Source organism: Streptomyces sp. NPDC052101 (assembly GCF_040680235.1).
Taxonomy (GTDB): Bacteria; Actinomycetota; Actinomycetes; order Streptomycetales; family Streptomycetaceae; genus Streptomyces.
The window spans coordinates 541,779-597,817 of sequence record NZ_JBFAWH010000003.1; the positions used below are offsets into that span (position 1 = coordinate 541,779).

Sequence of the window (56,039 nt, forward strand, 5' to 3'; positions counted from 1 at the left end):
CTCCCCATCGAATCCTTCGTCTCCCGCCTCTACCTCCAGGTGCCCGCCGACACGGACGCCGGCGAGTGGACGGACGACGCCATCTGGGCGGAGCTGGAGCGGCGCTTCGAGACCGACGGCGACTGGCGGCTGGAACGCGGGCCCATCACCCAGAAGTCGGTCACGCCCATGCGGTCCTTCGTCCACGAACCGATGCGCCACGGCCGTCTCTTCCTCGCCGGCGACGCCGCCCACATCGTCCCGCCGACCGGCGCCAAAGGCATGAACCTCGCCGTCGGTGACGTCGTCACGCTCGCCCGCGCCCTCGTCCACGAGAGGGACACCGGCTCCCCGGACCTCCTCGACGCGTACTCCGCGACCTGCCTGCGCCGCGTCTGGCAGGCCGAGCGGTTCTCCTACGACATGACGACGATGCTCCATCCGGCCCCGCACGACACTCCCTTCGACGCCCGCCTGCAGCGGGCCCGGCTGGAACGGATCGCCTCCTCCCGAGCGGCCGAGACCGACCTGGCCGAGGCGTACACCGGGTTTCCGCTGGGGTAGCGCCACATCTCGGTCGCGTAGCAGGTTCGTCATGGAACGCGATCACCCTTGGCCGGGAATCGCCGGTACGCGTAGCGTGTTGGGGAGCACGGCAGGGGAAAGATCCTCCTCAGGTATCATGGTCGGTCCTTTGCCAATCCATTACTCTTGAGCCAAGGCTGCGCACGGCAGCCATGGAGGAGTGCAATGAGGAGCAGTAACCCGGTCTTCTCGCGACGGGGGTTCAGCCGCGACAGCGGCTACGCCGGCTTCAACACCGCACCGCAGGCCGGGTACGCACAGGGCAACCCGTACGCGCAGAACCCCTACGCCCAGAACCCGTACGCGCAGGGCGGCGTCCAGCACGGCGCCCCGCCGCAGGCTCCGGTCACCACCGACCGGATGACGATGGACGACGTGGTCGTCCGCTCGGCCATCACGCTCGGCACCGTCGCCGTCGGCGCGGTCCTCGCCTGGGCCCTGCTGCCGGTCTCGACGACCAGCTACGGCCTGGCCGTCGGCTCCGCGATCGTCGCGTTCGTCCTGGCGATGATCCAGAGCTTCAAGCGCACCCCGTCGCCCGCGCTGATCCTCGGGTACGCCGCCTTCGAGGGCGTCTTCCTCGGCGTCATCAGCGAGATGTACAACAGCCGCTGGAGCGGCGCCCCCTTCCAGGCGGTGCTCGGCACCATGGCGGTCTCGGGCGCGACCCTGCTGGTCTACAAGGCCGGCTGGATCCGCGTCACCGCCCGCTACGCCCGCGTCGGCATCGCCATCGCCATGGCGTTCATGGTGGTCATGGCGGTCAACCTGCTGCTGGTCGCGTTCGGCGTCGCCGAGAACGGCGGCCTGCGCAGCTTCGGCCCGCTCGGCGCGCTCGTCGGCATCGTCGCGATCCTGCTCGGCGCGTTCTTCCTCACCCTCGACTTCAAGCAGATCGAGGACGGCATCGCCTACGGCGCCCCGCGCAACGAGTCCTGGCTGGCCGCGTTCGGCCTCACCATGACCCTGGTGTGGATCTACGTGGAGATGCTGCGGCTGGTGGCGATCTTCACCAACAACGACTAGCGCACACACCGGTCGTAGGACGACGAGAAGGGCCCCGGGTTCCGACCCGGGGCCCTTCGCCGTCTAGAGCAGCTTGCGGGCTGCCCTGCGGAGGTCGTACTCATGGACGATCGCCTTCGCGTGGCCGTACGCGAGGTCGTACTCGTGCCGGAGCCAGCTGACCTTCTCCTCGAACCGGACCAGGGCGGGGCCTTCTTCTACGGTGCGCAGCCAGTCGGAGATCTCACGACCGGTGCAGTGGGGAATGCGGGCGAGCAGATTGCGGTGGGTCTCCTCGGAGAAGAGCTGGGACATCGGCGCCTCCGAACGCAAAGGGGATGTAAGCCGGTCCTTCACGTCACCGTGCCTGAGCGTTCGCGTATTGGCAACAGTGCGGCACGTTACGCTCGGCGCGTGGTTGATACGACGCCCTTGACCCAAGCAGTGGATCATTTCGCCGACCGGTTGCGGGCCGCTCCGCAGAGCCGGCTGCAACGAGGCGCCGCCGGTGAGGCCTTGGCTGTGGCGAGGGAGCTTTCCCGGCAGGCCCAGTTGCTGGAACAGCCAGGCGTCGAGCCTCGGGAGATGCCGGACGCGGGGATGTTCGCGGCGGCCGACCAGCTTCTGGTCGCCGCGCATGACTTGGGGCTGGTGTTGCGCAGTGACGCCGAAGTCGCCGAGGCGGTGCGGCTGGTCGAGGAGGCGCGTCAGCGGGCCGGGGTCTGAAGGCCCCTCTCAGAGAGACGCTATGACCCTGTCGGCCAGGATGTAGACCGTGTCCTCGCCGCAGGCGAAGGTGAGGGTGTAGGCGCCGGAGATGCCGGAGCCGCCCAGCAGATACGGGGCCTCGCCCGCTTCCACGGCCACCGCCAGGCGTTCCGCGGTCTCGCGGTGGCCCGGGGTCATGCACAGGGTGGTGCCGTCGGCGAAGGCGTAGACGTCGAGGGTGCCGAGCGGGCCCGGGCGGACGTCGGACAGCTCGACCTGCTCGGCGGCCAGCTGCTCCAGCGTGGTCACCGTGCGCTCGTGGTCGTTGACCATCGGCGACTGCACCGGGACGAAGTCGGGGTGCGAGGGGTGACGGCGGCGGGCCGCGGCCAGTTCCGGGGACTCCCCGGCGAACTCGTCGGTGTCGGCGGTCGGCTCGGACACCGGCTCCAGGCCGACGAAGTCGCTCTGCCGGGGCAGGAACAGCTCGGCGGCGTCCGGCAGGCCCAGCAGGGAGGGGGTGTCGGAGGCGTCACGGGCCTCCTGCGCGGCCCAGAAGGCGCGCGCCTCGGCCAGCTCGCGCTCCCGCTCCTCGGCGAGCGCCTCGGCCACGGCCGTGCGTATCTGGTCGGCGTCGGCGTGGCTGCGTGCGTTCGGCAGCAGCGCGCGCATGGCGGCCGACTGGTTCTCCGCGAGCCGGCTCTGCAGCTCCGTGAGCTGGCGACGCAGCTTCACAACGGTGCGCAGGACGGCGACGCCCACGGCGCCGGTGGCGACCGTGGTGAGCAGCAGGGCGATCGGCATGGCGCTCACTGACGTACTCCCGTTCAAAGTCGACCCCCGACTTCCTACATCAGCTTGAAGGGTGGACTAAGCAGCTGTCAGTGCGTAACGTCACGAAACGGACAGGAACTTGGGATAGTGAGGGTGCTGCACACTCTGCTTACCTGCTCTGACCTGCACCGATGTGCCCGGTGAGCGAGATAGGTCACATCCTGGGGGAGATTGGATCACAGAAAGGCCCAGAACCTCGGGGATTCCTCGGTTCCGGGCCGTTTCCTGACGTTACGTGCCTGTCCCGCTACGGACGGTGCGTCAGCTGAGGCGCTCGATGACCATCGCCATGCCCTGGCCGCCGCCCACGCACATCGTCTCCAGGCCGAACTGCTTGTCGTGCCACTGCAGGGAGTTGATGAGCGTGCCGGTGATGCGGGCGCCGGTCATGCCGAAGGGGTGGCCGACGGCGATGGCGCCGCCGTTGACGTTCAGCCTGTCGATGTCGATGCCGAGGTCCCGGTAGGAGGGGATCACCTGGGCGGCGAAGGCCTCGTTGATCTCGACCAGGTCGATGTCGTCGATGGTCAGGCCGGCGCGCCGCAGCGCCTGCTTGCTGGCCTCGACCGGGCCGAGGCCCATGATCTCGGGGGAGAGGCCGGAGACACCGGTGGACACGATCCGGGCGAGCGGGGTCAGGCCCAGCTCGCGGGCCTTGGTGTCGCTCATGATGACGACGGCGGCGGCGCCGTCGTTGAGCGGGCAGCAGTTGCCGGCCGTGACGAGCCCGTCCGGGCGGAAGACCGGCTTCAGGCCCGCGACGCCCTCCAGGGTGACGCCGGGGCGCGGGCCGTCGTCCTTGCTGACGACCGTGCCGTCCGGGAGGGTCACCGGGGTGATCTCGCGCTCCCAGAAGCCGTTCTTGATGGCCTGCTCGGCCAGGTTCTGCGAGCGGACGCCGAACTCGTCCATGTCCTGGCGGGTGATGCCCTTGGCGCGGGCCAGGTTCTCGGCGGTCTGGCCCATCGTGATGTAGGCGTCGGGGATCAGCCCGTCCTCACGCGGGTCGTGCCACGTGGTGCCCTCCTGCTGGGCGACGGCCGCGGTGCGGGCCTCGGCCTCGGCGAAGAGGGGGTTGTGCGTGCCCGGGAGGTCGGAGCTGCCCTTGGCGAAACGGGAGACCGTCTCGACACCGGCCGAGATGAAGACGTCGCCCTCGCCGGCCTTGATGGCGTGCAGCGCCATGCGGGAGGTCTGCAGGGACGAGGAGCAGTACCGGGTGATCGTGCAGCCCGGGAGATGGTCCATGCCCATCTGTACGGCGACGATCCGGCCGAGGTTGTGGCCCTGCTCGCCGCCGGGGAGGCCGCAGCCGAGCATCAGGTCGTCGATGTCCCGGGGGTCCAGCTCGGGGATCTTGGCGAGCGCGGCCTGGATGATCGTGGCGGTCAGGTCGTCGGGGCGAAGATCCTTGAGGGAACCCTTGCCGGCGCGGCCGATGGGAGAGCGGGCGGTCGAGACGATGACGGCTTCGGGCATCACGGCTCCGTTCAAAAGGGGCAGGGCTTGTTGGGAAGTTACCCGCACGTATGAATCAGGTCACGGGTGCCGTGGTGTGACACTGGCCGCAATTTACTAAGCGCTTGCTTGCTGGCCTCCCTGTCTCGACCGAGACGAGTGGGCGGCGGGGGTGGAACCGGTCAGACCGGCGGAGTCGCGGGCTCGGCCTCCGGCACCCTGCGCCGCCGCCTCCGCTTGAGCAGTGCCCACGGCCCCCGCGGCCCTGTCGGCATCGCGGCCGTGACCTCGGTGCCCGCCTCCGATGCCGCCTCGGCCGCCGCCCGGGCCACCGGCAGGAAGCCCTCGCGCCGCGACACGTCCGGCCGTTCCTCCTCCGCCGGCCACAGGCCCAGCGCCGCGCAGACCGTGGGCAGGACGGCCATGGCCGCCGTCGCGTAGCCCTCCGCCGAGGGGTGGTAGTTGTCGGGGCCGAACAACTCCCGCGGGTTCGCCGCGAACTCGGGCCCCAGCAGGTCGCCCAGCGACACCGTGCGCCCGCCCTGCTCCACGGCCCCGATCGTCTGGGCGGCCGCCAGCTGCCGGGAGGCCCGCCGGGCCAGCCAGCGCAACGGCTGCTGCACCGGCTCGATGGTGCCGAGGTCGGGACAGGTGCCGACCACCACCTCCGCGCCGGCCGTGCGCAGCCGCCGTACCGCAGCCGACAGATGCCGTACCGAACGCGTCGGCGGCATGCGGTGCGTCACGTCGTTGGCGCCGATCATGATCACGCAGATGTCCGGGACCGGAAACGAGGCGGACAGGACCAGGGCCACCTGGCGGTCCAGGTCGTCGGACTGGGCCCCGGGCTGGGCGACGTTCCGCAGCTCCACCGGGCGTTCGGCCACCGCCGACAGCCCCGAGGCCAGCAGCGCGCCCGGTGTCTGGCCCGAGCGGTGCACGCCCTGGCCGGCCGCCGTGGAGTCGCCGAGCACGGCCAGGCGCAGGGGTGGTTCACCCGGGACGTCGTAGGTATGGCCGTAGACGCCGTCGGCCACCGGGACGCGGTCGCCGGTGCCGTTGCCCACATGGCGCCGGGCCAGCCTTACCTCCGCCAGCAGCAGACCGACCGCGGCCGCGCCGATCAGCCCCGCCCCGCCACCGCCGTACGCCGCCCCGGCCGCGATACGCCGGGCCACCCTCGCCCTCGACATGCTCGTCATGCGTCGCCGCCACCTCCTCGTAGCCGTACATCCACTCCTTGCCCCGTACGGCCCGTACGCCAATCTCAACGGGGAGTGAACGGCCGCCCGAGCCACGCAGCTGGCCTTAGGCTGGCGATACCACTACGACCACATCTTTTGCAGCGACCGGAGACAACGGTGCAATTCCACGACTCGATGATCAGCCTCGTCGGCAACACCCCGCTGGTGAGGCTCAACACCGTGACCAAGGGCATCCAGGCGACCGTCCTGGCCAAGGTGGAGTACTTCAACCCGGGCGGCTCCGTGAAGGACCGCATCGCCCTGCGCATGATCGAGGCCGCCGAGCAGAGCGGGGAGCTGAAGCCGGGCGGCACGATCGTGGAGCCGACCAGTGGCAACACGGGTGTGGGGCTGGCGATCGTCGCCCAGCAGAAGGGCTACAAGTGCATCTTCGTCTGCCCTGACAAGGTCTCCACCGACAAGATCAACGTGCTGCGCGCGTACGGTGCGGAAGTGGTCGTGTGCCCGACCGCCGTCGACCCCGAGCACCCGGACTCGTACTACAACGTCTCCGACCGGCTCGTCCGGGAGACCCCGGGCGCGTGGAAGCCCGACCAGTACTCCAACCCCAACAACCCGCTCTCGCACTACCACTCCACCGGCCCCGAGCTGTGGGAGCAGACCGAGGGGAAGATCACCCACTTCGTGGCCGGCGTGGGCACGGGCGGCACCATCTCCGGCACGGGCCGCTATCTGAAGGACGCCAGCGACGGCGGGGTCAAGGTCATCGGCGCCGACCCCGAGGGCTCGGTGTACTCCGGCGGCTCCGGGCGGCCGTATCTGATCGAGGGCGTCGGCGAGGACTTCTGGCCGACCGCCTACGACCGCACCGTCGCCGACGAGATCGTCGCCGTGTCCGACAAGGACGCCTTCCAGATGACCCGCCGCCTCGCCAAGGAGGAGGGCCTGCTCGTCGGCGGCTCCTGCGGCATGGCCGTCGTCGCCGCGCTGCGCGTCGCCGAGCGGCTCGGCCCGGACGACGTCGTGGTCGTCCTGCTCCCGGACAGCGGACGCGGCTACCTCAGCAAGATCTTCAACGACGAGTGGATGGCCGACTACGGCTTCCTGGAGGACGAGGGCCCGAGCGCCCGCGTCGCCGACGTCCTGAACGACAAGGCGGGCGGCTCCATCCCGTCCCTGGTGCACATGCACCCCGAGGAGACCGTCGGCCAGGCGATCGAGGTGCTGCGCGAGTACGGCGTCTCGCAGATGCCGGTCGTCAAGCCGGGCGCCGGTCACCCCGACGTGATGGCCGCCGAGGTCGTCGGCTCCGTGGTGGAACGGGAGCTGCTGGACGCCCTGTTCAGCAAGCGCGCGTCCCTCGACGACCCGCTGGAGAAGCACATGTGCGCCCCGCTGCCCCAGGTCGGCTCCGGCGAGCCGGTCGGCGACCTGATGTCCGTGCTCGGCTCCGCCGACGCGGCGATCGTCCTGGTGGAGGGCAAGCCGACCGGCGTGGTCAGCCGGCAGGACCTGCTGGCCTTCCTGGCCAAGGGCGGGAACAAGTAGCGAACCCGCGGTGAACGGCCCATGTCCCCGGCGAACTTGCGGTGACCTGGGCCGTTCAAGCCGTACCGGAAGTGTCACGTGCGCGCAGCACCCGCTTAACACGCGTCCGGCAGATTGGTGGGTGTCGGCAGGGGCGACGGGAGCACCTCCCAGGCGTTGAGCACTGGGGAGGCTTCCCGCCCGGGCCGGCGGCGAACGGCGCCAAGGACCTCCGGAGCGGCTCCCGGACCTCCATGGGCGCCACGGACGCGCAAGCCCGGCCCTGACCCGGCCCGCGTCCCTCGCGGGGACCGCCGTCGTCCCGCCCCCCGGAAACGGGGGTGCGGCGGTCCCCGCGCAAGCATGTTCCGCGGGGCTCAGCGGGCGGTACTGGATTCCCAACTCCCCAGCAGCGCAAGGCGTTCGGCCGTTTCCGAGCCCGGCTCCGGGGTGTAGGCCACGATCGTCTGGTCCGGGGCCGCCGGGATCGTCAGGGTCTCGTAGGGGAGGGTCAGCAGGCCCGCCACCGGGTGCCGGACCTTCTTCACGCCGTACGCGCACTCGCGGACCTCGTGGTCCGCCCACAGCCGGCGGAAGTCCTCGCTCTTCAGGGAGAGTTCGCCGACCAGGGCGCACAGCCCGGCGTCGTCGGCGTAGCGGCCCGCGTTCACCCGCAGATGGGCCACCGTCTGCGCGGCGACCGCGGGCCACTCGGGGTAGAGGTCACGGCCGGCCGGGTCCAGGAAGACCTGCCGGGGCATGCTCCGCTCCGCCGGCGCCAGCCGGCTGAAGCCGTTCACCGCATCGCCCAGCGCGTTCCACGCCAGGACCTCCATGCGGCGGCCCAGCACGAACGCCGGGCTGCGCTCCATGCCGTCGAGCAGGATCTGCACGCCCGGGCGGACACGGGGCGCGGCCTGCTCCCGCCCGCGCCGGCGGCGGGGCCGCGCCACCGTCCGCAGATACGCCTGCTCGGTCTCGTCCAGCCGCAGCACCCGCGCGATCGCGTCCAGCACGGCGTCGCTGACGCTCGCCCCCCGCCCCTGTTCGAGACGGATGTAGTAGTCGACGCTGACCCCCGCGAGCTGGGCCACCTCCTCGCGGCGCAGGCCCGGTACGCGGCGCCGCCCATGGCTGGGCAGCCCCACCTCCTCGGGCTGGATCCGTGCACGTCGTGAGCGCAGGAAGTCGCCGACTTCCCCTTGCAGCCAGTCCCCGTCCATACGGCGATCGTAGGGGAGCGGCCGGCCGCCAACCTGGTACTGGCAGACCCAGGAAAAGCGCATCCCTGGGTACGCCCGCCGGACCCGGCGAGGGTGGTGCCAGCCGCCGGGAACCGCCCCGGTGCGAACACCCAGGGGGAACACCCATGTCGTACGAGAACCTGTCCGGCCGCACCGCCGTCGTCACCGGAGCCGCCAGCGGCATCGGCGAGGCCCTCGCGCTGCGGCTCGCCGCCGAGGGTGCCCGGGTGGCGTTGCTCGCCCGGCGCGCCGACCGGCTTCAGGCGCTGGTGGAGAGGATCCGGGCCGACGGGGGCGAGGCGCTCGCCGTGGCGGCGGACGTCACCGACGACGCCTCCGTGGACGCCGCCCGGGACCTGGTGCACAGCACGTTCGGGGCCGTCGACCTCGTCGTCAACAACGCCGGGGTCATGCTCCCGAACCCGATCGCCGACGGCCGGATCGACGAGTGGCAGCGGATGCTCGACACCAACGTCAGCGGAGTGCTGCGGGTCATCCGTGCCTTCGGCGCCGACCTGGTGGCCGCAGCCGGCGAGGGGCGCACCGCCGACCTGGTGAACATCTCCTCCATCGGCGCCCACATCACCTTCCCCGACTATGCGGTGTACGGCGCCACGAAGGCCGCCGTCACCTATCTCTCGCAGTCCCTGCGCACCGAGTTCGGGCCGCGGGACGTGCGGGTGACGAACATCGAGCCGGGGCTGACGGAGACGGAGCTGAAGGACCACGTCGACAGCGCGGAGCTGTCCGGGCAGCTGGACGGGATGCTGGAGGCGATCGGCGCCCTCTCGGCGGCCGAGGTCGCGGACGTCGTCGCCTACGCCGTCGGCCGGCCCCGGCACGTCAACCTCCGCCAGATCATGGTCCTGCCGACCCGGCAGGCGTGAACCCGCGGATCCGGCCGGTCCCGCCGGGCGGAGAGGCCCGCTCAGTCCCGCCGGTCGGGCCGCTCGCGGCGGCCGCCGAGCAGCTCCGGGTGGAGCCGCACCGCCTGGGCGAAGTTGACGCCGACGATGCCGACCCAGGTGACCACCGTCCCGACCGTCCCCGCCACGCCGCCGCCGACGGCGGACAGCGGTATGGCGAGGACCAGCGAGACGATGGCGAACCCGAACCGCTCCGGCCAGCTGTCGGCGTCCTTCGGGCGCCGGGTGCCGCGCGCGCTCTCCATCCGCTGCTCGGCCAGGTGCCGTCGCACCCGGCGGTCCACCGCGTCGTCGATCCGCTGCTCGACCCTCTCCAGGAAGGAGTCGACCAGCGCGGAGTCGTAGTCGGCGCCCAGATCCGTGCGGGCCCGTAGCGTGGCGTCGAGTTCCTTGCGCAGGTCCGGGTCCTTCTTCAGGCCCGCGTCCGGCGAGTCCAGTGTGCTCATGGGCCCCACCTTAAGGAGCGCTCACGCGCCTGCGCACTGGGGACAGCCCCCCTCTCTCTCCGGACGCTGGACGAGATGCCCCTTGCCCGGCTGCATAGCGTCATGCAGAGTTCTTGGTGTGTGAATAGCTTGTCGACGGGTCGGAGGGAGTCTGGGTGTGATGTCGTCGCGCATCGTGGACGCGCCACCGTCCGTGTCGTCCGCGACGGTGGTCCTCCAGGGCGCCGGGCTCGGCGTCGAGGACGTCGTACGCCTCGCCGACGGCGCCGCGCGTCCGGTCCCCGGGGCCGATGCGATGCGCCGGGCGGAGCGCTCCTGGGACGCCGCCCGGCAGATCGCCGCCACCGGGCGCGTCTACGGCCGGTCCACCGGCGTCGGCGCCAACCGGAACGAGGACGTGCCTACCGAGTCCGCCGCCGGCCACGGCCTGCGCCTGCTGCGCAGTCATGCCGGCGCCATCGGCGAACAGCTCCCGGCACGGCAGGTGCGCGCGATGCTCGCCGTCCGCGCCAACCAGCTGCTGGCCGGCGGCGCCGGGCTGCGGCCGAGCGTGGTCACCGCCCTGTGCGAGGCGCTGCGCAGCGGCGCGTACCCGCTCGTCAACGAGTTCGGCTCCGTCGGCACCGGCGACATCGCGGCCCTCGCCCAGGTCGGGCTCGCGCTCGCCGGCGAACACCCCTGGCGCGGCGCCGGCGCCCCCGAGCCGCAGCCCCTCGACAACAACGACGCCCTCGCCCTGATCAGCAGCAACGCCCTCACCCTCGGCCAGTCCGCGCTCGCCCTGCACGAACTGGGCGGGCTCATCGGCGCCACCCAGGTCGTCGCCGCCCTGTCCCTGCTCGCCGTCGACGGCTCCCACGAGGCGTACGCCGCCCCCGTGCACGCCGCCCGCCCGCACCGGGGGAGCGCCGAAGCGGCCCGGCGGATGCGGAAGCTGATCGGCGCCGCCGACCGGCCCACCCCGCCGCTCGGCCGGATCCAGGACCCGTACGGCTTCCGCTGCCTGCCCCAGATCCACGGCCCGGCGCACGACGCCGCCGACGCCCTGGAGCAGGTCCTGACCGTGGAGATCAACGCGGCCGCCGAGAACCCGCTCATCTCCCCCGAGGACCTCGCCGCCTACCACCACGGCGGCTTCTACCAGGCCCAACTGGCCCTCGCCCTCGACCATTTCAGGCTCGCGGTGACCCAGGTGGCCCGGCTGTCGACCTCCCGTCTGTCCACGCTCAACGAGCCCGCCTACACCCGGCTGCGCCCCTTCCTCGCCGACCAGGAGCCGGCCTCCTCCGGCGTGATGATCCTGGAGTACGCGGCCGGCGCGGCCCTCGGTGATCTGCGGGCCTTCTCCGCGCCCGCCTCGCTCGGCCACGCTGTACTCTCCCGGGGCGTCGAGGAACAGGCGAGCTTCGCCTCGCTCGCCGCGCGGCAGACCCTGCGCGCGTGCGGTGCGTATCGTCTGGTGGTCGGCTGCGAACTCGTCGCCGCCGTCCGGGCGCTGCGCCAGCGCGACCTGAGGCCCGACCCCGGGCTGCCGGCCGACCGGGCGTTCGCGCTCGCCGAGTCGGTCCTCGACGCCGACCCGGCCGACCGGCCGCTCACGGACGACGTGACGCAGGCGGCCGCACTGCTCGACCGGTTCGCGGACATCTGGAGGGGGAGCGCGTCATGAGCGTGGACAGCAGCACCGGGGGGACGCCCGGCGTCACGGACAGTGCCGCGAACCGGCTGCAGGCGCTGTTCGAGGGCCACCGGCTGACGCCGACCCAGCGCCGGATCGCGCACAGCATGGTCCGGCGCGCCGCCGACGTGCCCTTCCTGTCCAGCGTGGAGCTGGCCGAGCTGGCCGGGGTCAGCCAGCCGTCGGTGACCCGGTTCGCGGTCGCCCTCGGTTTCGACGGCTATCCGGCGCTGCGCAGGCATCTGCGCGAGGTCGTGCCCGCCGAACCTGCCGCCGAGGCGGGCGCCTTCAACGAGTACCAGCAGGCCGTCGAGGCCGAGATCGAGAACCTGCGGCACCTCGCCGACCTGCTCGCCGACCCGCGCCCGGTGCAGCGGGCCGGCCGGATCCTCGCCGCCTCCCGTCCGCTGCCGGTGCTCGGCCTGCGCGCGGCCGCGTCCCAGGCGTACGGCTTCGCCTACTTCGCCGCCAAGGTCCACCCGGACGTCCGGCTGCTCAACGAGGGCGGCACGATGATCCAGGACCGGATCGACGCGGCCGTCCGCGCCGGAGCCTCCGCGCTGCTGTGCTTCGCGCTGCCCCGGCATCCGCGCGAGGTCGTCGACACCCTCGCCTACGCCAAGGACGTGGGCCTGACCACCGTCACCGTCGCCGACTCCGCGTTCGCGCCGGTCGCCAAGTACTCCGATCTGCTGCTGCCCGCCGCCGTCGGCACCGGGCTCGCCTTCGACACCGCGTGCGCGCCGATGCTGCTCGGGCGGGTGCTGCTGGAGGCGGTCTGCGACGATCTGCCCCAGGCGCAGGCCCGGCTGGAGGAGTTCGACGCGAAGGCGGCGGCGCGGGGTCTGTTCGTGGAGTGACCTGCGTCGGAGCGAGGCGGCCCCGGGCGGGGCCGCGTCGCCGTACCGCGGGGCTGGTTCAGACCTCCAGGTCCTCCTCGATCCTCCTCAGCTGGTGCCGGGCCATCGCCAGGTTGGCCCGGGAGGAGTCCAGGACCAGGTAGAGGAACAGGCCGTTGCCGCCGCGTCCCTTGAGCAGGCGGACGAGGTGGTACTGGTCGGAGAGGGTGATCAGGACGTCCTCGATCTCGCCCTTGAGGCCGAGCATCTCCATCGTGCGCATCTTGGCGCGGATCACGTCGGTGTTGCCCGCGGCGGCCACGTTCAGGTCGAAGCTCTTGCTGCCGCCCATCGTGCCCAGCGCCATCCCGCTGGTGTAGTCGACGAGCGCGACGCCGGTGGCGCCCTCGATGGTGGTCAGCGCCTCTTTCAGGGCCGTCTCGGTGTTCGCCATGGTGGTCGTGGTCCTTTCAGCTGTCGGTTGCGGTGTGTGTGTCGGCGCTCGTGGCGCGGGGTGTGCGGGGCGTGCGGGTGCGGGGCGGGGGTGTGGCGCTGACGGCGCCCAGGGGCCGCCCGGCCCGGCGGGCCTTTCGGGCCGCGGCCTCGGCGGCGTCGAGCAGCTCCCCGATACGGGCGCCGGAGCGGCGGCCCTCCAGGTGGAGCCGGCCGACGTTGACCCGGTCCTGGGCGAGCAGGGTCAGCACGGCGGTGCGGCCGGCCGCGTAGGTGGCGACATAGCCGCGCTCGCCGCGCACCGTCAGCTCCCGGAAGCCGCCGTTCGCGGTGGCCTCGGCGACCCGTACCGCCACGCCGAGCGCGGCGGCGGTGAGCGCGGCGAGGCCCTCCGGGTCGACTCCGGGAGTGTCGTGGGCGACGACGAGACCGTCGACGCCGGCCGCCAGGGCGCCGGTGAGCTGCGGCACCCGGTTGCGCAGCCGGTGCAGCTCGTCCAGGACGGCCTGGAGGTCCTCCTCGGACACCATCAGCTCTCTCCTCTCGGCGGGGCGGTGCCGTTCAAAGCGCCTCCAGCGCATCCCTGAGCCTCTTCAGCAGCGCGATGTCGGGGTCGGTGACCGGGGGTGGGGGCGGCGGGGCGGGTCGCGTGACGGCGGGTGCCAGCGGGGTGACATGGCCGGCCGCCGCGAGCCGACGCACGTCGACCAGCGTGTGGAAGGCCTGCCGGCCCAGGTTCCGGGCGATTTCCGGGGCCGTGCGGACGCCGTCCACGCGGTCCAGGACCGCCCGCTGCCGGGGCGTGACCGGCGCGGCTCCCGCGGGGTCCGCGCGGATCAGCGGGGCGCTGTCCGCGCCCGGGTCGGGCCACAGCCGGTGCAGCAGCAGCCGGCGGCGCAGCGTCTCGCGTTCCAGGGCGACGACCGGGACCGAGGGCAGCGGGCCGACGCGGGGACCGCTGTCGTAGCGGAAGCGGCCCGGGGCGCTGCTCGGAGCCAGCGCGAAGTACCCGGCGTCGTACAGCGCGTCCAGCTGGCACAGCTCCAGCGCGCCCGCGGGCAACAGCCCGGAGTCCAGCAGGAGTTCGGCGGCGTGCAGCGGGCCGGCGGTCTCGGCGGCGGCCCGCTGCCAGGCGGTGGCCGCGAGCGTGTCGTGGGCCGTGAGGAGCACGTCGAGACCGGGGGCGAGCGGGCTCTCGGCGTGCACGACCCGGCCCTCGGCGAGGTACAGGGTGCCGTGCTCGCGGACCAGGACGCCGGTGGCCCGCTCCTCGGCGAGCCGGGTCAGCATCGGGGACAGCGCCCGGGTGGCCGACCTGTCCCGCACCGGCAGCGGAGGCGGAGGTATCTGTGTCACGGTCATCCCAGCACCAGCCGGGCCGCCATCTCGCCGAGCCGGATCCGGGCGAGCGCGAGGTTGCCCTCCTCGCGGCCGAGCCACAGATGCAGGAAGACGCTGCTGTCGAAGGTCGTGTCCACGAATCTCAGCAGGTGGTAGCTGTCGTGGTTGCTGACGATCACGTCCTCGACGGGCGGGTGCCCGTCACCGTGGACCGCGAAGGCGCCGTGCTCGGCGGCCATCCGGGCCAGTTCGGCGGCCTCGGTGGCGGTCGTCTCGTGATCGCCGCCGGGCGCCTCCCCGACCGTGCCGAGGGCCAGTCCGCTGGTCCAGTCCACCAGGGCGGCTCCCCGGGCACCGGGCAACCGCATCGCTTCCAGCAGGCACTCGTCGATTCCGGGCACCGTGTGGCTCCCCTCCCGCCTGGGACTCCGGCTGAGTGACAGCGACACTACGCAACGTGTGCGCGGGGAGTGAGGCCTTTGGCATTTTCCGGTGGAACATGCGTCCGGCGTACTAGTGTGGGTCAACTGACCTCTGTGGCAGGAGAGTTGATCCATTTGTTCGACGACTGGCGGGGGTGCGTCAACGGCTCCCGGGGGCCCGCAGGGTGGTGAGCGCGTCCGCATGCGCCCCGCCGGACTCCGCCACCACCTCGGCGATGGTCTGCGGCTCTCGTACGGTCGCGAAGGCGACGCCTCCCGCACCGTCCGGCGCGAAGCCGTAAACACCGGGACGGGCAAGGGAGTTGTAGGCGTAGTGGTGGGCGAAGTAGTACGCGCCCGTGTCCAGCGCCGCCGCGTAGTCGCCCTGCTCCAGCAGGGGCAGCATGCGTCCCTCGGCCAGCAGGTCGCCCGAGAAGCAGGCCGGCCCGGCCACGTCCTGGACCACCTCGGGACCCGGCTTCGGCCGCCCCTCGGCGTCGTACGCGGCGATCCTGAGCGGCCACGCCCCCGGCGCGTACACGGTGCGCGTCGCCACCTGCACGCCCGCGTGCGTCACCGCGATCCGCCGCCCGCCCGCGCTCTTGGCGTACTCCACCCGGGCCACCACCGTCCCCTGCTTGGCCAGCAGCGACCGCCCGAACTCGGTCACCAGCCCGTACCGCCCGTCGCACAGCCCCGGCACCTGCTCGGCCAGCAGCCGGGCGTACTCCGCGTACGACGGCGCCGTGGCCTCGGCCGTGAAGTCCACCGGCAGCCCGCCGCCGATGTCGAGTGTGTCGATCTGCCGCCGCCCCGCCCGCTCGTTGATCTCCTCGGCGAGCGCGTACGTCTCCGCCGCCCCCCGCACCAGCAGCGCCGGCGGGATGCCCTGCGAGCCGGTGTGCGCGTGCAGCCGGGTCAGCCACGGCCGCTCCAGGTACGCGCGTACCACCCACTCGCGCGCCCCCGCGTCGCGCAGCGCCACCCCGAACTTCGACGTCCGCGTCGCCGTCGAGGTGGCCCCGATCGTGCCGCCGCCGATCTGCGGATTGACCCGGATGCCGAGCGGGGAGCGGGTGGGGGCCGCGCCGACCAGGGTGTCCAGGCGGTCCAGCTCCTGCGGGTTGTCGGCGTTCACCGCGATGCCCAGCGCCAGCGCCTCGCGCAGCTCCGCCGGGGTCTTGGCGGGCGAGTCCAGCACGGTCCGGCCGGCCGGCACACCGGCCGCGCGGGCCAGCGCCAGCTCGCCCGGGCTCGCCACCTCGGCGCCGATGCCCGCCTCGTGCAGCAGCCGCAGCACGGGCACCAGCGGGGTCGCCTTCACCGCGAAGGCGTGCAGCACCGGCGTCCCGGGTACCAGGACCGCGTCGAACGCCGCCCGCAGGGCTGCCGCCGACTCCCGGATCCCGGTCACGTCCAGCAGCCCGACCACGGCCGCGTCCGGGCCCAGCAGCCCCTGCTCCACGGCGGCCCGCACCGCCTCGTCCCGCCGGGCGGCGCGCCCGCGCGCCTCACTCGCCTCACTCGCCTGGCTCGCCTGTGCCTCGATGTCCCGGGTGTTCCGCTCCACGGCCTCTCCCCTCGTCTCCGCCGCGCGTACATCCAGCCAAACACCGACGGCGCGCGGACGGGTCGCCCCGATGTATTGACTAGTTCTATTCAGGAGGACAGGATGTGAATAGACATAGCAACAGAAGGAGGCAGACGATGTCGGGACCCCGCCCCGTACGAGCACCGCGCGGCACGCAGCTCAGCGCCCTGGGATGGCAGCAGGAAGCCGCTCTGCGCATGCTGCAGAACAACCTCGACCCGGAGGTCGCGGAGCACCCCGACAAGCTCGTCGTCTACGGCGGCACCGGCAAGGCCGCCCGCGACTGGCGCTCCTTCGACGCGATGGTGCGCACGCTGAAGACCCTCAAGCAGGACGAGACCATGCTCGTCCAGTCCGGCCGCCCGGTCGGCGTGATGCAGACCCACGAGTGGGCCCCGCGCGTCCTCATCGCCAACTCCAACCTCGTCGGCGACTGGGCCAACTGGGAGGAGTTCCGCCGCCTGGAGGCCCTCGGCCTGACCATGTACGGCCAGATGACCGCCGGCTCCTGGATCTACATCGGCACCCAGGGCATCCTCCAGGGCACCTACGAGACCTTCGCCGCCGTCGCCGCGAAGAAGTTCAACGGCACCCTCGCGGGCACGATCACCCTCACCGCCGGCCTCGGCGGCATGGGCGGCGCCCAGCCGCTCGCCGTGACCATGAACGACGGCGTCGCCATCTGTATCGACTGCGACCCGCGCGCCATCGAGCGCCGCATCGAACACCGCTACCTGGACGTGAAGGCTGACAGCCTGGACCACGCGCTCCAGCTGGCCACCGAGGCCCGCGACGCCCGCCGCCCGCTGTCCATCGGCGTCCTCGGCAACGCTGCCGAACTGGTCCCCCAGCTGCTCGCGATGAACGCCCCCATCGACATCGTCACCGACCAGACCTCCGCCCACGACCCGCTGTCCTACCTGCCGGTGGGCGTGGCCTTCGAGGACATGGCCGACGCCGCCGCCAAGGACCCGGCCGGCTTCACCACGCGGGCGCGTGAGTCCATGGCCAGGCACGTCGAGGCCATGGTCGGTTTCATGGACGCCGGCGCCGAGGTCTTCGACTACGGCAACTCCATCCGGGGCGAGGCCCAACTCGCCGGCTACACCCGGGCGTTCGCCTTCCCCGGCTTCGTCCCCGCGTACATCCGCCCCCTCTTCTGCGAGGGCAAGGGCCCCTTCCGCTGGGCGGCCCTGTCCGGCGACCCCGCCGACATCGCCAAGACCGACAAGGCGATGCTGGAGCTGTTCCCGGAGAACGAGTCCCTGGCCCGCTGGATCAAGATGGCCGGCGAGCGCGTCCACTTCCAGGGTCTGCCCGCGCGCATCTGCTGGCTCGGCTACGGCGAGCGCGACAAGGCCGGCGAGCGCTTCAATGACATGGTGGCGAGCGGGGAACTGGCCGCTCCGCTGGCGATCGGCCGCGACCACCTGGACTGCGGCTCCGTGGCCTCGCCGTACCGTGAGACCGAGGCCATGCTCGACGGGTCCGACGCGATCGCCGACTGGCCGCTGCTCAACGCCATGGTGAACGTGGCCTCCGGCGCGTCCTGGGTGTCCATCCACCACGGTGGCGGCGTGGGCATGGGGCGGTCCATCCACGCCGGGCAGGTGACGGTGGCCGACGGCACGAAGCTGGCCGGCGAGAAGATCCGGCGCGTTCTCACCAACGACCCCGGCATGGGTGTCATCCGGCATGTGGATGCCGGGTACGACATCGCGGACTCGGTCGCGCAGGAGCGCGGGGTCCGGGTGCCTATGCGCGAGGGTGACCAGGCGTGACCTTCCACAGCATGTGGGCGGAGCTGCTGCCGATCGGCCGCAGCTCCGCCTCCGGCGGCTACCGGCGCTACGCATGGACCGGTGCCGACACCGAGTGCCGGGCCTGGTTCCAGGAGCAGGCCGAGGCGCGGGGGCTGGCCTACGAGGTCGACCGGAACGGGAACCAGTGGGCCTGGCTCGGGGATCCGACCGCCGGGGACGCCGTCGTCACCGGGTCGCATCTGGACTCGGTGCCGGACGGCGGCGCCTTCGACGGGCCTCTCGGGGTCGTCTCCTCCTTCGCCGCCCTGGACGAGCTGCGCAGCAGGAACGCGCGGTTCGCCAAGCCCCTCGCCATCGTCAACTTCGGTGACGAGGAGGGTGCCCGGTTCGGGCTGGCCTGTGTCGGCTCCCGGCTCACCGCCGGGCAGCTGACCGTCGAGCAGGCCCATCGGCTCACCGACGGCGACGGGACAAGCCTCCCGAAGGCCATGGAGGCCGCCGGGTACGACCCCGACGGCATCGGGGCCGACCCGGAGCGGCTGGCCCGGATCGGCGCCTTCGTCGAGCTGCACGTCGAACAGGGCCGCGCGCTGGACCTGTCCGGCGACCGGGTCGGCATCGCCAGCGCCATCTGGCCGCACGGACGCTGGCGGTTCGACTTCCGGGGCGAGGCCAACCACGCCGGCACCACCCGGCTGGTCGACCGGCGCGACCCGATGCTGTCCTACGCCGAGACCGTGCTCGCCGCCCGCCGCGAGGCCCAGCTCGCCGGTGCCGTGGCCACCTTCGGCAAGATCGCCGTGGAGCCCAACGGGGTCAACGCGATCCCCTCCCTCGTGCGCGGCTGGCTCGACTCCCGCGCCGCCGACCAGGACACCCTGGACACGGTGGTCGGCGGTATCGAGAAGGCGGCCCGGGAGTACGCCGACGCGCACGGCGTCGACCTCGACGTCGTCCGGGAGTCCTTCACTCCGGTCGTCGAGTTCGACCACGCCCTGCGCGACGAACTCGGCCGCGTCCTCGGCAAGGACACCGACCTGAAGGTGCCCGTCCTCGGGACCGGCGCCGGACACGACGCCGGAATCCTCTCCGGCAGCATTCCGACCGCCATGCTGTTCGTGCGCAACCCCACGGGTGTCTCGCACTCCCCGGCCGAGTTCGCCGCCGAGGACGACTGTGTGGCCGGGGTGCGCGCGCTCGCCGACGTACTGGAAGGGCTGGCCTGCAGGTGACCAAGGCGACCTACTGGCTGGAGCACGCCTGGCTCGGCACGAACGTCGAGCCAGGTGTGGCCCTCGCCATCGACGACGGGCGGATCAGCGCCGTCCGCACCGGTGTCCCCACCCCGCCGCCCGGCGCCGAGGTGCTGCGCGGGCTCACCCTGCCGGGCCTCGCCAACGCCCACAGCCACGCCTTCCACCGGGCGCTGCGCGGCACCGTCCAGGTCGGCTCCGGAACCTTCTGGACCTGGCGCGAGGTGATGTACTCCGTCGCCGAACATCTGACCCCGGAGACCTACCACGCCCTGGCGCGCGCGGTGTACGCCGAGATGGCCCTGGCCGGCATCACCTGCGTCGGCGAGTTCCACTACCTGCACCACGCGCCCGGCGGCACCCCCTACGCCGACCCCAACGCGATGGGCGAGGCGCTGATCGACGCCGCCGCCGAAGCCGGTGTCCGGATCACCCTCCTCGACACCTGCTACCTGTCCTCCGGCTTCGGCGAGGCCCCCAACAGCCACCAGCTGCGCTTCTCCGACGGCAGCGCGGAGGCCTGGGCCGCACGCTGTGCAGTTCTCAAGGAGCGGGATCACGCGCGGATCGGGGCGGCGATTCACTCCGTACGGGCTGTGCCGGCAAGCCAGTTGGCGACCGTGGCCGGGTGGGCCCAGGAGCGGCGGGCGCCGCTGCATGTGCACCTGTCGGAACAGACCGCCGAGAACGACGCCTGCCTGGCCGCCCACGGCTGCACGCCCACCCGGCTGCTCGCCGACCACGGGGTCCTCGGGCCGCGCACCACCGGTGTGCACAACACCCACCTCACGGACGAGGACATCGCCCTGCTCGGCGGCTCCGCCACCGGCACCTGCATGTGCCCGACGACCGAGCGGGACCTGGCCGACGGCATCGGCCCGGCCGCCGCCCTCCAGCGGGCCGGCTCCCCGCTCTCCCTCGGCTCCGACAGCCACGCCGTCATCGACCTGCTCGAAGAGGCGCGCGCGATGGAGCTGAACGAGCGGCTGCGCACCCGCACCCGGGGGCACTGGACGGCCGCCGCCCTGCTGCGGGCCGCCACCGCCGACGGCCACGCCGCCCTCGGCTGGGACGAGGCCGGCACCCTGGCGGCGGGCGCCCTCGCCGACTTCACGACGATCGCCCTCGACTCGGTCAGGACAGCGGGACCGCTGCCCAGGCTGGGCGCCGAGACGGCCGTATTCGCGGCGGGCGCGGCGGATGTCCGGCATACGGTCGTGGGCGGCCGGCATGTCGTACGGGACGGGGCGCACACGCTCGTACCCGATGTGCCGCAGGCGCTGGCCGCCGCCGTCGAAGCCCTGCGCGGCTGAACCCCATCGCCTCCCCCCACAAGGACGGGACCATGAGCAGCAGCACCGTCATCACCAACATCGCCACGCTGGTCACCAACGACCCCTCCCTCGGTGACGGCTCCCCTCTCGGCCTGATCCAGGACGCGGCCGTCGTCATCGACGGCGACCGCATCGCGTGGACCGGTGAATCCAGCAAAGCACCCGCCACTGACAACCGGGTCGACGCGGGCGGCCGGGCGGTGCTGCCGGGCTTCGTGGACTCGCACTCGCACCTGGTCTTCGCCGGGGACCGCACCCAGGAGTTCAACGCCCGTATGTCCGGCCGCTCCTACACCGCGGGCGGCATCCGCACCACGGTCGCGGCCACCCGCGCCGCGACCGACGCGGACCTGGAGGCGAACCTCACCCACTACCTGGCGGAAGCCCTCCGCCAGGGCACCACCACCTTCGAGACGAAGTCGGGCTATGGACTCACGGTCGAGGACGAGTCCCGCGCGCTGCGCCTCGCGGCGCGCCACACCGACGAGGTGACGTACCTCGGCGCGCACATCGTCCCGCCCGACCACGCCGACGACCCGGCCGCCTATGTCGCCCTGGTCACCGGCGAGATGCTGGACGCCTGCGCGCCGCACGCCCGCTGGATCGACGTGTTCTGCGAGAAGGGCGCCTTCGACGGCGACCAGGCCCGCGCGATCCTCACGGCGGGCAAGGCGAAGGGCCTGCACCCGCGCATCCACGCCAACCAGCTCTCCTACGGCCCCGGTGTCCAGCTCGCCGTCGAACTGGACGCGGCCAGCGCCGACCACTGCACCCACCTCACGGACGACGACGTCGACGCCCTGGCCAACAGCCGTACGGTCGCCACCCTCCTGCCCGGCGCCGAGTTCTCCACCCGCGCCGAGTGGCCCGACGCCCGCCGCCTCCTCGACGCCGGTGTCACGGTCGCGCTCTCCACGGACTGCAACCCGGGCTCGTCCTTCACCTCCTCCGTCCCCTTCTGCATCGCCCTGGCCGTCCGTGACATGCGGATGACCCCGGACGAGGCGGTCTGGTCGGCCACGGCCGGCGGCGCGGCGGCCCTGCGCCGCACCGACATCGGCCACCTGAGCCCCGGCGCCCGAGCCGACCTGACCCTCCTGGACGCCCCGAGCCACGTCCACCTGGCCTACCGCCCGGGCGTACCCCTGGTCAGCGGGGTGTGGCGACGGGGAGCGCGGGTGGTCTGACCGCGCAGGGTCCGGCCTGCTCCCGGCACCGGCCTGCTCCCGGCAGGCGCATCACCGTGCCCCCGCCCGCCACCGCTGGTCCCGGCTGTCGTCCAACGGCTGCAGCGCGACCCCGCATCGGCCGTCCGGGGCCACCGCCGTCTCGATGGCGATGTCCGGGCGGATCGTGCCGTCGGGGTCGACGGTGAAGCGGAGGTTGTCGCCGTTGTCGCTGTAGACCGCGTCGCACTCCCAGATGCCGACGCCCCGGTCGACCGATCCCCGGCTGTCCAGGCAGAAGTGGTCGTCGGCTCCGGAGCGCAGCACTCCCAGGTAGGTGTCGAACCTCCAGCGCTGGGTGTCGGAGGAGGAACACGGGGCCGTGATGACGTCGTTGCCCTGCGACAGATCCCCGTCGCGGATGTCCAGGCAGCGGCCCGTCGCCAGGTTCGCCACCTGGGCGAAGGAGGTGCCGGGCGGTGCGAGGGTCGGCGTCGGAGCGGACGTCGGCCGCCGGGAGTGGGACGGGTGCGGGGTCGGGCGGGCGGAACTCGGGGTGGGGGAAGGGGACTTCGACGGGGACCTGGTGGGGGTGGGGGACGGTGACGGGGTCATGGAGACCGTCGCTGTCACCGTCACCGGCGGCGGCGCGGGCGTCGAGGCCGTCGGCTGCTGGTCGTCGGTGTGCGCCGGGGTGAGGGCGAACACCAGGAGCGGGGTCAGGGCCACGCCCAGGGCCGCCGAGGTCAGCAGAATGCGGCGGTGGGGCGGCCAGGCCGGCCTCGCGGCGGGGCGTTCGGGGACGGACGACGGCTCTTCGGCGCGCAGGTAGGCCGTTCCGTTCCAGGGCAGCAGGCCCTCCGCCAGGGTCTGCCGGGGCGCGTCCCGCAGCGCCCGCAGCTCCTCGAACGCGGCGGTGCAGTGCGGACAGCGGGCCATGTGGGCGTCCAGGTCGGCGCTGTAGCGCGGGCCGTCCGGCCGTACCGCCTCCTCGATCAGCCGGCGGAAGCCGGCGCAGCGCGGGTTCTCGGAGGCGGCCGGCGGTCCCCCCACGCCCGCAAGGCCGTGGGGGACCTCGCTGAGGCAGGCCCGGGCCAGGGCCTTGAGCGCCTGCGGGGTGCCGTACGCCACGTCCGCGCGGCTCAGGCCCAGGAAGGCGGCCGTCCGTTCCTCCGGCTCCTCCTCCAGCACGCCGTACCAGATCAGGCCCTGGGCACGGGAGGGCAGCGAGTGGAAGGCCGCAAGGAGGGGCGGGGTGAGGCCTTCGGGGAGGCCGGACGTACGGGGCAGGCCGGACGTGTTCAGTACGAGCAGCAGTCCGGGGTCGAGGCCGGCGGCGCGCTCGTCGCCGGCCCAGGCGGCCGCCAGTCGCGTGGTCAGCAGCAGGAGCCGGTGGCGCAGCGGGACGGCCGGGTCGACACCGCGGGCCGTCTCGCGGGCCGCGGTGGTGATGACCTCGGCGGCCAGCCGGCGGGCGGCGGACTCGCTCGCGGCGCACAGCCGGGCGTAGGCGAGGACCGCCGGATGGTGCCGGCGGCGCAGTTCCTGCAGGGCGGGGTAGGCCGTCGGCGTGGGGGAGCGCAGGAGTTCGGTCAGCCGGGCGTCCGGTGCGTCCTCGTACTCCCTGCCGGTGTCGGTTCCGCCCGCTGTGGCCCCGTCCCCCTGAGACATGCGTTCAGCCTCCTCGCACCACCGGGCGACCGCGCCGCCCTGGCACCGGTCCGACGTGCCAGACGGTTTGGGGGGCCATAGTGGTCCAGGGGCACGGGCGGGAAAAGAGGTTTCCGCGGGTAACCGCATAACGGTTGGGACCACAGGGGCAGTCGGGCAGGGGCGGTCGGGCAGCGGCAGTTGGACAGAGGCGACCGGCCGGAGGGGCGTCAAGCGCCCCTCGTTCGCCGGGCGGAGACGCCGCAGCGGCCCGGCATCGGCGGCCGGGCCGCTGCGCAACGCGTCACGCCGGCAGGGGACGCGGAGGTCACTCTTCGACTGTCAGCCCCTTGCGCAGCCGTACCAGCGTGCGTGACAGCAGCCGGGAGACATGCATCTGGGAGATGCCGAGTTCCTCGCCGATCTCCGACTGGGTCATGTTCGCCACGAAGCGCAGGGAGAGGATCTTCCGGTCCCGGGGCGGGAGTTCGGCGATCAGCGGCTTGAGCGACTCGACGTACTCGATGCCCTCCAGGCCGTGGTCCTCGTACCCGATGCGGTCCGCGAGCGCGCCCTCGGTCTCGTCCTCCTCGGGCTGGGCGTCCAGCGAGGAGGCGGTGTAGGCGTTCGAGGCGGCCATGCCCTCGACGACCTCTTCGTTGGAGATGCCGAGCTTTTCGGCCAGCTCCGGGACGGTCGGGGCGCGGTCCAGCCGCTGGGCCAGCTCGTCCCCGGCCTTGGCCAGGTCCAGGCGCAGCTCCTGCAGCCGGCGCGGCACGCGCACGGACCACGAGGTGTCGCGGAAGAAACGCTTGATCTCGCCGATGATGGTCGGCATCGCGAAGGTCGGGAACTCGACCCCGCGCGAGAGTTCGAAACGGTCGATCGCCTTGATCAGGCCGATGGTGCCGACCTGGATGATGTCCTCCATCGGCTCGCTGCGGGACCGGAAGCGGGAGGCGGCGAACTTGACGAGCGCGAGGTTCAGCTCGACGAGGGTGTTGCGGACGTACGAATACTCGTGCGTGCCTTCCTCCAGCGACACAAGGCGCTCGAAGAGGGTCTTGGACAACGCCCGCGCGTCGACCGGGCCGATCTCGTCGTACGGGGGGATCTCCGGGAGTCCCTCGAAGGGGTCGAGGGCGTCGATGGGATGATGGTCCAGTTGTTCCGGTGGGGGTGTCGACGTCGCGGTCGGGGTATGCGATGCGTCGAGCCGGGGTGACATGGGTGTCCTCCATCGTTCTCGGCATATGGCTGCCGAAGCCTGTGCGTGCACTGCGGTGTGCGGCGCCTCCAAAGCCGGCGTGTAGCGGTAGGTGTACTTACTAGCCCTACCCGGTCCACCGAACCGATCGCAAGTGCGTTCTGTTCAGGTATGTCCGATTATGTAAGGTTCTTCGGGTGCCGGAGTGTGCATGGAAGGCGTAATGTTCGAGAGCAGTCAGCGTCCACGACCTCAGGAGAGAGACGGCATGGACCACGGGACGGTCGGCAGCGCACAGTCGGGCCGGCTTCTGGTGGAGGTGCGGGAAGCGGGCTCCAGCGCCGTTGTGACACCTGCGGGTGAGCTGGACCACCACACCGCCGATCTTCTGCGTGGGCCCCTCGACGACCTTCTGGCCAAGGGCTTCTCGCGCCTCGTCGTGGACTGCACACGCCTGGAGTTCTGCGACTCCACGGGGCTGAACGTCCTGCTCGGCGCCCGACTGAAGGCCGAGGCCGCCGGTGGCGGGGTCCATCTGGCGGGGATGAGGCCGGTGGTGGCCCGTGTGTTCGAGATCACGGGAGCCGAGGCGGTCTTCACCGTGCACGACTCCGTGGAGGCGGCCCTGGCCGACGGCGCCGACTGAGCCCGCCGTCCCCGCTCCTCCCGCGCCGCCGACCGTGGGCGCCCGCGTCCGTCACGCCGAAAACAGGGGTGTTGTGCCGGATCGGCCGGGCAGGAGAGGGCAGGAGAAACGGGACACCCCCTGACGACAGCCGGCCCCGGACCGCCCCGGGACGGCGCGACGACTGGATGGAACGTACGTGCGACGGACGGGCGAGCAGTACGCGCCGCGCGGACGGCACACGCCGTGCGGACAGTGCGCACTGTGCGGACGGCACACGCCGTGCGGACGGCGGGCGGACGACATGCGGGTGTACGGGCGGCGTGCGGACGTGTGGACGCATGGACGACGTACGGACCTGCCGGCACGGATCGGTGCCGGACCTTTCAATCGTGAACTGGTGAATCGGTGAGGTGAAGCGCTGATGAGCACCACCCGGCCTTACTCGCCGGGCGACCGCGGCCCGGAGCCCAGCGGCGCTTCCGGGGCGTCCGAGGGGGGCACGCCGACGGCAGGCGTGCCCGCGGGGGCAGCCGCGCCGTCCGTGCCGTCCGGGGCCGCCGGCGGCACTCAGGACACCGGCGGGCCGCAGGCCCGCAGACTCCGCCTGCAGGGGGAGAGCGGGGTCGTCCCGCTCGCCCGCGACTTCGCCCGCCAGGCGCTGTACGCGTGGGGCTGGCTGCCCGCGGCCGGTGCCGACCAGCGGGCCGCCGCCGAGGATGTACTGCTCGTCGTCTCCGAACTCGTCACCAACGCCTGCCTGCACGCCGAGGGTCCCGACGAACTCTTCCTGGCCTGCGACAACAAGGTGATCCGGGTGGAGGTCTCGGACCGCGGCAGCGGCCAGCCGGCCCCCCGCACCCCGCACCGCGCCGGCCGCCCCGGCGGCCACGGCATGTTCATCGTGCAGCGGCTGTGCCTGGACTGGGGCGTCGTCCGCCCCGCGGGCCGGCCGGGCAAGACGGTGTGGGCGGAGCTGGGCGCGCCGGGGTAGCCGGCCCCGGGCGGTCCCCCGGGCCCCCGTCTCCACTCCGGCATCTCTTCGCGCACGCCGGATCGCCACAACTCCGGCGTGCGCCGCGTCTTCCTTCCTCACGACCCCCGGCGTACCTTGACGGCCGAATCTGATATGCCGTCAGGAATGAATGGGGTGGACCGACCGTGTCGTACCCGAAACGAACCGCCGCGCTCGCGTCCGCCGCGGCCCTGGCCGCAACGGCGTTGCTGCTGGCGGCGCCGGCGGCCCACGCCGATGTCGTCGACGTCAACTACCGCTGCCAGACCCCGATCGGCGTCAAGAGCGCCGTCTCGCCCATCGACATGAAGGGCGTCAAGAGCGGCAGCGGCTACAAGATCACCATGTCCTGGCAGAAGGGCGTCTCCTCCAGCCCCGTCGAGCTGGGCAAGGGTGCGATGAGCCCGAGCGCCACCATCGAACTGGGCGGCGCCGACAGCGGCACGCTGCCGGTCAGCGGTCCGCCCAACGCGGCCGCGATCCCCGCCAACACCCCCATCAGGATCAGCGACTTGAGCGGCACCTACACGCCGAGGAAGACCGGCGAGGTCACCTTCACACCGGGCACGCTCATCATCAAGGCACTCGGTACGACGACGACCTGCACGCCGACCAACAGTCCCCGACCCGGGCTGACACTGGACGTGACCGCGGCAGGCGGCTCGTCGTCCTCCAACGGCAGTTCCTCGTCGTCCTCGTCGTCGTCCTCGTCCTCGGGCGGCTCCTCCTCCGGCGGGCAGCTCCCGCAGACCGGCCCGGAGGACTCCGCGATCGCCCTGGGCACCCTCGGCGGCACGGTGCTCCTCGCCGGTGCGACGGGCGCGCTCTGGCTGACCCGGCGAGGCCAGACCGCACGCCGCTGACCCGGGCCGACGCCCGCCGAACCCCGGCCACCGGTCATCGCCGGACCCCGGGTCATCGGCCATCAGCCGTCGGCCGTCGCCGAACCCCAGGCCACCGCTGGAGCCGCCCATGCCGTCCGCCGCCCGCGCCCTGACCCGCCACCGGCGCCCGCCCCGGGCCCGCGTGCCGCTCCCGCCCCGCGTCGCCCTGCCCGCGGCCCTGTGCCTGTGCGCCCTGCTCGGCGCCGCGCCCGGCGCCCACGCCGCCACGGGCTGGTCCGTCACGCCCGCGGGCGGCGGCCGTCCGTCCTTCTACGCCGAGGGCCCGCCCGGCACGGTTCTGCAGGACACGGTGTCCGTCACCAACCCCGGCCGCACACCTGTCGTCGTACGGCTGTCCGGCACCGGCCTGCGGACCGTCTTCGCCGAGCAGGCAGGGCACGGGATACGCGTCCCGGCCCGCACCCGCGCCGAGGTCCCCTTCACGGTGACCGTGCCGGCGGGGGCCGCGCCCGGCGACCGCTCCGGTGCCGTCGTCGCACGGGACGCGCGGGGGCGTACGGCGACCGTCCCGATCCGGCTGCGCGTCGGCGGCCCGGCGCTCGCCGCGCTGACCGTCGAACACCTCGCCGTACATGCCGACCGCATCACGTACGAGCTGGTCAACCGTGGTACGACCGTCCTCGTGCCGAGGCTCGCGGTGCGCGCGGACGGTGTGCTCGGCCGGGTCCTGGACCGCGCGCCCCGCACCCTCCCCGTCCGTCTGCGCCCCGGTGCCCGCCTGAAACTCACCGAGCCCTGGCCCGGCCGGCCCGCGCTGGACGCCGTCGACATACGGCTGACGGTCACCGCACCCGGCGGGGCGCACGACACGGCGACGGCGTCGGCGCGGTTCGTGCCGTGGCCGACGGTGGCGGGCACGCTCGGCACGCTGCTCACCGGGACAGCCGCACTCCTGGCCGTACGCCGACGCCACCGACACCGCGCGCAGCCCGACGGGCCTTTCTCCGACCGCTCGGCGACCGATGTCCCGAAGGCCGGCCGGGGCCGCGGGCCGATGGCCGGTGGCGCCCGAAGCGCGGTTGACGCCGAAGGCGGTTGCTCCGGTGGTGCGTTGATGGAAGGCGCGGTGAAGTGAACGGGAAGGGCGGGAAGGTACTGCGGACTCTGCGGCTGTCGGCAGCGGTGGGGGCGGTGTTCGCGCTGCTCCTGCTGCCGCTCGCCGGTCCGGCGGCCGCGGCGGACGGGCCGGTCGTGAAGCTGTCGGCGGCCGAGGCCGGCACCGGCGGTTCGCTCACCGCCACCGGCACCGGCTGGCGGCCGCACACGCTGCTGATGCTGCTGGTGTGTGGGCGGGCCACACCGTCGCGGGGTGTCATCGGCGGCACCAACTCCTGCGCCAACGGCGACGGACGCGCCGTGACCACCGACGCCCAGGGCGCCTTCGGCAAGAGCCTCCCGGTCGCCGAACCACCCGTGCCCTGCCCCTGTGTGGTGCACGTGGCCACCGTCACCGGCGCCAAGGCGGAGGCGGACGCCGTCCTGCGGGTCGCCGGGCATCCCGTCGCCCCGCTGCCCGCCGAGGACACCGGCGCCCGGCTGTCGATCCTGTCCGACACCAGGCTGACCGGTTCGGGCGGCGTACTGACCTGGTTCGGTGCCCCGCCGAGCCGCACCCTGGTCTTCACCGTCGGCAACTCCGGCACGGGCACCCTCAAGGATCCCGTCTTCCAGGTCGGCTCCGCGCACGGCGTCTTCGCCCCGCAGTGGGACGACCGGCAGTGGCACGGCACCCTGGCACCCGGCAGGAAGGCCGAGGTCAGACTGCCCGTCGAACTGTCCGCCGGAGCCCACGGCGACTACACGGTGTCCCTGAAGTACGACGGCAAGGTCCTCGCCGAACAGCCGTGGGGCGTGGGCCGCCCCTGGGGCGTGACGCTGTTCTGGCTCCTGCTCTGCCTGGTGGTGCCGGCCGCGCTGTTCCGTATCGGCATGGCCGTGGTGGACCGCGTACGGCCGCGCCGCCCGGGCGGCACCCCCCGCAGCGCCCACCGGCGGCTGTCCCGGCCCGCCCTGCGGCTGCCGCTGTCGCTGCCGCGTTCCCGCGCCGCCGAAGCGCCCCCCTCGACCCCGACCCTGCCGTGGTTCGCTCCGGACTCCGTCCCGGGCGACCCGGCCGGCCGGCTCTCCGCACCGCACCCCGACAGCCCGACGAGTCCTACGACTCCCACCAGGAAGGGACCCACGTGAGCATCCGAAGGAGAGGTACGGCCGCGGGCGCCGCGCTGGCGCTGAGCGGTGCGGGCGTCCTGCTCGGCCTCGCCGCGACCCCCGCGCAGGCGGCCGAGGTGGCGTTCGCCACCCACTGTGTGCCGCCCGCCGGCATCAGCCCGGTCGACGGCACCACGAAGGTCGAGATCACCGCGCCGGCCACGGCGAAGGTGGGTGACACGGTGGACGTCGTATGGAAGTTCGTCCAGGCCGCGTCCAAGAACCCCGACATCATCGACCTGCCCGCGAACTCGGTCCAGCCGTCCGGCGTGCTGAAGGCGGCCGGCGCGCAGACCGCCGACATCGCGATGCAGGGGCCGCGGCAGAACCCGGCGATCCCCAAGGGCGGCGCCATGGTGCTGTCCGACATGAAGGGCAGCCTCAAGCTGACGGCGCCCGGCGAGGTGACGCTGACACCGGACGCGTACACCGTCAACGCGATGTCGACGGACACCAAGTGCACGCCGAAGGAGACCGTGCAGAAGGCGGCCACGATCCAGGTGACGGGCGGTGGCGGCGGCACGTCCAGTTCGACGCCGACGCAGTCGACGACCCCGACCCAGTCGAGCACGCCGACGCGGTCGGGCACCCCCACGGCCACCGCGAGCGGCGGCGGTGGCCAGACCGACTTCACCGGCAAGGAGGTGCAGATCCCCTACGCCTGCAAGACCCCGATCGGTGACAAGAACGCGACCTCGCCGGTGCAGATCAACGCCAGGAGGAACAGCGGGAACTTCGACCTCACCGTGCAGTTCAAGAAGTCGGTGATGAACAGCCCCGCCGACATCCCGGCGAACTCCGTGAAGCCGTCCATGGAGGTGGTGCTGGGCGGTGCCGACAAGGGCACGGTGCATGTGGAGGGGCCGATGAACGCGAAGCCCATCAAGTCCGGCGACCCGATCGACATCCCGGACCTCACCGGCACCTACAAGCCCGGCGCGAGCGGCAGTTCGACGCTGTCCCCGGGTGTCCTGACGATCAAGGCGCTCGGTACGACCACGACGTGCACGCCGACGAAGACCGAGGTCTCGCTCACCCTGGACACCAGCCAGCAGCCGGGCGGAGCATCCGGAGGCACGTCCACCTCCGGCGGTTCGACCGGCGGGAGCAGCGGCTCGGGCTCCGGCGGCCTCGCCGAGACGGGCGCGAGCGACCACGGTGCCCTGAAGGCCCTCGGCCTGGTGGCGGGCACGGCGATCCTGCTGGGCGGCGCGGTGTTCACGTTCATGCCGGGGCGTAGGACGCGCTAGCCGACCTGAAGGGGCGCGGGGCGGCGTCCACGGTGCTCAGCGCTTCCCCGCACACGCCGAGAGGGCCGCCGCACCCACGTGGATGCGGCGGCCCTCTCTCGGCCAGGCCCAGCGGCAGCGACTAGTGCACGTCGCCCATGAGCTTGTTGACCTTCTTGCGGAACATCCAGACCGCCACACCGGCGAGCACGGCGAGCACGGCCTCCAGGGCGACGAAGCTCGTCTTGTCGAGGTTGACCCCGCCGACGGCCGGGTTCGACATCAGCGCGGTGATCGAGTCGCCCGCGGTGACGGCGAGGAACCAGACGCCCATCATCTGGGAGGCGTACTTCTTCGGCGCCATCTTCGTGGTCACGGACAGACCCACCGGCGACAGCGTCAGCTCACCGATCGTCTGCACGAAGTAGATCGCGACCAGCCACATCGCCGCGGCCTTGTGACCGCCCTCGGCGATCGACAGCGGGGCGAGGAAGACGAAGAACGACGCGCCGATCAGCACCAGACCGGAGGCGAACTTCACGATCGTGCTCGGCTCCTGGCCGCGCCGGTTCAGCCACAGCCACAGCCAGGCGAAGACCGGCGCCAGGGCCATGATCATGACCGGGTTGACCGACTGGTACCAGGAGACCGGGAAGCCCCAGCCGAGGATGGAGTTCTTGGCCGAGCTGTCCGCGAACAGCGACAGGGTCGAACCACCCTGGTCGTAGATCATCCAGAACACCGCGGCGGCGGCGAAGAACCAGATGTACGCCCGCACCTTCGACTTCTCGGCCGAGTCCAGGTCCTTGTCGCGCAGCATCCGGCCGATGACCAGGATCGGAACGATCAGACCGATGACGGTGAGCGGGATCAGCGCCCAGTTCAGGGTGAAGTGACCGCTGCCGCCGACGACGCCGTAGAAGACGGCGGCGACGGCGAGCCACATCAGGCCCTTGCGCAGGGTGGCGGACTTCTCCTGGGCCGACAGCGGGGTCGGGACCACGCTGCTCTTCTCGCTCAGGTGGCGGCCGCCCAGCAGGTACTGGGCCAGACCCAGCGCCATGCCGAGCGCGGCCAGCGCGAAGCCCAGGTGCCAGTTGACGTTCTCACCGACGGTGCCGATGACCAGCGGTGCGACGAAGGCACCCATGTTGATGCCGATGTAGAAGAGCGTGAAGCCACCGTCGCGGCGCGGGTCCTCGGGGCCCTTGTAGAGGTGGCCGACCATCGTGGAGATGTTGGCCTTCAGCAGACCCGAGCCGATGGCGACGAGGCCCAGGCCGACGAAGAAGCTGGCGGCCACGGGCAGTGCGAGGCACAGGTGGCCGAGCATGATGATCAGGCCCGCGACGGCGACCGTCTTGCGGGGGCCGAGCACACGGTCGGCGAACCAGCCGCCGGGCAGGGCGAGCAGGTACACGAGCGACACGTACACCGAGTAGATCGCGGTCGCCGTGCCCGCGTTCATGTGCAGGCCACCCGGGGCCACCAGGTACAGCGGGAGCAGGGCCCTCATGCCGTAGTAGGAGAACCTCTCCCACATCTCGGTCATGAAGAGAGTGGCCAGGCCGCGGGGGTGGCCGAAGAAGGTCTTCTCGGAGCCGGGGGTACCCGGTCGGACCGAGTCCTTCGTCAGGCTGGACGCCATGGTCGTTCCTTGCTGGTCGGGGCGCGGTGGCTGGTGGGGGTCCCCCCGGCCCGAGCTGAGTCGAGAACTGGGGGAGTTGCGCGCCCGTGGGGGTGCGGCCGGCACCGGCAGGGTCGGTCGTCCACCCCCACGCCCAGGGGGAGTCCGCCTCCGGATCACGGAGAGCGGCGGACGGCGACCACCGGGATCCACGCCCCCGACGCGACGATGCGTCCGGAGCCCGGCCAGAGGTCATTCCTTTCGAGGCTGGTGTTCACCAGCCCGCACACAAAAGAGACCTTCAGCGTCATCTGCCCGCCAAAGGTCCCCGGTGTACTACAGGCGTTCAGGTCACCATACGGCAGGACACTGCCGGATATGGAAGGACTTGAGACGCGGATCACAGGTGTCGGGGGAACCGCGGGAAGGGATTCGAAGGTCTCTCCTACGATCGCATCCCCGGAGTGATGGTTCGTACCAGCGGCGTACGAAGGTAAGAGTTCGTGGAAGCGATCACACCCCGGCACCGTGCGCAGGCGGTCTACCATCACCTCATGACCCGTGTACTGCTCGCCGAGGACGACGCGTCCATCTCGGAGCCGCTGGCCCGCGCCCTGCGCCGGGAAGGTTACGAGGTCGAGGTGCGCGAGGACGGACCCACCGCGCTCGACGCCGGAATGCAGGGCGGCGTCGACCTGGTCGTACTGGACCTGGGCCTGCCCGGCATGGACGGTCTGGAGGTCGCCCGCCGGCTGCGGGCCGACGGCCACACCGTGCCGATCCTCATCCTGACCGCGCGGGCCGACGAGGTGGACACCGTCGTCGGCCTGGACGCGGGCGCCGACGACTACGTCACCAAGCCCTTCCGGCTCGCCGAACTGCTCGCCCGGGTGCGGGCGCTGCTCCGGCGCGGCGCCGCGGAGCCGCAGCAGCCGCCGGCCACCCACGGCGTGCGGATCGACGTCGAGTCGCACCGGGCGTGGATGGGCGACGAGGAACTGCAGCTCACCGCCAAGGAGTTCGACCTGCTGCGGGTGCTGGTGCGGGACGCCGGCCGGGTCGTCACCCGCGACCAGCTGATGCGCGAGGTCTGGGACACCACGTGGTGGTCGTCCACCAAGACCCTCGACATGCACATCTCCTGGCTGCGCAAGAAGCTCGGCGACGACGCGGCGAACCCTCGCTACATCGCCACGGTGCGCGGAGTGGGCTTCCGCTTCGAGAAGAGCTGAACCCCTTCCCGGGGCCCAGCCATCACCTCAGGTAACGGAACATGCGCCGACGTCTCATCCAGTCCACCCTCGCCGTCGTCCTGGTCGTGATCGCGGTCTTCGGTATCTCCCTGGTGATCGTCGAGACACGGACGATCAGCAACAGCGCCCAGGAGCGGGTGGACTCCGAGGCGATCCGGCTGGCCAGCATCGTGGACAGCCGGATCCTCGCCGCCGAGAACGTCAACGCGGAAGTGCTGCGCAACCCGGTCAGCAAGGACCAGTACGCGCTGATCCGCATGCCCGGCCATGCGCCCATCGAGATCGGCACCAAGCCCCAGGGTGACGTGATCCACGCCACCCAGCAGGGCGAGGAGGGCGAGACGGTCACCGTGCAGGAGCCGCGCTCCGCGGTGACCCGCGAGGTCGGCCGGACCCTGCTGATCATCGGCCTGGTGGCGCTGCTCGCGGTGGTCGCGGCCGTCCTGCTCGCCGTACGGCAGGCCAACCGGCTCGCCTCCCCGCTGACCGACCTCGCCGAGACCGCCGAGCGGCTCGGCTCCGGCGACCCCCGCCCCCGGCACAAGCGCTACGGCGTCCCCGAGCTGGACCGGGTCGCCGATGTGCTGGACTCCTCCGCCGAGCGGATCGGCCGCATGCTGACGGCCGAGCGGCGCCTGGCCGCCGATGCCTCCCACCAGCTGCGCACCCCGCTGACCGCGCTGTCCATGCGCCTTGAGGAGATCACCCTCACCGACGACCCGGACATCGTGAAGGAAGAGGCGAACGTCGCGCTCACCCAGGTCGAGCGGCTCACGGACGTGGTCGAGCGGCTGCTGACGAACTCCCGCGACCCGCGCACCGGCTCCGCCGTCACCTTCGACCTCGACGAGGTCATCCAGCAGCAGCTCGCCGAGTGGCGGCCCGCCTACCGCAGCGCCGGCCGGGCCATCGTCAGCTCCGGCAAGCGGCATCTGCAGGCCGTCGGTACACCGGGCGCGGTCGCCCAGGTGCTGGCGGCACTGATCGAGAACTCCCTCATGCACGGTGGCGGCACGGTCGCGCTGCGCACCCGGGTCACCGGTAACCAGGCCGTGGTCGAGGTCACCGACGAGGGCCCGGGAGTCCCGGCCGACCTGGGCGCGCGGATCTTCGAGCGGACGATCAGCGGACGGAACTCCACGGGGATCGGCCTGGCCGTCGCCCGGGACCTCGCGGAGGCCGACGGCGGCCGGCTGGAGCTGCTCCAGGCCCAGCCGCCGGTGTTCGGCCTGTTCCTCTCCCGCACCCCCCCGGCCCGCAAGCCGGACGAGGAGCACCCGACGGTGCGCTGAGCGCACCGCCGGTCACGGAACGCGCTGGGACTTCGGCTCAGGCTCGGAGTGCGGCCTCTTCGACTCGGCCACCAGGATGGACTCCGCCTCCTGCGACGGCTGCACGCGGAAGACCCAGGTGCGGTACGACCAGAAACGGAACAACGTCGCGATGCCGATGCCGGCGAACTTGGAGACGTTGCTCTGCAGCGGGCTGTCCCAGCCGAGCCCGTAGGTCGCCAGGTACAGCACGCCGTTCTCGATCACGAGGCCGATCGCGCTGAAGAGGAGGAACAGCGTGAGTTCCTTGGTGCGGCCGCTCTTCTCGCGGTCCCGGTACGTCCAGTACCGGAAGCCGACGTAGTTGAAGACGATCGCGACCACCGTCGCGATGATGCTGGCGCGCACCACCGGCAGATCGGACACGTGCCGGACCAGGTTGAACACGCCGAGGTTGACAAAGATGCCCGCAACGCCGACGGTGCCGAACTTGGCCACCTCGCGTACGAGCCGTCGCAGCCCCGAGGAACGAGGTTCCATGGCTGTACAAGCTCCCGTCGGTAGGTTTCGTAGCCCAGCCATGCTAACCAGACGGAGTAGCCGACGCCTCCGGACTGGGTCATAGCTCGGGAACAGGTCGGAAAGAGGGCGGAAAGTGGCGGGTAAGAGATCGTCGAAGGTACGCGATCCGGCCGCCCCGGCGTGGCCGATACGCTAGGGGTGTGACGTTCCCGGTAGTCGGCATGGTCGGCGGGGGGCAGCTCGCGCGTATGACGCACGAGGCGGGCATCCCGTTGGGCATCAGGTTCAAGCTCCTCAGTGACACCCCTCAGGATTCCGCGGCGCAGGTCGTGAGCGATGTCGTCATCGGCGACTACCGCGACCTCGACACGCTGCGTGAGTTCGCGCGCGGTTGCGATGTGATCACCTTCGATCACGAACACGTACCCACCGAGCACCTCAGGGCCCTGGAGGCGGACGGCATCCCCGTCCGTCCGGGGCCTGACGCGCTGGTGCACGCCCAGGACAAGGGCGTGATGCGCGCGAAGCTCGACGCGATCGGCATCCCGTGCCCGCGGCACCGGATCGTGACCGATCCCGAGGACGTGGTGCGGTTCGCGGCGGAAGGGGACGGCTTCCCGGTCGTCCTGAAGACCGTCCGCGGCGGCTACGACGGCAAGGGCGTGTGGGTCGTGGAGACCGCCGAGGAGGCCACCGACCCGTTCCGGGCCGGCGTCCCGGTGCTCGCCGAGGAGAAGGTCGACTACGTCCGCGAGCTGGCGGCCAACGTCGTACGCTCCCCGCACGGCCAGGCCGTCGCCTACCCGGTGGTGGAGTCGCGGCAGGTGAACGGCGTCTGCGACACGGTCATAGCCCCGGCCCCCGGCCTGGACGACTCCCTCGCGCTGCAGGCCGAGCGGATGGCCCTTACCATCGCCAAGGAGCTGGACGTCGTCGGGCACCTCGCGGTCGAGCTGTTCGAGACCCGCGACGGCCGCGTCCTCGTCAACGAGCTGGCGATGCGCCCGCACAACTCCGGGCACTGGACCCAGGACGGCGCGATCACCTCGCAGTTCGCCAACCACGTCCGCGCCGTCCTCGACCTCCCGCTCGGCGACCCGCGTCCGCGGGCCCCGTGGACGGTGATGGCCAACGTCCTCGGCGGCGACTACCCGGACATGTACTCCGCGTACTTGCACTGCATGGCCCGCGACCCCAAGCTCAAGATCCACATGTACGGCAAGGACGTGAAGCCCGGCCGCAAGGTCGGACACGTCAACACCTACGGCGACGACCTGGACGACGTGCTGGAGCGCGCCCGTCACGCAGCCGGCTATCTGAGAGGCACGATCACCGAATGAGCCCTGTTGTTGGCATCGTCATGGGGTCGGACTCCGACTGGCCCGTCATGGAGGCCGCCGCCAAGGCCCTGGACGAGTTCGAGATCGCGTACGAGGTCGACGTCGTCTCCGCGCACCGCATGCCCCGCGAGATGATCACGTACGGCGAGCAGGCCGCCGACCGCGGGCTGAAGGTGATCATCGCCGGTGCGGGCGGTGCCGCCCATCTGCCGGGCATGCTCGCCTCGGTGACCCCGCTGCCGGTCATCGGCGTGCCGGTGCCGCTGAAGTACCTCGACGGCATGGACTCGTTGCTGTCCATCGTGCAGATGCCGGCCGGGGTGCCGGTCGCCACGGTCTCCGTCGCCGGTGCCCGCAACGCCGGTCTGCTCGCGGCCCGTATCCTCGCCGCGCACGACGAGGACCTGCTGCACAAGATGCGCGACTTCCAGCAGGACCTGAACGACCAGGCCACCGAGAAGGGCAAGCGGCTGCGCGCCAAGGTCGAGGGCGCGGGCAGCGGCTTCGGCTTCGGGAAGTGAGCGCCGTGGCACCGCTGGACGAAGCCCGTGCGCTGCTGCGCGAGTTCCCGGTCGTCGACGGCCACAACGACCTGCCGTGGGCGCTGCGCAAGAAGGCCCGCTACGACCTCGACACGCTCGACATCGCCGCCCACCAGAACGCGGACCTGCACACCGACCTCCCGCGGCTGCGCGAGGGCGGGGTCGGCGCGCAGTACTGGTCGGTGTACGTGCCCTGCGAGGAGTCCGAGCCGGTGGCGGCGACGCTGGAACAGATCGACTGCGTACGGCAGTTGCTGGCTCGCTATCCGGCCGACCTGGCGCCCGCGCTGACCGCCGCGGACATGGAGGCGGCCCGCGCGGACGGCCGGATCGCCTCCCTGATGGGCGCCGAGGGCGGCCACTCCATCGCCAACTCGCTGGGCACCCTGCGCGGTCTGTACGACCTCGGCGTGCGTTACATGACGCTCACCCACAACTCCAATGTGGACTGGGCGGACTCCGCGACCGACGAGCCGAAGGCGGGCGGTCTGACCGCGTTCGGCCGTGAGGTCGTGCGCGAGATGAACCGGATCGGCATGCTCGTCGACCTCTCGCACGTGGCGGCGACCACGATGCGGGACGCGCTGGACGCGACCTCCGCGCCGGTGATCTTCTCGCACTCCTCCTCCCGCGCGGTCTGCGACCACCCGCGCAACATCCCCGACGACGTCCTGGAGCGGCTGCCCGCCAACGGCGGCGTGGCGATGGCGACGTTCGTGCCGAAGTTCGTGCTCCAGGCGGCGGTCGACTGGACGGCCGCGGCCGACGACAACCTGCGCGCCCACGGCTTCCACCACCTCGACACCAGCGCCGAGGCGATGAAGCTGCACCGCGAGTTCGAGGAGCGCACGCCGCGTCCGGTCGCCACGGTGTCGACGGTGGCGGACCATCTGGACCACATGCGCGAGGTGGCCGGCATCGACCACCTGGGCATCGGCGGCGACTACGACGGCACGGCCTTCACCCCGGACGGCCTGGACGACGTCTCCGGCTATCCGAACCTGCTCGCCGAACTGCTCCAGCGTGGCTGGTCCAAGGCCGACCTGGCCAAGCTGACCTGGCAGAACGCGGTGCGGGTGCTGGGCGCGGCGGAGGACGTGGCCCGTGACCTTCAGGCCACGCGCGCCGCGTCCAACGCCACCATCGGGTCGCTCGACGGCTGACCGCCGAGGGCGGGGTAGTCGTTGTAGCCGGCCGCCCCGCCCACGTACATGAAGTACCGCTCCCGGACCGGGTTCAGGGGTGCGCCGAGGCGCAGCCGCTCGACCAGGTCCGGGTTGGCGAGGAACGGCCGGCCGAGCGCCACCAGGTCGGCGCCGGCCGCCAGCATCTCCCGGGAGGCCCGGGTGACGGCCTCGGTGGTCAGGTCGGTCAGATCCGGGTTGCCGATCAGGAGGCCGGGCCAGTCGGCGCGGATCCGCCGGTACCAGCCGGCCTGCGGGGCGGAGCGGACCAGGTGCAGATAGGCGAGGTCCAGCCCCTTCAGAGAGGCGAGGAGCGCGGCGTAGAGGCCGTCGGTGTCGTCCTCGCGGACGCCGTTGACGGTGGAGGCGGGGGAGATGCGGAGGCCCACCCGGTCCGCGCCGATCGCGTCGGCCACCGCCTCGGTCACCTCCGCCGCGAACCGCACCCGTCGCCCGGTGGAGCCGCCGTAGGCGTCCGTACGCCGGTTGGTGTTGTCGGCGAGGAACTGGTGCAGCAGCATCCCGTTGGCCGAGTGCACCTCCACGCCCTCGAAGCCCGCGTCGACGGCCCGGCGCGCGGCGGCGGCGAAGTCGGCGACGGTGGCGCGGATGTCGTCCGCCGTCATCTCCCTCGGTACGACGGCCGGTCGGTGCCCGCCCGGAGTGAAGATCGTCTCCGGTAGCGGGACCGGGGACGGGGCGAGCGGGGTCAGGCCGCTGGTCGCCGGGTGACCGACCCGGCCGCCGTGCTGGAGCTGCAGGAACATCCGCCCGCCGGCCGCCCGCACCGCGCCGGTGACCCGCCGCCAGCCGGCCGTGTGCCGGTCGGTGTGGATCGCGGTGATGTCCGGGTACGTCTGCCCGGCCGCGTTCGGGGTCGAGCCCTCGGCGACGATCAGCCCGGCCGAGGCGCGCTGGGTATAGTGCGCGACCATCAGGTCGGTCGGGGTGCCGTCGGCCTCCGCGCGGTTGCGGGTCAGGGGAGCCATCACGAGGCGGTTGGGGAGGACGAGCCGGCCGAGACGGGCGGGGGCCAGGAGGTCCGCGGAATCCGTTGTCTGCGTCATGGCCGTACCGTAGAACCTGACATTGACGTCAGATTCAAGCCCCGAGATCCTCCGGAGGTCCGGCATGCGGATCGGAGAACTGGCCCGGCGCACCGGCGTGAGCGAGCGGTCGCTGCGCTACTACGAGACCCAGGGGCTGCTCACCGCCGAGCGCACCCCGGGCGGCCACCGCGACTACCCGGAGCGCGCCGTCGACCGGGTCATCCGGATCCAGGAGCTGTACGCGGCCGGGCTGCACAGCGAGAAGATCCGGCAGCTGCTGCCCTGCATGCGCGACCAGGACGGCGGCCCCTCCGCGATCGCCACACCGCGGCTGGTCACCGACCTCACCGCCGAACGCGACCGCATCGACCGCATGATCGCCGACCTCAGGCGTTCCCGGGAGACCTTGGACGAGGTGATCCGCACGGCCCGCGAGAGCTGACCGGCGTACCCCCGAACGCCCCACTCACCAGGAGGTCCTCCTCCGCTCCGTGCGACCGTGGCGATACGCCGACCGCGTCACGGCCCAGGGCCGCGACCGGACGCAGCCCACCACGTACGGAGCCCCGCCATGGCCGACCTCCAGCACGACATGCCCCGCACGACCGAGGTCGGCGCGGACGACGGCCTGCTTGAGAACCGCACCGCCCAGGAGCCGCTCGCCGTCCATGTGGAGCGGGCGCACGCCGTGCTCGCCGCCCACCCGGTCGCCGACGGCTACAGCGGGCTGCCATGGGCCCTGCGCCATCTGCCCCGCTACGACCTTCAGCTGGGCGAGGCGGCCATCGACACCGACATACCCCGGATGCGCGAGGGACACGTGGGCGCGCTGTTCTGGTCGCTGCATCTGCCCGAGGGCCCCGGCGGCGGCCGCGCCACGGCCGCGACCCTGGAACAGCTGGACCATGTCCATGCCGTGATCGAGGCCCACCCGGAGGGGCTGCGCCTGGTGCGCACCGCCGGGCAGATCATCGACGCCCGCAACTGCGGCCGGGTCTCCGTGGTGCTGGGCCCCGCCCACGCCACCGCGATCGAGGACTCCCTCGGCGTCCTGCGCATCCTGCGCGCCCTCGGCCTGCGCGTGCTCACCCTCACGGGCACGGACTGGGCGGGCGAGCGGGGGCTGACCCGGTTCGGCGAGGAGGTCGTCCGCGAGATGAACCGGCTCGGCGTGCTCGCCGACGCCTCCGGGGCCTCCGCGGTCACCGCCGCACGCGTCCTCGCGCTGTCCAGGACACCGGTGCTGTGCACCCGCTCCGCCGCCTGGGCCCTGCGCCCGCACCCGGCCAACCTGCCCGACGAACTGCTCGCCGCACTCGGCGCGGCGCGGGGCCTGTGCATGGTGCCGCTGACCGCCGAACAGACCGGGCCGACGGTCCACGACGTCGCCGACCACCTCGACCACGTCCGCGAGGTGGCCGGACCGGAGTGCGTCGGCCTGTCCGGCACCTACGACTCCGGCGTCGTCCACCCCCGCGACCTCGCCGACGCCTCCCGCTACCCCCACCTGATCGCCGAACTGCTCCGGCGCGGCTGGTCCGAGACCGAGCTGGCCCTACTGACCTGGGGAAACGTCCAGCGGGTGGTCCGCAGCGCGGACTTCGCCGCCCGAGCCGCCCAGCACCACCGGCCGGACACCCGCACCGATCACGGGTGATCGATCCGGCACAGGCAGAACGGATGCCCGGCCGGATCGGCGTACACCTGGAAGTCCTTGGTCTCCCGGTCCTCCAGATCCAGCGGCCGCGCCCCCAGCGCGAGCACCCGCTCATGCGCCGCGTCGATCTCCGCCCAGGTCCGGCCCGCGTCGAAGTCGAGATGGAACTGCTGGCCGTTGCGGTCGGCGCGCGGCCACTCCGGCGGGCTGTATCCCTCGACGCGCTGGAAGCCCAGCCGCGGGCCGTCCGGCACCCGCAGCACGACCCAGTCCTCGTCCTCCACCTGCGGGGTGCCCCCGGCCACCGCCGCGTAGAAGGCGGCCAGCGCATACGGATCGGGGCAGTCGAGCACGACGTTACGGAAACGGGCGACGGACGCCACGATGTCCACCTCCAGGACGGCTCAGCAGGCGCAGAGACAGAACGGGTGCCCCGCCGGGTCGGCGTAGACACGGAAGGTCCGGGTGCGGTCCTCGGTGTCCAGCGGCCGCGCACCCAGCGCGAGCACCCCCTTCTCGGCCGCGTCCAGGTCCTCCACCGTCAGGTCCAGATGGAACTGCTGCGAGTCCCCGGGCGCGGGCCACTTGGGCGGCACGTACCCCGGCGCCCGCTGGAAGGCCAGCGAGGGCCCGTCGGGCACCGTCAGGTCCACCCACGAGCCGTCCTCGGAGTCCCCCTCCACCGTGCCGCCCAGCACTCCGGCGTAGAAGCCGGCCAGCGCACGGGGATCGGGACAGTCCAGCACCACGACACCGAGCTTGGCGAGAGCCATGACTACCTCCTCGGTTACCCATAGAGGCGGGTAACAGGTAACGGTTACTGCATGGTCCCCCATAGGAGGTAACGTCGCAAGCATGAATGACAGATCGGCCGCCCCCGGAGCCCTGGCGCTGGTCGAGTCCCTGGTCAACACGCTGGACATCGAGACCGGCGCCGACACACTGGACACCCGGGAGGGCCGCGGCCGCTTCGGGATCGCCGAGGACGATCTGGCCGAGGCGCGGGAGCTGCGGGAGTCGCTGCGGGCCGCACTGCTCGCGCATGCCGGCCACCGGCCGCACCGCGAGGTCACCCCGCTCGGCGAGCTGCTCTCCCGTGCGCCCCTCTACATCGCCGTCGACGAGCAGGACGGATCCGCCGGCTTCGCCGCCCCCGCGGCCGGCTCCCCGCTGCCCACCCGGGTCGCCGCGGCCGTCGCCCAGGCGCTGGTCGCGGGGACCTGGACCCGGCTGAAGGCCTGCGAGGCCGAGACCTGCCACTGGGCGTACTACGACCGCAGCCCGGCCGGCCGCGGCCGCTGGTGCTCGATGCAGGTGTGCGGGGCGCGCGCGAAGATGCGGCGGTACCGGGCCAAGGAGGGGTAACACACAGGAAGTTCACCGGCCAGGCATGTGTCCGGTGGTGCAGAATGCGGAAAGACGCCGCTTCGGCCGACTGAGCCTCGGCCGAAGCGGCGTCACCCTCCGGCTCACGCCGTGGGACGGCCCATCGCCCGGTACGTCCAGCCCGCCCGCCGCCACAGCTCCGGGTCGAGCGCGTTGCGCCCGTCCAGCATCACCCGGGCCGCCGCAGCCTCGCCGAGCGCCGCCGGGTCCAGCTCGCGGAACTCCCCCCACTCGGTGAGGTGCAGCACCACGTCCGCGCCCCGGACCGCCTCCAGCGCCGAGCCGGCATAGCCCAGCGTGGGGAACACCTTGCGGGCGTTGTCGATGCCCTTCGGGTCGTACACCGTCACCTGGCCGCCCTGCAGGTGGATCTGCCCGGCCACGTTCAGCGCGGGCGAGTCCCGGACGTCGTCCGAGTCGGGCTTGAAGGTGGCACCGAGCACCGCGACCCGCTTGCCGAGGAAGGAGCCGCCGCCCAGCGCCTCCCGGGTCATCTCGACCATCTGGCCGCGCCGGCGCATGTTGATGGAGTCGATCTCGCGCAGGAAGGTCAGCGCCTGGTCCGCGCCCAGCTCGCCCGCCCGCGCCATGAACGCCCGGATGTCCTTCGGCAGACACCCGCCGCCGAACCCGATCCCGGCCCGCAGGAACTTCCGCCCGATCCGGTCGTCGTGCCCGATGGCCTCCGCCAGCTTCGCCACGTCACCGCCGCCGGCCTCGCACACCTCCGCCATCGCGTTGATGAAGGAGATCTTGGTGGCGAGGAAGGAGTTCGCGGCCGTCTTCACCAGCTCGGCGGTCGGGAAGTCGGTCACCACGAACGGCGTGCCCTCGCCGATCGGGGTCGCGTACACCTCCCGCAGCAGCTTCTCGGCGCGCTCGCTGCGCACGCCCGCCACGATCCGGTCCGGGTGCAGGGTGTCCTGCACGGCGAAGCCCTCGCGCAGGAACTCCGGGTTCCAGGCCAGCTCGGCGTCGCCGCCCGCCGGGGCGTGCTCGGCGAGATAGCCGGCCAGCCGGTCGGCCGAGCCCACCGGCACCGTCGACTTGCCGACGACCAGCGCCGGACCGTGCAGATGCGGGGCGAGAGCGGAGATCGCGGAGTCGACGTACGACATGTCGCACGCGTACTCGCCGTGCTTCTGCGGGGTGTTGACACAGACGAAGTGGACATCGCCGAAGGCGCCGACCTCGGCCCAGTCGGTGGTGAACCGCAACCGCCCGGTGGACCCCTCGAAGCCCGCGACATGCCGGCGCAGCAGCTCTTCGAGACCCGGCTCGTACATGGGGGTCTCGCCGCGCTCCAGCATGGCGATCTTCTCGGGTACGACATCGAGCCCCAGCACCTCGAAGCCCAGCTCGGCCATGGCCGCGGCGTGCGTGGCGCCGAGATAGCCGGTGCCGATCACGGTGATCTTCAGGCTCATGCGTGTGCTCCAGCTAGGGGACTCGTCCGTGCGGTGCCCGAGCATAGTCGGGCCGTCCACCGGGCAATTTCCCCGCTGTCGCGTAGCTCACGTAGGCGTGCTGCGGACAGGCCTCTAAAATTTGAGTTACTTAACGGTAATTAGCGTCAGTATCACTGCGTCTTTGGAGCGTGAGACACCGTGGCCGGATCGGCTGACTTCGACCTGTACCGCCCGTCCGAGGAGCACGACATGCTCCGCGACGCCGTCCGCTCCCTGGTCGAGGCGAAGATCGCGCCGTACGCCACCGCGGTCGACGAGGAGGCCCGCTTCCCGCAGGAGGCCCTCGACGCCCTCGTCGCGGGCGACCTGCACGCGGTCCACGTCCCCGAGGAGTACGGCGGCGCCGGGGCCGACGCGCTCGCCACCGTCATCGTGATCGAGGAGGTGGCCCGCGCCTGTGTCTCCTCCTCCCTCATCCCCGCGGTGAACAAGCTCGGCTCCCTCCCGGTGATCCTCTCCGGCGGCGAGGAGCTGAAGAAGAAGTACCTGACCCCGCTCGCCAAGGGCGAGGCGATGTTCTCGTACTGCCTCTCCGAGCCGGAGGCGGGCTCCGACGCGGCCGGCATGAAGACCAAGGCGGTCCGCGACGGCGACCACTGGATCCTCAACGGCGTGAAGCGCTGGATCACCAACGCCGGAGTCTCCGAGTACTACACGGTCATGGCGGTCACGGACCCCTCGAAGCGCTCGAAGGGCATCTCGGCGTTCGTCGTCGAGAAGTCGGACGAGGGCGTCTCCTTCGGCGCCCCCGAGAAGAAGCTCGGCATCAAGGGCTCCCCGACCCGCGAGGTCTACTTCGACAACGTCCGCATCCCCGCCGACCGCATGATCGGCGAGGAGGGCACCGGCTTCATGACCGCGATGAAGACCCTGGACCACACCCGCATCACCATCGCCGCGCAGGCCCTCGGCGTCGCCCAGGGCGCCTTCGACTACGCCAAGGGCTATGTCCAGGAGCGCAAGCAGTTCGGCAAGGCGATCGCCGACTTCCAGGGCATCCAGTTCATGCTCGCCGACATGTCCATGAAGATCTCGGCGGCTCGCGCCCTCACCTACCAGGCCGCCGCCGCCTCCGAGCGCGGCGACGCCGACCTCACCTACCTGGGCGCCGCCGCCAAGTGCTTCGCCTCGGACGTGGCGATGGAGGTCACCACGGACGCCGTCCAGCTGCTCGGCGGCTACGGCTACACCCGTGACTACCCGGTGGAGCGCATGATGCGTGACGCCAAGATCACCCAGATCTACGAGGGCACGAACCAGGTCCAGCGGATCGTCATGGCCCGCAACCTGCCGTAACGGCAAGGGAGTCACCCGCTCGTCGAAAGGCGCCCTCCGGGGCGCCTTTCCGCACTCCGGGCACACCTGCCGACCGGTCGGTCACATGCGGGGCGGGCCGTGGGGACGTAGGACGGAAGCACACGGGACCCGTCCCGGGTCCCCGCCTCCGAGGAGGAGCCATGACCCGGCCCGGAACGATGACGCCCATGACCCAGCAGATGCAGGACTGCGTCAACGCCTGCATGGCCGCGCACACCATGTGCGAGGAGACCATGAGTTCCTGCATGCAGATGGGCGGTCAGGCCCAGATGCAGATCATGCGCGCGCTCATGGACTGCTCCGAGACGACCCGTGTGTGCGCCGACATGATGATGCGCCGCTCGCCCATGTCGGGCGAGATGTGCGCGATGTGTGCCAGGGCGTGCGACATGTGTGCCGAGGCGTGTATGTCGATGCCGGACGACCCTCAGATGATGCGCTGCGCGGAGGCGTGTCGCCGCTGCGCGGAGATGTGCCGGACGATGGCGGGCGCCAAGATGTGACGCGCTCGCCCCGACGCCAGCGAGGGCACCCGCGCGACGCGGGTGCCCTCGATCTGCGTGTCGTCGGTCAGTTGCCGGAGACGGTGATCTTCTGGTCGTTGTTCAGCTCGTCCACCAGGGTCTTGACCTTCGCCTTGTCCCAGACGAGGTTGCCGCCGACGGAACCGGAGATCGGCATGTTCAGGGACGTGCCGTCACCGCCCTGGACGCCCTTCATCGCCCAGAACATCGAGGCCAGGTCCCACAGGGACATGTCCTTGTCGACGATCAGGGAGTCCAGGCCCGCGCCCATCACCGGGTAGAACGTGAAGGGGTCCAGGACCGTCGACGGGGTGGCCACCTGGTGGGCCAGCGCCGACAGGAACTTCTGCTGGTTCTTGGTGCGCTGCAGGTCGGAGGCGGCGAACGCGTGCCGGGTGCGGACGAAGGCGAGGGCCTGCTGGCCGTTCAGCGTCTGCTCGCCCGCCTGGAAGTCGGCGCCGGACCACTTGTCCTTGAAGGCCTTGTCTATGTTGATGTCGACACCGCCGACCGCGTCCACGATGTTCGCGAAGCCCTGGAAGCCGATCTCGACGTAGTGGTCGATGTGCAGGCCGGTGTTGGCCTCGATCGTGCGGACCAGCAGGGTCGGGCCGTCCTCGGCGTAGGTCGCGTTGAGCTTCTCCTGCCGGCCCGTGGACGGGTAGACCTTCCCGGACGTCCCCTTGAACGACGGGACGGTCACGTTCGAGTCGCGCGGCAGCGAGACCAGCGTGTCGCCGCTGTCACCGACGTGCAGGATCATCATCGAGTCGGTGCGCTTGCCCTCGGCGGCACCGGTGTGCAGCTTCTTCTCGTCCGCCTTGGACATGCCCTCGCGGCTGTCCGAGCCGACGATCAGGTAGTTCGTGCCCGAGCCTGACGCGGGCCGGTCGATGACCTGGGACAGGTCGACCTCGCGGCGCAGCTTGGAGTCGGCCCAGAAGTAGGTCGCGACGGATGTGACGACCAGCACGGTCGCCAGCGTGATCACGGTCCACTTGATCCGGCGCCGCCAGTTCGGGCGCGACCGGTACCGGTCGACCTCCGGGTCCGGGTCGTTGTCGTTGGGCACGAAGCCGCCGCCGTACACCTGTCCGGTGTTGTAGCCGCTGTCGTAGTCGGCGCCCTCGTCGTATCCCTGGCCGTCCGCGTACGACGGCTGCTGCGGCACACCGGCCCCGTACGGCGGCGCCGCCGGGCCGGGGTCGCCGTAGGAGCGCTGCCCGGGCGGTACCGCCGGGCCGCGCCGCACCTGCCGCATCGCGCGCGCGCCCTCCGGCTGCGCGCCGGCGCTTCCGCGTCCGTACCGGGGTCCGCCATTGTTGTCGGACCATCCCTCGGGCCAGTCATTCATGCGCCCCAGTGTGCAGGGCGCGGGTGTGTGCCTTACAAGGGCTGTCGGAAAATAACAGCGGCGCTGTTGCGAAGCCGACACAAAATCCGCGATTGTCACTTCGGCATAAGGTGGACGGCATGACAGACCAGGTCACGGACACGGAACCGGACATCCCCGGCAAGCCGACCTCCGCCTCGCGCACCACCCTCAGCCACATCATGACCCACGGCGACACCAACCTGCTGGGGACGGTGCACGGCGGTGTGATCATGAAGCTGGTCGACGACGCGGCGGGCGCGGTGGCCGGCCGGCACTCCGGCGGTCCCGCCGTCACCGCGTCCATGGACGAGATGGCCTTCCTGGAGCCGGTCCGCGTCGGCGACCTGGTCCATGTCAAGGCGCAGGTGAACTGGACCGGCCGGACCTCCATGGAGGTCGGTGTGCGCGTCCTCGCCGAGCGCTGGAACGAGTCGATGCCGGCCACCCAGGTCGGCTCCGCCTATCTGGTCTTCGCCGCCGTCGACGCCGACGGCAAGCCGCGCCGGGTGCCGCAGGTGCTCCCGGAGACCGACCGCGACCGGCGCCGCTACCAGGAGGCCCAGATCCGCCGCACCCACCGCCTGTCCCGCCGCCGCGCAATCCGCGAACTGCGCGAAAAGAGGGCGGCAGAGGGCTTCGAGGACTGACCCGCCCCCTCCCACCTCGCCCAGCCCCACTCGGCCGCGCCCCGGCCCTGCTCAGACCCACTCGGACTTGCCCGGCCCTGCTCGGGCCCGCCCGGGCCTGCTCGCGCCCGCCTGGACTCGCCGGGACCGAGCCGGGCCTGCCCGGACTTGCTCAGGGCCACTTGGCCCCACCCGTCCTGCTCGGCCCGTCCGCACCTGCTCGCGCCCGCTTGGACTCGTCGGACCTGCTCGGGCCCACCTGGACTCGCCGGGACCGACCCGGGCCTGCCCGGACCTGCTCGGGGCCACTTGGCCCCACCCGGGCCCACCCGTCCTGCTCGGCCCGTCCGCACCTGCTCGCGCCCGCCTGGACTCGTCCGGACTTGGACTCGTCCGGACTTGGACTCGTCCGGACTTGGACTCGCTCGGACCCACCCGGGCCTGCTCGGGCCCACTTGGACTTGCCTGGTCCGACCCGGGCCTGCCCGGATTTGCTCGGCGCCACTTGGCCTCGCTCGCACTCACCCGGGCCCACCCAGGCCTGCCCGGACCCACCCAGGCCTGCCCGGACCCACCCAGGCCTGCCCGGACCCACCCGGGCCTGCTCGGGCCCACTTGGACTTGCCCGGTCCGACCCGGGCCTGCCCGGACTTGCTCGGGTCCGCCTGGACTCGTCGGACCTGCTCGGGCCCGCCCGGGTTCACCCGTACCCACTCACCCCCCGTACCCGCCCGCTCTCAGGCAGTCCCCGTGCAGACCACCTCGTCGCCGCGCAGCACGTTCTGCTGTGGCTGGGACGGGTCCTCGAAGCGGACCTTGCGGACGTCTCTGAAGTCGGCTCCGGCGGTCACCTTCAGCAGCGGGCCCTGGCCCGGTGTCGGACGCAGTTCGCTGCCGGGCAGGGCGGCGGCCAGGGAGCGGGCCGAGCGGTCCCAGCGGGGGTCGTAGAAGATCTCCGTGTGCGGTACATGCCCGGGGGCGGTCACCGGCTGGCGGGTCGTGGCGAAGCCGGTCGCCGCGAGCGCCGTGTCGACCCGCCCCGCGAGTCCCTCCGTGGCGGTGCCGTTCGCCACCTGGACCCGGATCTGCCGCGGGTCCACCTCCACCGGTGTGGGCGCGGGGCCGCGGTGCGGCTGGTCCGAGGTGAGCGGCTTGTCGTCGCGCAGGGCCGTGAAGAGCTGGTCCGCCCTGGCCTGGTCCCACTTCAGGGTCGAGCCGATGCCCCTGACGTCGTAGTTCATCTGCCCGATGGGCACGGTGACGAACTCGGAGGAGGACGGGGAGAAGGTCCGCATGGCCCGGCCGAGGTCGAGCAGCTCGTCGGCTCCGAAGCCCTCGTCGGCGCGGACCGAGCCGAGCACCGCCCGCGTGACGTCCCGGAACCGCATCGGGTTCAGCAGCACCCCGGAGGAGGTGGCCCGCTCGATCAGCGCGGCCAGGAACTGCTGCTGCCGCTTCATCCGGCCCAGGTCGCTCGCCCCGTCGATGTGCCGCGCCCGCACGTACTGCAGGGCCTGCCCGCCGCCGAGGGTGTGGGTGCCGGGGGCGAGGTCGAGGCCGGTGTAGGAGTCCTTCAGCGGGGACGTCGTGCAGATCTTCACGCCGCCGAGGACGTCCACGGTCTTCATGAAGCTGGCGAAGTCGACCTCCAGATAGTGGTCGATCTTCACATGGGTCATGTTCTCGACCGTGCGGATGGTCAGCTGCGGGCCGCCCTCGGCGTAGGCCGCGTTGAGCCTGATCGGATGCGGCGGTCCGGAAGCGTCGTCGTTGGGCGTGGGCACCTCGGCGTAGGAGTCGCGCGGCAGGCTCACCACGGTGGCCCGGTCCCGGTTCTCCGAGATGTGCACGATCATCATCGTGTCGGTGCAGTGGCAGGGCACCCCGCCCAGCCGGAACTGCCGCCGCTCCTGCTCGGTGATCTTGTCGCGGCCGTCGGTGCCGACCAGCAGCACGTTCGTACCGTGGCCCGCACGGGGCCGGTTCTTCATGTCCTTGAAGGCGTCGACCCGGGCGATACCCGCGTCCAGGCTGCTGATCACCGCGTGCCCGATCCCGGCGGAGGCCAGCACCAGCACGGACAGCGTGGTCACCGCCCGCATGGCCCACCGGGGCCGCCGCGGCGGTCGCAGGGACCTCACGGGCCGCTCGGGCGGGCGCGGCACACGGCGGGGTGGCTGCGGTCGGCGCTGCGGACGAGCGGGCAACCGGGGCGGGCTGGCCAAGAAGGACACCTCCGGGCGAGGCCGTACGTGGGATCCGTGAGCACCGTAGGCCGATACGATCTCCAGCCCGCGTCTTACGCCCCGGCGGCGCGCACCGGTGTCCCCCGTTCGCGGTAACGTGAGCCCCCTATGAACGCCAAGCCCGACGTGCGGCTCCCCGCTGTTTCCGTGATCATGCCCGTCCTCAATGAGGAGCGGCATCTGCGCGGGGCCGTCCAAGCGATCCTCGCGCAGGAGTACGCCGGCGAGCTGGAGGTCGTCATCGCCCTCGGTCCGTCCGCGGACCGCACGGACGAGATCGCCGCCGAGCTGGTGAACGAAGACCCGCGCGTCCATACCGTCCCGAACCCCACCGGCCGCACCCCCGCCGCGCTGAACGCGGCGATCAAGGCGTCCCGGCACCCGATCGTGGTCCGCGTCGACGGCCATGGCATGCTCTCGCCGAACTACATCGCCACCGCCGTCCGGCTGCTGGAGGAGACCGGCGCGCAGAACGTCGGCGGCATCATGCACGCCGAGGGCGAGAACGCCTGGGAGCACGCGGTCGCGGCCGCCATGACCTCGAAGATCGGCGTCGGCAACGCAGCCTTCCACACGGGCGGCGAGGCGGGCCCCGCCGAGACGGTCTACCTCGGTGTCTTCCGCCGCGAGGCGCTGGAGCAACAGGGCGGCTACAACGAGGAGTTCATCCGCGCCCAGGACTGGGAGCTGAACTTCCGGATCAGGGAGGCGGGCGGGCTCATCTGGTTCTCGCCCGAGCTGAAGGTGTCGTACCGGCCGCGGCCGAGCGTGCGGGCCCTCGCCAAGCAGTACAAGGACTACGGCCGCTGGCGGCATGTCGTGGCCCGCTACCACTCCGGCTCCATCAACCTGCGCTATCTCGCCCCGCCGACGGCGGTGTGCGCGATAGCGGCCGGCATCGTGGCCGGCGCGGCGCTCACCCCGTGGGCTTTCGTCGTCCCCGGCGGCTATCTGGCGGCGATCGTCGCGGGCTCCGTCCCGGCGGGCGAGGGGCTGCCCCTGAAGGCCCGGCTGCAGATCCCGGTGGCCCTCGCCACCATGCACATGTCGTGGGGCTGGGGCTTTCTGACCAGCCCGAAGTCGCTGGCGAAGAAGGTCATCGCGTCGCGGCGTCCGGCGGTGCTCAGCGCGCACTGAAGCGCGTACCGCAGCCACGCACGCACAGACCTCAATGGCCCCTCCCGCACTCCGGGAGGGGCCATTCGGCTACCACTGATGGCTACCACTGATGGCTACCACTGATGGCCACCACCGGTGGCTACCACTGATAAGGCTTGTACACGTCCATGCACTGCGAGGCGTCCGACCCGTTGATGGCGTCGGAGCCGGAGGGTACGTCGCCGGCCTTCGGTTTGGCCTTCTGGGGATAGGCGGTGCCGGTGCGCCAGTCCGCGCCCACGACCACCGTGACCCCCGACACCTCGGTCGACTTCTTCACCGCGCTCACCGGGATCCCGAGCGCCTTCGCCACCGCCTCCGCGTCACCCTGCAGGTCCGCACTCGGGTACTGCACGACCGTACTGTCCGCGGACAGTGTTCCCGAAGTGTCCGCGGTCGCCCGCGCGTAGCCCTTCTGCGCCAGCGCCTCGCTGATGTCGTTCGCCCGCCCCTGGACCGCGCCCTGCGACGACGTCCGGGTGGCGTTGCGCACCAGCACGCCCAGCCGGCCCGGGTCCGTGGACGGCGACCTGGTCGCCGTGTCCTTGCTCGCGACCTGTTTCGTCTCCGCGGCCGTGCCGTTCTTGTCGAGCGGCACGTCGTCGCGGAGCATCTGCCAGAGCTGGGCGGCACCGGCCGGGTCCGGCACGACGTGCTCGGAGTCCCGGGAGTCCTTGACGTTGGGCATCGTCACCGACGTGATGCGGTTCGTCGGCACCGACTTCATCTCCGTGCCCAGGTCGTACAGCTTCTTGACCGTGCCGATCTCCTCGGAGACCTTCAGGGACTTGGTGGCCGCCTCGGCCAGGTCCATCAGCCGGCCGGTGTCGGTGAACACGTTCTGGTGCTTCAGCGTGCGGATCATCGAGTTCAGGTACATGTGCTGGGCGCGGGCCCGCATCAGGTCGCTGCCCCAGGCGTGCCGCGTGCGCAGCCACTGCAGGGCCTGCACGCCCTGGACCTTGTGCGTCCCGGCCGTCAACTTCAGCCCGGAGCCGCCGCGCTGGGCCGCCGTCGAGTGGTCCCAGACGTTCTGCTTCACGCAGACGTCGACGCCGCCGATGGCGTCCGCCATGCTCACCACACCCGCGAAGTCGATCATCATCCAGTGGTCGATGTAGACCCCGGTGAGGTTCTCCCAGGTGGCCAGCGTGCAGCCGGCGCCGCCGCGGGCCAGCGTGGTGTTGATGATGTCTTCGGTCGCCGGGTAGACCTTGCCGCTGTCGGGGTCGGTGCACTTGGGGATGGAGACGCGGGTGTCCCGGGGGATGCTCACCATGGCGGCGCTCTTGCGGTCCGCGGAGAGGTGGATGAGCATCTGCACATCGGCGAGCGGGGGGCTGCCGCGGTCGTACTTGGCGCCGCCGAGCTTCACGTTCTCGTCGGAGTTACGGCTGTCCGAGCCGATCAGCAGGATGTTCACCGGCGTCTGCCCGGCCGCGTTCGCCGGTGTCTTCAGCGCCTTGGAGTCGTCGCCGCTGCTGCGCTGGCCCTTCTGGATGTTGGCGTTCAGGTGCTGGTAGTAGAGATAGCCGGCGCTCGCGGTACCGAGTATCACCACCGCGAGGGTGATGGCCGACCAGCGCAGGGCCCGACGTCTGCGGCGCGGCTGCCCGGTCCCGGAACGGTTTCCGCTTCTGCGCCGCCCTCCGCCGCCGCGCCGACCGGATCCCTCCGGCGCCCTGCCGACCTTCGGTGCGAGCGACATCGTGTCGTCGACCGCAGGATCCTGCCCTCGCACATCGCTCTGCGCCAAACTTCCTGCCCTCCCCACCCTTGTGCGTACAAACGGGCCCATCCCGCGCCCAGTTAGACGCACGACGGACCCGCCTGGTTACCTAAGAATTAGCTAAGAAGCACACTTCACCTTGTCCGCCGTGGACTTGTCGACGTCCGGTGCTTTCTTCGGAGCGGTGAGGGAGACACCCGCACCCTTGAAGTCCTTGCCCAGGGTCAGCGTCATCGCCGGCAGCCCCTGGGAGTTGGTCACGCTCTTACCGGGCTTGAGCGCGGAACCGGACAGGCCCATCAGATGCGCCAGCTCCCGCGCCTGGGCCGCCTGGTCGGGCGCGTACTCCAGCGTGGTCCTGGTCAGGGCGGCCGCGTTGCCCGCGTTCTCGGACTTGAGCACGCCCTCCTGGGTCTGCAGCCACTGCAGGGTCTCCTGCGCACTGCCCGCCTCGGCACCGCCGTTGAGGACCCGCACCCGTACGTCGGCGGGCGCGGACATGCTGCCCTTCAGACGCGCGGCCTCCGCGTCCTTCTCCGCCTTCTGCTGCTTCTTCACCTCGGTGAAGGAGACGTCGTTCTTGATGGCGTCGAAGACCTGGGGTGCGGTGGTCTGGTTGACGATGACCGTCTTGTGGACGGCGCCGTCGGCCGGGTTGTCGATCACGGGCACCGTCACGAACGAGATGTTCTTCGTCGGAACCTTCTTCAGCTCCAGCGCGATGTCCTTGAGCGTGCCCACGGAGCCGATGCCCTTGTCGACGGTCAGCGCCTTCGTGGCGGCCTCGGCGAGGTCGATCAGCTTCGTCGGGTCGGTGAGCGTGTCGCCGGAGGACATCTTCCGCATCAGCGAGCCCATGAACTGCTGCTGCGCCTTGATGCGGTCGAGGTCGCCCTGGTTGCCCCAGCTGTGCCGGGTGCGGACGAACGCCAGCGCCTGTTCGCCTTCCACCGTGGACTTGCCGGCGGGCAGCTTCAGGTGCGACTCCTTGTCGTTCACCGGGTGCGCGAGACACACGTCCACCCCGCCGACCGCCGAGGTCAGCGTCTTCACCGCGTTGAAGTCCACCATCATGAAGTGGTCCGGCATGATGCCGGTGACCGCCTGGACGGTGCGCATGGTGCAGCCGGGGTCCCGGCCGTCCTGCCCCAGGCTGGTGTTGAAGCGCACGTTGTCCGTGCCGGGGATGACCTTCACGCTGTCATCGGGCTGCTTGGTCGGGCAGTCGGGCACGTTCGTGACCAGGTCGCGCGGAATGCTGAGCGCGGTCGCGTTCGACCGGTCCTTGGAGACGTGCAGCAGGATGTTGGTGTCGGCGTGCCCGACGCTGCCCTTGTCGCCGTAGCCCTCGTTGCCCTTGCCGGTGCGCTTGTCCGTGCCGATGATCAGGATGTTGAAGGCGTCGTCCTTGCTGAAGCCGTTCTTGGCCGCGCTGCCGACGTCCGTCGTGGTGACGTTGCCCTCAAGGTGCTTGAGGTAGAGGTAGCCGGCCGTGCCGATGGCGACCAGCACGAACGCCGTGCCGCCGGCGGTCCACGCCAGGATCTTCTTGACCTTCGACTTCTTCTTCACCGGCCGCCGGGACGCCCTGCGCCCCTGTGCGGTCTCCGGCTCGCCGCCCTTGCGCCGGGCCGACCGCGGCGGCGGTACGGAACCGCCGCGCGCCCTGCCCGTCTCGCGGGTCTCGCCGGGCGCCGCGTCCTTGCGGCGGCGCGGCCCACCGGAGTTGTCCCGGGGGGCGGGTCTGCGGGGGCGGGGAACCGACGACTGCGGTGCGGAAGGGCCCAGTCGCAGTTCGTATTCGCCGGTGTTCGGATTGAGCACCCACTGATCTGCGGGGTCGATGTTGTCCGCCCGCCCACGGCCTTGCGCGTCCACGATTGTCCGAATCCTCCGTCGGGGCCACGCGGCGCCTTCCCCCTCAAAGGCGCTCGGGTCTCGGTGAAACAGTGCACGGCCCCAGGACGGACCTCGCGGCCGGGTGCACCGGATCGCTCACACTATCCGCCCAGTTCAGCGTCAAGCGACGCCGGTGACAAATTCCCTTGCCTGCAACTGGGCAATCCGCCCCATTTCCTGGTGGGAAGTCCGGCGTCTTGATGCGCGCATTACTCACAGGTGTGTTCTGCGGCGGTGTTCCCGTGGAACGTGGGCGCGGGGGAGGGCTCGCCCTTCGTGCGGGAGGGGCCGCCCTTCACGAGGAGGGAATTGCCCGCCCCGAGGGGGGAATTGCCCTTTCCGTCCGGCTCGGTGGCCGCCCGTGGCGCGTTCCGGGCCACCGCCACCGGCCGGTCGGCCCGCAGCCGCGCGAACAGCTTCTCGGCTTCCGGCTCCACGAGTTGGTCACGATTGGCGTCGTAGACGTACGACTCCCTCGGTACGGTCAGGAACTGCACCCGTTCGGTGGGGATGTCGCGCAGCCCGCGCACCAACTGGTACATCCCACGCAGACTGGCCAGTTCCGGATCGGTGGTCAGCGAGGAGGTCGCCGCGTCCAGCACCGGATACAGCTTCACCGGATTCAGCAGGACGTCGGTGCTCTGCATCTTGTCGACGAGCGCGCCGAGAAACCGCTGCTGGCGTTCCATCCGCTCGGTGTCGCTGCCGTCGCCGAGCGACTTGCGGGCCCGCACGAACCCGAGCGCCTGCTCCCCGTCGAGCATGACCTTCCCCGCGGGCAGCTTCAGCCTGGCCGCCTTGTCGTCGATGGGCTCCTTCAGGCAGACCTGCACCCCGTCGACGGCGTCCACCATCTCCTTGAACCCGCTGAAGTCCACGACCACGTGATGGTCGATCCGGATGTCCGTCAGCTTCTCCACGGTCCGGATCGTGCACGCCGAACCGCCCACCTGGAAGGCGTGGTTGAACATCGCGAACACCGGATCGCCGCGGCTGCCGTCCGACTGCCGGCAGCCGGGGATGTCCACCATCAGATCCCTCGGCAGCGACACGGCGGTGGCACTGCGCCGGTCGGCGGCCAGATGCAGCAGGATCGTGGTGTCCGACCGCTCACTGCCCAGATCCCGCCCGTACCGCGCGTTCCCGTCCCCGGCCCGCGTGTCGGACCCGATCAGCAGGATGTTCTGCGCGCCCCGCACCAGCGCGGTGGGCCGCTCCCGCTCGTACCGGGCCAGTTCCCGGGCGGCCGCGTCGTCCGCCGTGATGTTC

At 71.7% G+C, this 56,039-nt stretch carries 53 protein-coding genes (1 of these 53 only partly in view); 29 read left to right on the top strand and 24 right to left on the bottom strand.

Annotated elements, in window-relative coordinates; genetic code table 11:
• Together AB0L75_RS09795 and AB0L75_RS09800 are read left to right on the top strand one after the other, a co-directional pair.
• On the top strand, positions 1–543 hold a 543-nt coding region (locus AB0L75_RS09795), incomplete at its 5' end, for an FAD-dependent monooxygenase (protein ID WP_365177829.1).
• A gap of 186 nt (positions 544–729) precedes the next feature.
• A complete protein-coding gene (locus AB0L75_RS09800; protein WP_365177832.1) occupies positions 730–1,590 on the top strand; it encodes a Bax inhibitor-1/YccA family protein in 861 nt (286 codons plus the stop codon).
• A 63-nt stretch (positions 1,591–1,653) separates the two neighbouring features.
• Here the strand turns inward: AB0L75_RS09800 and AB0L75_RS09805 are convergent, their stop codons facing one another.
• Positions 1,654–1,884: a DUF4287 domain-containing protein gene (locus AB0L75_RS09805; RefSeq protein WP_365177835.1), complete on the bottom strand. Its 231-nt coding sequence runs from the start codon at positions 1,882–1,884 to the stop codon at positions 1,654–1,656.
• Between the two features lie 99 nt (positions 1,885–1,983).
• On the opposite strand from AB0L75_RS09805, the gene AB0L75_RS09810 reads away from it, so the two are divergent.
• Complete coding sequence (locus AB0L75_RS09810) at positions 1,984–2,295, top strand: hypothetical protein (RefSeq protein WP_365177838.1); 312 nt, start codon at positions 1,984–1,986, stop codon at positions 2,293–2,295.
• Between the two features lie 9 nt (positions 2,296–2,304).
• Here AB0L75_RS09810 and AB0L75_RS09815 read toward each other — a convergent pair whose 3' ends face one another.
• The 3 genes from AB0L75_RS09815 to AB0L75_RS09825 all read right to left on the bottom strand — a co-directional run bounded on the left by AB0L75_RS09815 (position 2,305) and on the right by AB0L75_RS09825 (position 5,771).
• Complete coding sequence (locus AB0L75_RS09815; protein ID WP_365177841.1) at positions 2,305–3,090, bottom strand: hypothetical protein; 786 nt, start codon at positions 3,088–3,090, stop codon at positions 2,305–2,307.
• Between the two features lie 282 nt (positions 3,091–3,372).
• Positions 3,373–4,590 (bottom strand): acetyl-CoA C-acetyltransferase, encoded by a 1,218-nt coding sequence (locus tag AB0L75_RS09820; RefSeq protein WP_365177845.1) that lies wholly within the window; start codon positions 4,588–4,590, stop codon positions 3,373–3,375.
• Between the two features lie 161 nt (positions 4,591–4,751).
• A complete protein-coding gene (locus AB0L75_RS09825; protein ID WP_365177848.1) occupies positions 4,752–5,771 on the bottom strand; it encodes an SGNH/GDSL hydrolase family protein in 1,020 nt (339 codons plus the stop codon).
• Positions 5,772–5,930: 159 nt separating this feature from the next.
• Here AB0L75_RS09825 and AB0L75_RS09830 point away from each other — a divergent pair, with 159 nt between their 5' ends.
• Positions 5,931–7,322, top strand: a complete 1,392-nt coding sequence (locus AB0L75_RS09830; RefSeq protein WP_365177851.1) for a cystathionine beta-synthase — start codon at positions 5,931–5,933, stop codon at positions 7,320–7,322.
• 356 nt (positions 7,323–7,678) lie between these two features.
• Here the strand turns inward: AB0L75_RS09830 and AB0L75_RS09835 are convergent, their stop codons facing one another.
• A complete protein-coding gene (locus AB0L75_RS09835; protein ID WP_365178081.1) occupies positions 7,679–8,509 on the bottom strand; it encodes a helix-turn-helix transcriptional regulator in 831 nt (276 codons plus the stop codon).
• A 161-nt stretch (positions 8,510–8,670) separates the two neighbouring features.
• Here AB0L75_RS09835 and AB0L75_RS09840 point away from each other — a divergent pair, with 161 nt between their 5' ends.
• The gene (locus AB0L75_RS09840; protein WP_365177854.1) at positions 8,671–9,432 is read left to right on the top strand and encodes an SDR family oxidoreductase; all 762 of its coding nucleotides are present in this window, start codon (positions 8,671–8,673) and stop codon (positions 9,430–9,432) included.
• A 41-nt stretch (positions 9,433–9,473) separates the two neighbouring features.
• Here AB0L75_RS09840 and AB0L75_RS09845 read toward each other — a convergent pair whose 3' ends face one another.
• Positions 9,474–9,917 carry a hypothetical protein gene (locus AB0L75_RS09845; RefSeq protein ID WP_365177856.1) on the bottom strand — a complete coding sequence of 148 codons (444 nt, stop codon included), beginning with the start codon at positions 9,915–9,917 and terminating at the stop codon, positions 9,474–9,476.
• Between the two features lie 160 nt (positions 9,918–10,077).
• On the opposite strand from AB0L75_RS09845, the gene AB0L75_RS09850 reads away from it, so the two are divergent.
• Both AB0L75_RS09850 and AB0L75_RS09855 read left to right on the top strand, forming a co-directional pair.
• Entirely contained in the window at positions 10,078–11,586 is a 1,509-nt protein-coding gene (locus AB0L75_RS09850; RefSeq protein ID WP_365177859.1) for an aromatic amino acid ammonia-lyase, read from the top strand.
• Complete coding sequence (locus AB0L75_RS09855; RefSeq protein ID WP_365177862.1) at positions 11,583–12,455, top strand: MurR/RpiR family transcriptional regulator; 873 nt, start codon at positions 11,583–11,585, stop codon at positions 12,453–12,455. Before AB0L75_RS09850 ends, AB0L75_RS09855 begins: the two co-directional genes overlap by 4 nt.
• Before the next feature lie 58 nt (positions 12,456–12,513).
• On the opposite strand, the gene AB0L75_RS09860 is transcribed toward AB0L75_RS09855, so the two are convergent.
• From AB0L75_RS09860 to AB0L75_RS09880, 5 genes are all read right to left on the bottom strand, one after another.
• Positions 12,514–12,888 carry a hypothetical protein gene (locus tag AB0L75_RS09860; protein WP_365177864.1) on the bottom strand — a complete coding sequence of 125 codons (375 nt, stop codon included), beginning with the start codon at positions 12,886–12,888 and terminating at the stop codon, positions 12,514–12,516.
• Between the two features lie 16 nt (positions 12,889–12,904).
• Positions 12,905–13,417: a roadblock/LC7 domain-containing protein gene (locus AB0L75_RS09865; RefSeq protein ID WP_365177866.1), complete on the bottom strand. Its 513-nt coding sequence runs from the start codon at positions 13,415–13,417 to the stop codon at positions 12,905–12,907.
• Positions 13,418–13,448: 31 nt separating this feature from the next.
• Complete coding sequence (locus tag AB0L75_RS09870; RefSeq protein ID WP_365177868.1) at positions 13,449–14,249, bottom strand: transcriptional regulator; 801 nt, start codon at positions 14,247–14,249, stop codon at positions 13,449–13,451.
• Positions 14,246–14,629, bottom strand: coding sequence for a hypothetical protein (locus tag AB0L75_RS09875; RefSeq protein WP_365177871.1), 384 nt, complete (start codon positions 14,627–14,629; stop codon positions 14,246–14,248). Before AB0L75_RS09875 ends, AB0L75_RS09870 begins: the two co-directional genes overlap by 4 nt.
• A gap of 181 nt (positions 14,630–14,810) precedes the next feature.
• Entirely contained in the window at positions 14,811–16,385 is a 1,575-nt protein-coding gene (locus AB0L75_RS09880) for a diaminopimelate decarboxylase (RefSeq protein ID WP_365177874.1), read from the bottom strand.
• On the opposite strand from AB0L75_RS09880, the gene hutU reads away from it, so the two are divergent.
• The 4 genes from hutU to hutI are packed head-to-tail and all read left to right on the top strand — an operon-like array spanning position 16,358 to position 21,778.
• The gene (gene hutU, locus AB0L75_RS09885) at positions 16,358–18,022 is read left to right on the top strand and encodes a urocanate hydratase (RefSeq protein ID WP_365177877.1); all 1,665 of its coding nucleotides are present in this window, start codon (positions 16,358–16,360) and stop codon (positions 18,020–18,022) included. The two genes, AB0L75_RS09880 and hutU, sit on opposite strands and share 28 nt — an antisense overlap.
• Complete coding sequence (locus AB0L75_RS09890; protein ID WP_365177880.1) at positions 18,019–19,236, top strand: allantoate amidohydrolase; 1,218 nt, start codon at positions 18,019–18,021, stop codon at positions 19,234–19,236. The genes hutU and AB0L75_RS09890 overlap by 4 nt, the downstream gene beginning before the upstream one ends.
• On the top strand, positions 19,233–20,570 hold the full coding sequence (locus tag AB0L75_RS09895; protein WP_365177883.1) for a formimidoylglutamate deiminase: 1,338 nt from the start codon (positions 19,233–19,235) through the stop codon (positions 20,568–20,570). The genes AB0L75_RS09890 and AB0L75_RS09895 overlap by 4 nt, the downstream gene beginning before the upstream one ends.
• A 32-nt stretch (positions 20,571–20,602) precedes the next feature.
• Positions 20,603–21,778: an imidazolonepropionase gene (gene hutI, locus AB0L75_RS09900; RefSeq protein ID WP_365177886.1), complete on the top strand. Its 1,176-nt coding sequence runs from the start codon at positions 20,603–20,605 to the stop codon at positions 21,776–21,778.
• Between the two features lie 51 nt (positions 21,779–21,829).
• Here the strand turns inward: hutI and AB0L75_RS09905 are convergent, their stop codons facing one another.
• Positions 21,830–23,428: an RICIN domain-containing protein gene (locus AB0L75_RS09905; RefSeq protein WP_365177888.1), complete on the bottom strand. Its 1,599-nt coding sequence runs from the start codon at positions 23,426–23,428 to the stop codon at positions 21,830–21,832.
• A 307-nt stretch (positions 23,429–23,735) separates the two neighbouring features.
• Positions 23,736–24,635, bottom strand: a complete 900-nt coding sequence (locus AB0L75_RS09910; protein WP_365177891.1) for an RNA polymerase sigma factor SigF — start codon at positions 24,633–24,635, stop codon at positions 23,736–23,738.
• 247 nt (positions 24,636–24,882) lie between these two features.
• Here AB0L75_RS09910 and AB0L75_RS09915 point away from each other — a divergent pair, with 247 nt between their 5' ends.
• The 6 genes from AB0L75_RS09915 (at position 24,883) to AB0L75_RS09940 (ending at position 30,617) form a co-directional block, all read left to right on the top strand.
• The gene (locus AB0L75_RS09915) at positions 24,883–25,260 is read left to right on the top strand and encodes an STAS domain-containing protein (RefSeq protein ID WP_365177894.1); all 378 of its coding nucleotides are present in this window, start codon (positions 24,883–24,885) and stop codon (positions 25,258–25,260) included.
• A 403-nt stretch (positions 25,261–25,663) separates the two neighbouring features.
• The gene (locus tag AB0L75_RS09920) at positions 25,664–26,233 is read left to right on the top strand and encodes an ATP-binding protein (protein WP_365177897.1); all 570 of its coding nucleotides are present in this window, start codon (positions 25,664–25,666) and stop codon (positions 26,231–26,233) included.
• 167 nt (positions 26,234–26,400) lie between these two features.
• Entirely contained in the window at positions 26,401–27,117 is a 717-nt protein-coding gene (locus tag AB0L75_RS09925; RefSeq protein WP_365177900.1) for an LPXTG cell wall anchor domain-containing protein, read from the top strand.
• A gap of 109 nt (positions 27,118–27,226) precedes the next feature.
• Entirely contained in the window at positions 27,227–28,234 is a 1,008-nt protein-coding gene (locus tag AB0L75_RS09930) for a hypothetical protein (protein WP_365177903.1), read from the top strand.
• The gene (locus tag AB0L75_RS09935) at positions 28,231–29,346 is read left to right on the top strand and encodes a hypothetical protein (RefSeq protein ID WP_365177906.1); all 1,116 of its coding nucleotides are present in this window, start codon (positions 28,231–28,233) and stop codon (positions 29,344–29,346) included. Before AB0L75_RS09930 ends, AB0L75_RS09935 begins: the two co-directional genes overlap by 4 nt.
• A gap of 2 nt (positions 29,347–29,348) precedes the next feature.
• Entirely contained in the window at positions 29,349–30,617 is a 1,269-nt protein-coding gene (locus AB0L75_RS09940; protein ID WP_365178084.1) for a hypothetical protein, read from the top strand.
• Positions 30,618–30,738: 121 nt separating this feature from the next.
• On the opposite strand, the gene AB0L75_RS09945 is transcribed toward AB0L75_RS09940, so the two are convergent.
• On the bottom strand, positions 30,739–32,244 hold the full coding sequence (locus AB0L75_RS09945) for an oligopeptide:H+ symporter (protein ID WP_365177909.1): 1,506 nt from the start codon (positions 32,242–32,244) through the stop codon (positions 30,739–30,741).
• 533 nt (positions 32,245–32,777) lie between these two features.
• Here AB0L75_RS09945 and AB0L75_RS09950 point away from each other — a divergent pair.
• Positions 32,778–33,455 carry a response regulator transcription factor gene (locus AB0L75_RS09950; RefSeq protein WP_020940464.1) on the top strand — a complete coding sequence of 226 codons (678 nt, stop codon included), beginning with the start codon at positions 32,778–32,780 and terminating at the stop codon, positions 33,453–33,455.
• 41 nt (positions 33,456–33,496) lie between these two features.
• Positions 33,497–34,768 carry an ATP-binding protein gene (locus tag AB0L75_RS09955; RefSeq protein ID WP_365177913.1) on the top strand — a complete coding sequence of 424 codons (1,272 nt, stop codon included), beginning with the start codon at positions 33,497–33,499 and terminating at the stop codon, positions 34,766–34,768.
• A gap of 12 nt (positions 34,769–34,780) precedes the next feature.
• Here the strand turns inward: AB0L75_RS09955 and AB0L75_RS09960 are convergent, their stop codons facing one another.
• Positions 34,781–35,287 carry a GtrA family protein gene (locus AB0L75_RS09960; RefSeq protein WP_365177916.1) on the bottom strand — a complete coding sequence of 169 codons (507 nt, stop codon included), beginning with the start codon at positions 35,285–35,287 and terminating at the stop codon, positions 34,781–34,783.
• Between the two features lie 182 nt (positions 35,288–35,469).
• Here AB0L75_RS09960 and AB0L75_RS09965 point away from each other — a divergent pair, with 182 nt between their 5' ends.
• The 3 genes from AB0L75_RS09965 to AB0L75_RS09975 are packed head-to-tail and all read left to right on the top strand — an operon-like array spanning position 35,470 to position 38,314.
• The gene (locus tag AB0L75_RS09965; RefSeq protein ID WP_365177919.1) at positions 35,470–36,609 is read left to right on the top strand and encodes a 5-(carboxyamino)imidazole ribonucleotide synthase; all 1,140 of its coding nucleotides are present in this window, start codon (positions 35,470–35,472) and stop codon (positions 36,607–36,609) included.
• Positions 36,606–37,130 (top strand): 5-(carboxyamino)imidazole ribonucleotide mutase, encoded by a 525-nt coding sequence (purE, locus tag AB0L75_RS09970; protein WP_365177921.1) that lies wholly within the window; start codon positions 36,606–36,608, stop codon positions 37,128–37,130. Before AB0L75_RS09965 ends, purE begins: the two co-directional genes overlap by 4 nt.
• A gap of 5 nt (positions 37,131–37,135) precedes the next feature.
• Positions 37,136–38,314 carry a dipeptidase gene (locus AB0L75_RS09975; RefSeq protein ID WP_365178087.1) on the top strand — a complete coding sequence of 393 codons (1,179 nt, stop codon included), beginning with the start codon at positions 37,136–37,138 and terminating at the stop codon, positions 38,312–38,314.
• Here AB0L75_RS09975 and AB0L75_RS09980 read toward each other — a convergent pair.
• The gene (locus AB0L75_RS09980; RefSeq protein ID WP_365177924.1) at positions 38,263–39,402 is read right to left on the bottom strand and encodes an alkene reductase; all 1,140 of its coding nucleotides are present in this window, start codon (positions 39,400–39,402) and stop codon (positions 38,263–38,265) included. The genes AB0L75_RS09975 and AB0L75_RS09980 overlap by 52 nt on opposite strands.
• Positions 39,403–39,466: 64 nt before the next feature.
• On the opposite strand from AB0L75_RS09980, the gene AB0L75_RS09985 reads away from it, so the two are divergent.
• Together AB0L75_RS09985 and AB0L75_RS09990 are read left to right on the top strand one after the other, a co-directional pair.
• Positions 39,467–39,826, top strand: a complete 360-nt coding sequence (locus AB0L75_RS09985; RefSeq protein ID WP_365177927.1) for a MerR family transcriptional regulator — start codon at positions 39,467–39,469, stop codon at positions 39,824–39,826.
• 129 nt (positions 39,827–39,955) lie between these two features.
• On the top strand, positions 39,956–41,041 hold the full coding sequence (locus AB0L75_RS09990) for a dipeptidase (RefSeq protein ID WP_365177930.1): 1,086 nt from the start codon (positions 39,956–39,958) through the stop codon (positions 41,039–41,041).
• Here AB0L75_RS09990 and AB0L75_RS09995 read toward each other — a convergent pair.
• Positions 41,032–41,424 carry a VOC family protein gene (locus AB0L75_RS09995; RefSeq protein WP_365177933.1) on the bottom strand — a complete coding sequence of 131 codons (393 nt, stop codon included), beginning with the start codon at positions 41,422–41,424 and terminating at the stop codon, positions 41,032–41,034. The genes AB0L75_RS09990 and AB0L75_RS09995 overlap by 10 nt on opposite strands.
• 21 nt (positions 41,425–41,445) lie before the next feature.
• Positions 41,446–41,814 carry a VOC family protein gene (locus AB0L75_RS10000; protein ID WP_365177936.1) on the bottom strand — a complete coding sequence of 123 codons (369 nt, stop codon included), beginning with the start codon at positions 41,812–41,814 and terminating at the stop codon, positions 41,446–41,448.
• 82 nt (positions 41,815–41,896) lie between these two features.
• On the opposite strand from AB0L75_RS10000, the gene AB0L75_RS10005 reads away from it, so the two are divergent.
• On the top strand, positions 41,897–42,406 hold the full coding sequence (locus tag AB0L75_RS10005; protein ID WP_365177939.1) for a CGNR zinc finger domain-containing protein: 510 nt from the start codon (positions 41,897–41,899) through the stop codon (positions 42,404–42,406).
• Positions 42,407–42,510: 104 nt separating this feature from the next.
• Here AB0L75_RS10005 and AB0L75_RS10010 read toward each other — a convergent pair whose 3' ends face one another.
• A complete protein-coding gene (locus AB0L75_RS10010) occupies positions 42,511–43,854 on the bottom strand; it encodes a UDP-glucose/GDP-mannose dehydrogenase family protein (RefSeq protein ID WP_365177942.1) in 1,344 nt (447 codons plus the stop codon).
• A gap of 180 nt (positions 43,855–44,034) precedes the next feature.
• On the opposite strand from AB0L75_RS10010, the gene AB0L75_RS10015 reads away from it, so the two are divergent.
• Both AB0L75_RS10015 and AB0L75_RS10020 read left to right on the top strand, forming a co-directional pair.
• Positions 44,035–45,192 carry an acyl-CoA dehydrogenase family protein gene (locus AB0L75_RS10015; RefSeq protein ID WP_365177945.1) on the top strand — a complete coding sequence of 386 codons (1,158 nt, stop codon included), beginning with the start codon at positions 44,035–44,037 and terminating at the stop codon, positions 45,190–45,192.
• A gap of 161 nt (positions 45,193–45,353) precedes the next feature.
• Positions 45,354–45,716: a four-helix bundle copper-binding protein gene (locus AB0L75_RS10020; protein WP_365177948.1), complete on the top strand. Its 363-nt coding sequence runs from the start codon at positions 45,354–45,356 to the stop codon at positions 45,714–45,716.
• Positions 45,717–45,783: 67 nt separating this feature from the next.
• On the opposite strand, the gene AB0L75_RS10025 is transcribed toward AB0L75_RS10020, so the two are convergent.
• Entirely contained in the window at positions 45,784–47,091 is a 1,308-nt protein-coding gene (locus AB0L75_RS10025) for an LCP family protein (RefSeq protein ID WP_365177951.1), read from the bottom strand.
• A gap of 119 nt (positions 47,092–47,210) precedes the next feature.
• On the opposite strand from AB0L75_RS10025, the gene AB0L75_RS10030 reads away from it, so the two are divergent.
• Entirely contained in the window at positions 47,211–47,759 is a 549-nt protein-coding gene (locus tag AB0L75_RS10030) for an acyl-CoA thioesterase (RefSeq protein ID WP_365177953.1), read from the top strand.
• Between the two features lie 716 nt (positions 47,760–48,475).
• Here AB0L75_RS10030 and AB0L75_RS10035 read toward each other — a convergent pair.
• Complete coding sequence (locus tag AB0L75_RS10035; protein ID WP_365177956.1) at positions 48,476–49,840, bottom strand: LCP family protein; 1,365 nt, start codon at positions 49,838–49,840, stop codon at positions 48,476–48,478.
• 252 nt (positions 49,841–50,092) lie between these two features.
• Here AB0L75_RS10035 and AB0L75_RS10040 point away from each other — a divergent pair, with 252 nt between their 5' ends.
• Complete coding sequence (locus tag AB0L75_RS10040) at positions 50,093–51,121, top strand: glycosyltransferase family 2 protein (RefSeq protein WP_365177959.1); 1,029 nt, start codon at positions 50,093–50,095, stop codon at positions 51,119–51,121.
• A 121-nt stretch (positions 51,122–51,242) separates the two neighbouring features.
• On the opposite strand, the gene AB0L75_RS10045 is transcribed toward AB0L75_RS10040, so the two are convergent.
• The 3 genes from AB0L75_RS10045 to AB0L75_RS10055 all read right to left on the bottom strand — a co-directional run.
• Positions 51,243–52,850 (bottom strand): LCP family protein, encoded by a 1,608-nt coding sequence (locus tag AB0L75_RS10045; RefSeq protein ID WP_365177961.1) that lies wholly within the window; start codon positions 52,848–52,850, stop codon positions 51,243–51,245.
• Between the two features lie 141 nt (positions 52,851–52,991).
• A complete protein-coding gene (locus tag AB0L75_RS10050; protein ID WP_365177964.1) occupies positions 52,992–54,749 on the bottom strand; it encodes an LCP family protein in 1,758 nt (585 codons plus the stop codon).
• A gap of 230 nt (positions 54,750–54,979) precedes the next feature.
• A protein-coding gene (locus AB0L75_RS10055; RefSeq protein ID WP_365177967.1) for an LCP family protein crosses the window boundary here: on the bottom strand, positions 54,980–56,039 show its 3' portion. It continues 173 nt past the right edge of the window; the window shows 1,060 of its 1,233 coding nt (coding positions 174–1,233); its start codon lies off the right edge, out of view — the gene reads right to left on this strand; it ends in the stop codon at positions 54,980–54,982.

Bases quoted from the DNA above. Each gene is read 5' to 3' on its own strand.
- AB0L75_RS09950 (WP_020940464.1), top strand. From the start codon at position 32,778: ATGACCCGTGTACTGCTCGCCGAGGACGACGCGTCCATCTCGGAGCCG.
- AB0L75_RS09860 (WP_365177864.1), bottom strand. From the start codon at position 12,888: ATGGCGAACACCGAGACGGCCCTGAAAGAGGCGCTGACCACCATCGAG.
- AB0L75_RS09920 (WP_365177897.1), top strand. From the start codon at position 25,664: ATGAGCACCACCCGGCCTTACTCGCCGGGCGACCGCGGCCCGGAGCCC.
- AB0L75_RS10035 (WP_365177956.1), bottom strand. From the start codon at position 49,840: ATGCGGGCGGTGACCACGCTGTCCGTGCTGGTGCTGGCCTCCGCCGGG.
- AB0L75_RS09980 (WP_365177924.1), bottom strand. From the start codon at position 39,402: ATGACGCAGACAACGGATTCCGCGGACCTCCTGGCCCCCGCCCGTCTC.
- AB0L75_RS10020 (WP_365177948.1), top strand. From the start codon at position 45,354: ATGACCCGGCCCGGAACGATGACGCCCATGACCCAGCAGATGCAGGAC.
- AB0L75_RS10005 (WP_365177939.1), top strand. From the start codon at position 41,897: ATGAATGACAGATCGGCCGCCCCCGGAGCCCTGGCGCTGGTCGAGTCC.
- purE (WP_365177921.1), top strand. From the start codon at position 36,606: ATGAGCCCTGTTGTTGGCATCGTCATGGGGTCGGACTCCGACTGGCCC.
- AB0L75_RS09945 (WP_365177909.1), bottom strand. From the start codon at position 32,244: ATGGCGTCCAGCCTGACGAAGGACTCGGTCCGACCGGGTACCCCCGGC.
- AB0L75_RS09865 (WP_365177866.1), bottom strand. From the start codon at position 13,417: ATGGTGTCCGAGGAGGACCTCCAGGCCGTCCTGGACGAGCTGCACCGG.
- AB0L75_RS09905 (WP_365177888.1), bottom strand. From the start codon at position 23,428: ATGTCTCAGGGGGACGGGGCCACAGCGGGCGGAACCGACACCGGCAGG.
- AB0L75_RS10025 (WP_365177951.1), bottom strand. From the start codon at position 47,091: ATGAATGACTGGCCCGAGGGATGGTCCGACAACAATGGCGGACCCCGG.
- AB0L75_RS09850 (WP_365177859.1), top strand. From the start codon at position 10,078: ATGTCGTCGCGCATCGTGGACGCGCCACCGTCCGTGTCGTCCGCGACG.
- AB0L75_RS09910 (WP_365177891.1), bottom strand. From the start codon at position 24,635: ATGTCACCCCGGCTCGACGCATCGCATACCCCGACCGCGACGTCGACA.
- AB0L75_RS09845 (WP_365177856.1), bottom strand. From the start codon at position 9,917: ATGAGCACACTGGACTCGCCGGACGCGGGCCTGAAGAAGGACCCGGAC.
- AB0L75_RS09820 (WP_365177845.1), bottom strand. From the start codon at position 4,590: ATGCCCGAAGCCGTCATCGTCTCGACCGCCCGCTCTCCCATCGGCCGC.
- AB0L75_RS10040 (WP_365177959.1), top strand. From the start codon at position 50,093: ATGAACGCCAAGCCCGACGTGCGGCTCCCCGCTGTTTCCGTGATCATG.
- AB0L75_RS09805 (WP_365177835.1), bottom strand. From the start codon at position 1,884: ATGTCCCAGCTCTTCTCCGAGGAGACCCACCGCAATCTGCTCGCCCGC.
- AB0L75_RS09955 (WP_365177913.1), top strand. From the start codon at position 33,497: ATGCGCCGACGTCTCATCCAGTCCACCCTCGCCGTCGTCCTGGTCGTG.
- AB0L75_RS10000 (WP_365177936.1), bottom strand. From the start codon at position 41,814: ATGGCTCTCGCCAAGCTCGGTGTCGTGGTGCTGGACTGTCCCGATCCC.
- AB0L75_RS09855 (WP_365177862.1), top strand. From the start codon at position 11,583: ATGAGCGTGGACAGCAGCACCGGGGGGACGCCCGGCGTCACGGACAGT.
- AB0L75_RS09825 (WP_365177848.1), bottom strand. From the start codon at position 5,771: ATGACGAGCATGTCGAGGGCGAGGGTGGCCCGGCGTATCGCGGCCGGG.
- AB0L75_RS10045 (WP_365177961.1), bottom strand. From the start codon at position 52,850: ATGTCGCTCGCACCGAAGGTCGGCAGGGCGCCGGAGGGATCCGGTCGG.
- AB0L75_RS09985 (WP_365177927.1), top strand. From the start codon at position 39,467: ATGCGGATCGGAGAACTGGCCCGGCGCACCGGCGTGAGCGAGCGGTCG.
- AB0L75_RS09870 (WP_365177868.1), bottom strand. From the start codon at position 14,249: ATGACCGTGACACAGATACCTCCGCCTCCGCTGCCGGTGCGGGACAGG.
- AB0L75_RS09800 (WP_365177832.1), top strand. From the start codon at position 730: ATGAGGAGCAGTAACCCGGTCTTCTCGCGACGGGGGTTCAGCCGCGAC.
- AB0L75_RS09990 (WP_365177930.1), top strand. From the start codon at position 39,956: ATGGCCGACCTCCAGCACGACATGCCCCGCACGACCGAGGTCGGCGCG.
- AB0L75_RS10010 (WP_365177942.1), bottom strand. From the start codon at position 43,854: ATGAGCCTGAAGATCACCGTGATCGGCACCGGCTATCTCGGCGCCACG.
- hutI (WP_365177886.1), top strand. From the start codon at position 20,603: ATGAGCAGCAGCACCGTCATCACCAACATCGCCACGCTGGTCACCAAC.
- AB0L75_RS10030 (WP_365177953.1), top strand. From the start codon at position 47,211: ATGACAGACCAGGTCACGGACACGGAACCGGACATCCCCGGCAAGCCG.
- AB0L75_RS09840 (WP_365177854.1), top strand. From the start codon at position 8,671: ATGTCGTACGAGAACCTGTCCGGCCGCACCGCCGTCGTCACCGGAGCC.
- AB0L75_RS09930 (WP_365177903.1), top strand. From the start codon at position 27,227: ATGCCGTCCGCCGCCCGCGCCCTGACCCGCCACCGGCGCCCGCCCCGG.
- AB0L75_RS09960 (WP_365177916.1), bottom strand. From the start codon at position 35,287: ATGGAACCTCGTTCCTCGGGGCTGCGACGGCTCGTACGCGAGGTGGCC.
- hutU (WP_365177877.1), top strand. From the start codon at position 16,358: ATGTCGGGACCCCGCCCCGTACGAGCACCGCGCGGCACGCAGCTCAGC.
- AB0L75_RS09915 (WP_365177894.1), top strand. From the start codon at position 24,883: ATGGACCACGGGACGGTCGGCAGCGCACAGTCGGGCCGGCTTCTGGTG.